This window comes from Actinomadura coerulea, assembly GCF_014208105.1.
Classification (GTDB): Bacteria; Actinomycetota; Actinomycetes; order Streptosporangiales; family Streptosporangiaceae; genus Spirillospora; species Spirillospora coerulea.
In genome coordinates this window covers 6,790,780-6,847,425 of sequence record NZ_JACHMQ010000001.1, presented here as the reverse complement: position 1 = coordinate 6,847,425, position 56,646 = coordinate 6,790,780, and the positions used below count along the sequence as shown (strand labels likewise).

Below are 56,646 nucleotides of genomic sequence, written 5' to 3'. Positions count from 1 at the left end.
CCCGCGATCGACAGCAGCACGTGGTGGCCGACGCCGGCCCGCTCCTCGGCGGCGAGCAGGTTCCGCGTGACGGCACCGAAGTAGGCCACCGTCTCGGCCGGGTCGGCCGCGGTGCTGTTGGTGGCGTCGACGACCGCGTCGACGCCGGCCAGCACGTCGTCGAGGCCCTCCCCGGTCGTCAGGTCCACGCCGAGCGAGCGGCTGATGCCCACCACCTCGTGGCCGTCCCGCTGGAGAGCGGCGGCGGTGAGGGTTCCGATGTTCCCGGTCGCGCCGGCGACGGCGATCCGCATGGCGTCCTCCCTTGTCCTGGCGGTCCTTGTCTGGCGGTCGAGCCGACGCTATCACGGATAAAATAGATCCACGATATCTGCGGTAGACTTCGGGGGTGAAACTGCCTGTTAGCACCGAATGGGTCCTGCACTGCGCGACCACGCTGGCCCAGCTGGATCCGGGAGTCAGCGCGTCGACGGCTCAGCTGGCGCAGTACTACGACCTGCCGGCGCCCTATCTCGCCAAGCAGCTGAAGGCCCTCGTCAAGGCCGGACTGCTCACCGCGACCGCGGGCCCGCGCGGAGGATTCCGTCTCGCGCGGCCCGGCTCCGAGATCACGCTCCTGCAGATCGTCGAGGCCGTCGACGGCACGTCCTCACCGTACGAGTGCCGCGAGATCCGGCGGCAGGGCCGGGGGGCGCTGCCGGCCGCCGAATGCCGGAGCACCTGCGTCCTCGCCGCGAAGATGGCGGACGCGCACCGGGCCTGGCGGGACAGCCTCTCCGGCGTCACCCTGGCCGACGTCCTCGACACCCTCCCGCCGTCGGCGCCCTCCCGCACCCGAGCGCGCCTGGCGGAGATCACATAGCGCCCGGAGGGACGGTTTTCGATCTTCGCCTCCGGGGCCCGCGGGCGTCATTAGGATCCCCTGGTGCTCTTCAAACGATCTTTCGCGGGCGGCGGTCTGCTCGCCCTGCTCGCCCCCCTGGCGCTGGTCGGCGCGCCCCCCGCCTCCGCCGACGGCGGCGAGCCCGCGGAGCCCCCCAAGGTCGAACTGGTCCTCGACGTCAGCGGCTCCATGCGCGCCCGCGACATCGACGGGCTCAGCCGGATGGCGGTCGCCCAGCACTCCTTCGGCGCGGTGGTCGACTCCCTGCCCGCCGAGACGCAGCTCGGCATCCGCGTGCTCGGCGCGCGGTACCGGTTCCCCGGCAGCTCCAAGGCCGTCGGATGCACCGACACCCAGCAGCTCTCCCCGGTCGGCCCGGTGGACAAGGCGCGGGCGAAGGCGGCGATCGCGACGCTGCGCCCCACCGGCTGGACGCCGATCGGGCTGGCGCTCCGCGCGGCGACCAGGGACCTCGGCACCGGGGAGACGACGCGCAGGATCATCCTCATCACCGACGGCGAGGACACCTGCTCGCCGCCCGACCCCTGCGAGGTCGCCCGGCAGCTCGCCTCCCAGGGCACGCACCTCGTCGTCGACACCCTCGGGCTGACCCTCAGCGACAAGGTCCGGCAGCAGCTCACCTGCATCGCCGACGCGACCGGCGGGACCTACACCGCCGTCCAGCACCAGGAGGAGCTGACCGGACGCCTCAACCAGCTCGTCCAGCGCGCCAGGACCACCTACAAGAGGACTCCGGAGAAGGTCGCCGGGACCGCCGGGTGCGCCGACGCCCCCACGCTCGCGCCCGGCGTGTACACCGACCGGGAGCGGTTCAGCGAGCACCGCTGGTACCGCGTGTCGGTGGCTCCGGGCCAGGAGCTGCGCGCGTCCGTCAGCGTCTCGCTCGACCGCACCCTGAACCCCGACCACGGGGTCCTGCTGCGCGCGGTGTCCGGGGCCGGGCAGGAACTCGTCCGCGGGACGGACGCGGGCAGCGGACGCACCGACGTGCGGTCCACCGGCCTGCGCTGGTCGGACCAGCGGACCGGGGCGGACGCCTCCGCCTCGCCCTCGCCGGACGGCGGCTCCGGCGGCACGCCCGTCTGCCTGGTGGTGAGCAACTCCTTCTCCGCCCCGCCGTCGGTGCGGACGTCGCCCGGCATGCCGCTCGAACTGACCGTCGACCTCGTGCCGTCCTCGGACGCGCCGGGCGAACCGGACCTCGGCCGCGGCTGGCTGCTGCTGATCGTGCTCGCCGGGACGGGTCTCGTCGCCGGCCTCGCCACCGGATGGCTCGCCCGGTGGCGGGTGGCCGTCTGGAAGGAGAACTGACCATGCGCGCCTCCCTCCTCCTCGCCCCCGCGGCCGCCTGCGCCGCCCTGGCGGCGGCCGCCGCGCCGGCCGCCGCGGACCCCTCCCCCAGCCCGCGGCCGACGATCGGCACCGCGGGGACGTCCTTCCTGACCGCGACCACCGTGGAACCGGGGCAGCCGGTCCGCGTGCCCGCCTCGACCGGCGACTACCTGTACTGGTCGTTCGCCGCCGCGGCCGGGCAGTCCGGGCGGATCGCGGTGACGGTCGCGCTGCCCCCGGCGGCGAGCCGCCACGGCGCCGCGACGTACACCATCGACGTCTTCGACGGGCTGCGCCGCCGCCAGGCGTGCACGACCGGTCCGCAGAACGCGACGGCGGCGGCGGGGGCCGCGAGCGTCAGGCTCCGCTGCACGCTGCGGCAGGTCCGGGCGTGGGCCGAGCCGTGGTCCGACGACCCGCTGCCCGGCACCTACTACCTGCGGCTCGCGGCGAGCGGCCTGCCCGAGCAGGACCTCGGCCTGCCGATCCGGGCCGACGTGCGGATCAGCGCGAAGGACGGGGACGCCCGGCCGGCGGGCGCGAAGCTGAAGGCGCCGCTGTCCCCGGCCGTCGACCCCGGGACCACGCTCGCCCCGGGCGCCGCGCCGTCGGCGAGCCCCGTGGACTCGGCACCCAAACCGGCGGAGCGGGTGAAGGGCTGGTTCTCCTGGCCGTCCGGCCGGTGGTGGTGGACGATCGGCGGCGGCGTCCTCGCCGCCGTCATGGCCGTGGCGGGCTACAGCCTGACCCGGCATCCGCGCCGCTGGTTCTCCGCCCCGCACTGACCGCCCCGGTCGGATCGGGCTCGACTGTTTACATACATGCCGTATGTATGTACTCTCCTGAGTGATCTTTCAAAGGAGCGCGCATGCGGGCGGTACAGCAGTCGGCGTGGGGTGGCACCGAGACCATGGCGCTGGTCGAGGTGGCGGAACCGGTGCCGGTCTTCGGCGAGGTGCTCGTCAGGGTCATGGCGGCCGGGGTCAATCCGGTGGACGTCTACACGCGCCGCGGGCAGGCGTACAACCGGGTGCTCGACCTGCCGTTCGTCAACGGCTGGGACGTCGCCGGGGAGGTGGTGGAGACCGGCTACGGCACGACCCGGTTCCAGCCGGGCGACCGGGTGTTCGGAATGCCGTGGTTCCCGCGGGCGGCGGGCGGTTACGCCGAGTACGCCACGGCCCCCGCCCGCCACTTCGCCCGCATGCCGGAGGGGATGGCCTTCACCGAGGCGGCCGCGCTGCCGCTGGCCGGCCTGACGGCGTGGCAGATGCTCGTCGAGGTCGCCGCCGTGGCGCCCGGGCAGCGGGTCCTGGTCGCGGGCGCGGCCGGAGGCGTGGGACACCTGGCGGTCCAGATCGCCAAGGCCCGCGGCGCGCACGTGACCGGCACCGCGAGCGCCCCCAAACACGCCTTCGTCCGGGGACTGGGCGCGGACGAGGTGGTCGACTACACCGCGGCCGGGGTGTCCGCCGCGGTGCGGGACATGGACGTCGTCATCCAGATGTTCGGGGGCCGGGCGGGGCTGGAGGCGCTGGAATGCCTGCGGCCGGGCGGCGTCCTGGTCAGCGGCCAGGCGGCCTGGACCCCGGGGCTGCACGAGCGCGCCGCCGACCTCGGCGTGCGCGCCGTGGACTACCTCGTCGACCCCGACGGGGCGGGGCTCGGCGCACTGGCGGAGCTCGTCGCCGGCGGGCGCCTCAAGGTGCATGTGGACGCGGTGTTCCCGCTGGCGGAGGCGGCCGCGGCGCACGACCGCGTCGCCGAGGGCCACACCACCGGAAAGATCGTGCTCGCCGTCGGCGGGCACGCGTGAGAGGAGGGGGGACGGGGATGCCCGAGAAGCGGATGACGCCGGCCGAGGTCGTCCGGGCCTACGCGCGGGCGAAGAGCAGCGCCGACATCCCGGCGGCGATGCGGTTCTGCCACCCGGACGTCGTCTTCGAGACGACCGCCTTCCGGGCCGTCGCGACCGGATGGGACGAGGTCGCCCGGCAGAACACCGCGTTCCTGCGCACCTTCCCCGACTACGGCGTCGAGCTGGAGTACCTGGTCGAGGCCGGCGAGCTGGCCGTCGGCGCCGGGACGGTCCGGGCCACCATGAGGGAGAGCCTGGTGGGGATCGAACCCACGGGACGGTCCTTCGCGCTGCCGTTCGCCTGCCACTGGACCGTGCGGGACGGCCTGATCGCGCATGAGCGGTTCTTCTTCGACTTCCATCAGATGTGCGAGCAGCTCGGGCTGCCCACCGAGGCCGCGGCGGCGAAGTTCGCCGCCTGGCGCGAGCGTACGGAAGGGGCGGCGCGATGACGACGTACGTGCTGGTTCATGGTGCCTGGCACGGCGGCTGGTGCTGGCGCCACGTGGCCGCGCGGTTGCGGGAGGCCGGGCATGAGGTCCACACCCCGACGCTGACCGGCCTCGGCGAGCGCGCCCACCTGGCGGGTCCCGGGATCGGCCTGCGGACGCACGCGGACGACCTCCTGGGCCTGCTGAGGTACGAGGATCTCCGGGACGTCGTGCTCGTCGGGCACAGCTACGCCGGTCTCGTCGTGCGCGAGGCCGCCGACCGCATGCCCGACCGTGTCGCCCGCGTCACCATGGTCGACGCCTGGGCGGGCCGGGACGGGGAGTCGCTGGACGACCTCGCCCCCGCCTTCTTCCGCGACTGGGTCGAACGGGTCACCGTCGACGGCCTGGTCCCGCCCGGCCCCGCGGCCGCCGTCGGCGTGACGGAACCGGACCAGGTCGCGTGGCTGGAGACCAAACTGACGCCCCACCCGCGGCGGACGTTCTCCGAGCCGGCCCTGTTGTCCGGGGCCGTCGACGCGATCCCGTGCCGCGCGGTGCTCTGCACGCCCGACGGCCCCATGCCGTTCGCCCGGATCGCCGACGAGCACGGCTGGGCGGCCACCGTCCTGGACGTCGGCCACGACGCCATGGTCACCGCGCCGCGCGCGTTGGCGGACGTCCTCCTGGACGAGATCCCGTGAAGCAGGGTGGTTCCCTGAAGCGAGGTGCCGCGTGGCCGGGGTGAAGATCGGTTATCTGCTGCCGACCCGCGACCGGGCCGCGGGCGGTGACGACGACCTCGGCCGGCTGATCGAGCACGCCCGGCACGCCGACGCCCTCGGGTTCGACTCCGTCTGGGCCGGGGACAGCCCCCTCACCCGGCCCCGCGCCGATCCCCTGCTCCTGCTGTCCGCCGTCGCCGTCGCCGCACCGCGGCTCACGCTCGGCACCGCGATGATGCTGCCCGCGCTGCGGCATCCGATCCTGGTGGCGCACCAGCTCGCCACGCTTGACCGGCTCGCCGGCGGGCGGCTGGTCGTCGGGATGGGCGCCGGCTTCCCCACCGCCGGCACCGAGGCCCAGTTCGACGCGATCGGCGTGCCCTTCCGGACCCGCTTCAGCCGTCTCGAGGAGTCGATCGAGGTGATGCGGCGGTTGTGGAGCGGCAGGGACGTGTCGTTCACCGGCCGCCACTTCGACTTCCGCGGGGTCACCCTCGCGCCCGCTCCGGCCCGTCCGGGAGGGCCGCCGATCTGGCTGGCGGGAAGCGGCGAACCGTCCCTGCGGCGGGTGGCCCGCCTGGGCGACGGCTGGCTGCCCTATCCGCCCGACGCCGCCGACTACGCGCGCGAGCGGGCAGCCGTCCACCGGTCGGCGGTCCGTCCGGTCACCGCCGCCCTGTACGCGACGCTCTGCCTCGCCGACGATCCACAGCAGGCGCGCGTGCTTCTGCGCGAGAGCATCGAGCGCTACTACAACGCTCCGTTGGAGCGGGTGGAGAAGATCCAGGCCATGTTCGCCGGCCCTCCGGTGGACGCCGCCGCCTGGCTGAACCGCTACATCGGGGCGGGAGCCCGGCACCTCGTCATCCGCCTGGCGGCCGGCGACCACCACGCGGAGCTGGAGCGGTTCGCCTCCCGTGTCCTGCCGCTGCTCGACGTGTGAGGATACGTGGGTGGCAACGAACACGAGTGCGCGCCGGAGCCAGCAGGAACGCACCAGGGCGACCACGGGCGCCCTGGTCGCGGCGGCTCGCGAGCTCTTCATCGACGACGGCTTCTCCGCCACGTCCCTGGACGCGATCTGCGCCAGGGCCAAGGTGACGCGCGGCGCCTTCTACCACCACTTCAGCAACAAGGAGCACATCTTCCGCGAGGTCTACGCCGCCGAGCAGAAGGAGCTCGCCGCGACCGTCCGGCAGGCGTTCCGCGCCGAGCGGGATCCGTGGGACGGGATGTTCGCGGGCTGCCGCGCCCTGCTGGAGGCGTCGCTGGAACCCGCCGTCCGCCGGATCACCCTGGTCGAGGCGCCGGGTGCGCTCGGCTGGTCCGCCATGCGCGACATCCAGGCGGGCTGCAAGGACCAGATGCGGCGCGGGCTGGCCATCGCGGTCGAGGCCGGGTGCATCTCCGAACGGCCGCTGGATCCCCCCACCTCGCTGCTGTACGGCGGGATCTGCGAGAGCGCCCTGGACATCGCGCGCGCCACGAACCAGCACGCCGCGGTGGAGGGTTCGCTGGCGGAGCTCCGCCGGGTGCTCTCGGGCGTCTCCGGCCGTTCGACCGCGGGCTGCGCCCACACGGAGCCCTCCTGAGCCTGGACGCGGCCCGGGTCGTTCAGGGCCTGCGGTCGTGGAAGGTGCGGCGCAGGTCGCTCACCCAGGCGTCGGGGTTCTCCCAGGGGATGAAGTGGCCGCCGTGGTCATGCGCGTTGACGTTGACGTGGTTGAACCAGGCGGCCTGCGGGCCCGTCTTGAACGCCCGGACGCGCTCTTCCGCGGTGTGGATTCCGGGCGGGTTCTCGTACGTGACGAAAGTGAGCCCGACCGGGGCCTGCACGACCGGCGTGCGGTCGTGGGCGGGGGTCCAGGGGTAGCGGTTGGCGTTGGCGTAGTAGCGCATCGACGTGGCGATCGAGTTGTTCGCCCAGTAGATCGTCGCGTGGGTGAGCAGGTCGTCCCTGCTGAAGACGGACTCGACGTCGCCGCCGTTGTCGCTCCAGGCGTTCCAGCGCTCCAGCAGCCAGGCGAGCAGTCCGGCGGGCGAGTCGCTCAGCCCGTGGGCCAGGGTGGCGCCGTCGAGCATGTGCACGGTGAGGTGGGACGCCGAGCGGTGGTCCATCTCGATGATGCGGGCGCGGACGTCGGCGGGCTGGTCGTCGGTGAGGGGCCGGTTCCGGGCGAAGTCCCAGGCGCGGGGGCCGGTGAAGAAGTCGAGCGGCAGCCCGGAGCCGATGTGGACGCCGTACAGCTCGCCGGCGTACTTGTGGCCGAGCTGGCTGGTGACGATCCCGCCGATGTCGCAGCCCCCGGCGGCGTACTTCTCGTATCCGAGGGTCTCGGTCATCAGGGTGTGCCAGAGGTCGGAGACCTTCCAGAAGTTGACGTCCGGGAAGCCGGTGAGCGGGCCGGGGAACCCGAAGCCGGGCAGGGACGGCACGATGACGTCGAACGCGTCGGCGGGGTCGCCGCCGAACGCGGCCGGGTCGGCGAGCGGGTCGATCACCTTCGACCAGTGCCAGAACGTCCACGGCCAGCCGTGGGTGAGGATCAGCGGAATCGGGTGGGGGCCGCGGCCCGGCCTGCGCATGAAGTGCACCGGGACACCGGCGACGCTCACCTGGTAGTGCTCGTAGGCGTTGATGGCGGCCTCGGCCTTGCGCCAGTCGTAGCCGTCCCGCCAGTAGGCGACCAGCCCGCGCAGATAGCTGTCCGGGACGCCGTAGGACCAGTCCTCGTTCCCCTCGTCCAGCGGCGGACGGGTCAATGCGAGACGGGCGCGCAAGTCATCCAGGACCCCGTCGGGCACATGGATCGGCGTCGGCTCCAATGGGAAAGCGTTCGGAGTGGTCACAGCGTGGTTCCTTACTGATGGAGGGACGAACGACATGCTGTCCCCATGCTCGCCGTCGGGATTTCCTCCCAGGACTAGGTGATGTCTTCGGGGAGGAGGGTGGCGAGTTGTTCGGTGGTGAGTTGGGTGCCGGTGCCGGCGAGTTGTTCGGTGCGGCGGGCGTGGGCGGTGATGGCGGAGCGGACGAGTTTGTCGACTTCGCGTCCGTTGCCCTCGCGGAACCGGTCGCGGTGGCCGGTGAGATACGCGGTCAGCGCCTGGCGGGTGGGTTCGGGGACGCGGTAGTCGGCCGCCCGGGCCTTGGCCACGAAGATCGACACCAGCCCTTCGACGGGGTAGGGCCGGAAGGTCAGGGTGCGGGCGAACCGGGACGCCAGGCCGGGGTTGGTGGCCAGGAACCCCTCCATCTCACCGGTGTAGCCGGCGGCGATCACGATGACCTCGTCGCGGTGGTCCTCCATCAGCTTCACCAGCGTGTCGATGGCCTCCTGCCCGAAATCGTGCCCCGATCCGCCCGGACGCGACAGCGTGTAGGCCTCGTCGATGAACAGCACCCCGCCCCGCGCCTGCTGGAACACCTCGGTGGTCTTCAGCGCGGTCTGCCCCACGTACTGACCGACCAGGTCCACCCGCGCCGCCTCCACCACCTGCCCCTGGGCCAACACCCCCAGCGCCGTCAGCAACTCCCCGTAAAGGCGCGCGATGGTGGTCTTGCCCGTGCCGGGCGGGCCCGCGAAGATCAGATGCCCGGTGAACGGCTCGGCCTCCAACCCCGCCGCCCGCCGCCGCCGCGCCGACGCCAGCAGGTCCAGCAGATCCTTGATCTCGCGTTTGACCTCCTCCAGCCCGGTCATCGCCGCCAGACGGTCCAGCACGTCGGTGACCTGGCCGGGATCGCGGGCCTCCCCGAACCGCGCCGCCAGCCCCGCCTCCACATCCAGATCCTGCGCGACCAGCAGGCTCAACTCCTCACCCGAGGGCAACTCGGGAAGATCGGCCAGCCGCTGCGCCTGCCGCTCCACCGCACCCTCGAACACCTGCCGCGCCGCCCGCCCGTTCCCGAACGTCGCATCACGCCGCTGCCCCGCGAAATGCGCCAGCACCGCCGCACGCGCGTCATCGGCCAACCGGTACCCGTCCTTGACCGCGTGCGACTCCACGATCCGCACCAACTCACCCGGACTGTAGTTCTCGAACTCCACCGTCCGCGAGAACCGCGACTTCAACCCCGGATTCGCGGCCAGGAAATCACGCATCTCCGCCGAATACCCCGCCGCGATCACCACCACCTCATCCCGGTGGTCCTCCATCAACTTCACCAGCGTGTCAATGGCCTCCTGCCCGAAATCAGTCCCCGTCGCCTTCCGCGACAACGTGTAAGCCTCATCAATGAACAACACCCCGCCAAGGGCGCGCTGGAACACCTCCGAAGTCCGCAGCGCCGTCCCGCCCACGTTCTCCGACACCAGATCAGCGCGACTGACCTCCACCACCTGGCCTTTTTCGACCACGCCGAGGGCGGCGAGGATCCCCCCGTAAAGCCGCGCCACCGTCGTCTTCCCCGTCCCCGGCGGACCCGCGAACACCATGTGCCGCCCGATCGCCGGACCCGGCGGCAACCCCGCACGCCGCCGCTGCTCAGCCACCTTCTGCAGATTCGCCACCTTACGAATCTCCCGCTTCACCCCCGCCAGACCCACCATCGCCTCCAACCGGCCCAACAGCGCATCCGCCGACCCGCCGACCGGCTCCTGCGAGACGGGCGGCGCGGGTTCGGGCTCGGCCGGCGGCGGGCTCACGGGCTCGGCCGGCGCTTCCTTCACGGACTCGGACGGCGCCCGCTTCGCGGCGTTCGCGGCGGAGTCGTAGTCGAACAGGTCCGGTCTCCCGTTGCCGACACTCGTCAGGTCCTCGATCTGGACGCTCGCGTCCAGGCAGGTGAAGATGCCCCGGCCGATGTTGTCCGCCATCGTGCAGCCGCGGATGATGATCTCGGCACCCGGTTCCACGCTCACGCCCGCGACATTGCCGCCGGTGACCGTCGTTCCCTCCATCAGGGCGCGCGCGCCGGCGACCGCCTGGACGCCGATGTTGCCCGCGTCGGCGATCCGTCCCCGGATGATCGCGGCGTTCGCGTCCTGGGTGAGGAATATGCCGTTGGAGGACGTCTTCAGGACTTCGCAGTCCTCCAGGAGGACGGTGCCCTTCTCGATGACCACGCCTGCCCGGACCGGCGACTCCGTCCTGACCCTTCGCGCGGTCAGCGACCCGCCGGTCGCCACCCACATCCCGTCGGTCCCCGCGCCGGTGATCAGGCAGTCGTCCGCGGTGACGCTGCCCTTGTCCACGGCGACGACGGCCGTCCTGCCCGTGCCGCGGAACTCGCAGTCGCGCAGCACGGCCTCCGCGCGCTCGTCGACCCGGATCCCCGAGTTGACCGGACCGCTGACCGTGCACTGCTCGATCACCGGCTTGGACCCCTCGGTCGCCCAGATGCCGTGGCCGCCCGCGTCGGTGATCTGGCACGACCGCAGGGTCACCGTGCTGCCGCTGCGGATCGCCACCGCGTTGCCCTCGGTCCCGCTGACGGTGGTGCTCTCCATGGCCCCGGACGAGGCGCTGTACACGACCGCGCCTTCCTGGACCTCACAGCCGCGCAGGGTGAGGTTGGCACCTCTCGACGCCCGCACGGCGATCCGGCCCCGGGTCATGAACTCGCACTGCTCCGCGAGGATGGTGCCTTCCGCGACCTCCAGCGCGAGGCCCTTGTCGCTCCAGTTCCGGACGATGAGCCCCTGCAGCGTCACCTTTCCGGTGACTTCGATCGTTCCGACGGTACGGCCGTCGAGCGTCACCGAACCCAGCCCCTCGACGGCCGTCATCACGAAGTCGCCCTTGCTGCGGAACCCCGTGTTCGGGTACGAGCCCGGCTCGATCAAAATATGCCGTCCAGGCGGTGCGTTCGCCGGCAGCGGCGCCTTCAGCGCCTCCAGTACCGTCCGATACGCCCCGGGGGAGGTCAAGGACACGACAAGACGATGCAACGAGCCTCCTCACGAATCACCGTTCATGGTGGCATGAGGAGACCCGTTCCCGCTTCGCCGGTGACCAAGGCGGCCGGTAGTCGGGGGTGACGGACGCCCCGGCTGCGGCACTACTCGCGCTCGGCTGCCGGGGGTACGCGTTCGAGCTTGGTCCAGCCGGTCCAGCCTCGCCGCTTCAGCAGCTCGATCAGGCGGCGGGCTTGAGGCACGGTGTCGAACGCCAGCATGTCCATCAGCCCGACCAGCGGCGGTTCGAGATCGAGGTCGTCGACGTAGTCCTCGCCCCGTTCGTCGGCCATCCGCGTGATGTGGTCGGCCAGTTCATCGGCCAGGTCGGCCAGCCGCCGGTCGTCGGCGGTCTGGCCGAAAGCCTGGTCGAGAGCCTGGCCGAGGGTGCGGAAGAAGCCGACGAGCCGCGGGTCGTTGATCTGCTCGTGCTTGCGGGCCGTCCACTCCGCGACCCGTTCGGGTGAGTGTGCGGCCAGCAGGATCCAGCCGTCGCGCTCGACCTGGACGATCCGCTCCTCGATGCCGAGCGCCCGCAGCCGGTCGAGATACTCGGCCACCTCGGGTGGCAGCGCAAGGTGGTCTCCGGACGCGAGCCGGGCGATCTGCTCCCGGTGACGCTCCCGCTGCCGGATCTCGTCCCGCAGCCGCCTGTCGATGTCCGCGATCGCCGCGGCGAACTCCTCCTCGCCGGCTCGCAGCAACTCCCGCACCCGCGCCAGCGGGACCCCCGCCTGGGCGAGTGTCCGGATTCTGATCAGCTCGATCACGGCGCCCGGGTCGTATCTGCGGTAACCGGACCGGTCCCGCTCCGGCTCCGGCAGCAGTCCCCTGGCGTGGTAGTGCCGCACCGCGCGCACCGTCACTCCGGCGTACGACGCCAGCTCGCCGATGGTCGGCATCGATCGGTCTTTCACGGCGCCGGCACCGAGCCCGCCCGGCCGGCCGTGCTCCGGATGATCCGGGCTATCTCCGGGGCGTGGGTGAAGACCAGCCCGTGGTCGGCTTCGAGCCAGTAGGCGGCGGTACGCGGCCGCTCGCGGACGAGCCGCTCGATTCCGGCACGCCAGTTCCGGTTGAGCCGCTGCCCCTCGCCGCTCTCCCCGGCCATCGAGCTCGACATGATCATGCTCAGCGGCCGGTCGATCCTCCGGTACCGGTCGAGGATCCGGGACCGGACCGCATCGACCTCGACGTTCAGGTCGAGGACGTCCTGTGCGGTGAGCAACACCTGGCGCGCGGTGCCCCGTTCGGCCTCCTGCCGAGCCGCCATCTCCTCCCACATCGCGCGGAGTTCCGGCAGGAGGGCTTCGGTGACGAAGGGTTCGGGCACCGGGTTCGCCCCGTCGATGAGAACGAGTTCGGCCACGGCGCCGGGGTGCTCGGCGGCGAAGTGCACGGCCAGGTCCGCGCCCAGCGAGTAGCCGACGAGCACGGGGGCCGCGTCCAGGCCGAGGCGGTCCAGTTCCTTCATCACGGCGGCCAGATCGCTGAGGAACGCCTCGAATGAGTACCGATCGGCGGCCGAGGCGAGGCCGTGCCCCCGTAGGTCGAAGGTCACCACGTCATGATCGCGCCGCAGCAGCCCGGCAAGTTCGTGCAGGTCGGCCTGCGTGGAGTTCAGTCCTGGGCACAGGACCAGCGGCCGTCCCCGGCCACCTCGGGACACCGGGATCGTGACGCCGTCGTGCTGGATCGTGAGGTTCCGCGTCGTGCTGTTCATAGCGCCCATGGTGAGAGGTTGCCCCTGCGTCAGGGTCAACTTTTGCGGCGGCGTGAGGGGTCAGGGGGACGCGGGTGTGGTGTCGGCGGCCTGGCGGAGTGCGGTGTTCTCGATTCTGATGCGGGTTCTCAGGAGGCCGAGGTTCACGATGGTGAACAGCAGGGCGGTGATCCAGCAGGTGTGCACCAGCGGCAGGGCGATGCCTTCGGCGACGACCGCGACGTAGTTGGGGTGGCGCAGCCGCCGGTAGGGGCCCCTGGCCACCAGCGGCAGGTCCGGAACGATGATCACCCGGGTGTTCCACCGCCTGCCGAGCGTGGCGATGCACCACCAGCGCAGCCCCTGGGCCAGGACGGCGAGGCCCAGCATCGGCCAGCCCAGGGCCGGGATGAAGGGGCGGTCGAGCAGCCACGCCTCCAGCAGCGCCCCGCCGAGCAGGCCGGCATGGGCGGCGGCGATCCCCGGGTAGTGTCCGCGTCCGTACTCGACGCCGCCCCTGCTCAGGGCCCAGGACCGATTGCGGCGGGCCACGGTCAGCTCTGCGATCCGCTCGGCTCCGACGAGCGCGATGAGCAGCGTGAAGCCGATCACCGGGTCACCAGCGCAGCAGGAGCAGTTCGGCGGAGAACCCGGGGCCGAGAGCCATCAGCAGCCCGTTCTCGCCCTCCGGCGGGCGGCGCCGTTCGATCGTCTCCTGCAGGACGTTGAGCACCGAGACCGAGGACAGGTTGCCGAACCGTCGCAGGGAGTCCCAGGTCAGGTCGAGTTCGCCGGCTTCGAGGGCGAAGGCCTCGGCGATCGTCTCGATCACCTTCGGCCCCCCGGGGTGGCAGACCCACGAGGACACCTCGCCGTGAGACAGGCCGTGCTCGCCGAGGAACGCGGTGACGTCGCCGGCCAGCGTCGCCTCGACGTGGTCCACCAGGTCCGCGGCGAGGACGATCCGGAAGCCGTGCTCACCGACGTCCCAGCCCATGAGCCTGCCGGTGCCGGGATAGAGCTTGCTGCGGGTCGCGACGACCCGGGGCCCCCAGCGGCTCGGCCCCCTCGCGCCGGTACGCCGGTCGCCTCCGACCGCCACGACGGCCGCGGCACCGTCCCCGAACAGACCGCTCGCCACGAGGTTGGCCAGCGACTCGTCGTCGCGCTGCGCCGTCAGCGAGCACAGCTCGACGCACACCAGCACCGCCACCTGGTCGGGCCACGCGCGAAGGTAGTCGTACAGCCGCGACAGCCCCACCGCGCCGGCCGCGCATCCCAGACCGAAGATCGGTACCCGCTTGACGTCGTCCCGCAGGCCCACGCGCTGGGCCAGGGACGCGTCCAGCGAGGGGGTGGCGACTCCGGTCGAGGAGCAGAAGACCAGCTGGTCGACCTGCGACGGGTCGACCCCGGACGCCTCCAGCGCCCCCCGGACCGCTCTTTCCCCGAGCGACAGCGCGGTCTCGACATAGGCGCCGTTCGCGGTGGTGAAGCCGTCGAGGTTCGCGTAGTTCTCGATCGGCAGGGCCAGGTACCGGCCCGTCACCCGGGTGGCGGTGTGGAAACGCTCCACCACCCGCCGGTCGGCGCCGGTGGCCCCGACGACGGCCTCGGTGATCTCAGCCTGGTCGTAGTGATGTTCCGGCAGGACGGTCTGCACACCCGCTACACGCACGGCTCCCCCTAAGCCTCCCCCTGCCACCTCTCTACCCACCAGCTCTCTACCCACCAGCGCGGCTTGTACCAGCGCGGCCTGTAAGAGCGGACGGGCGACGGCCACGGCGACCGTGCGACGGTCACCGTGGCCGGCGGGGGAACCCTTACGCCTTGGGCAGCACGTTCAGCCGCTGCAGCAACTCACGCGTGACCGTGGCGCGCTTGGCGGCGTCGCCGTCCTTCACGATGTCGATGTTCAGCGCGAACGTGGACACGCGTCCGCCGCGGTCGACCCACCCGACCCACCAGCCGGTACCGGGGCCGGGGGCGTTCTGCCAGCCCGACTTGGCGTACAGCGTGTACCCGTCCTTCTCCTCCTGCTTGATCAGATCGCGGACGGTGCGCTGGTTCGCGCGCGAGGCGGGCAGGCGCTCGGCCGCCAGCCGCTCCAGGAACCGGGTCTGCTCCACGGCGGAGATCTTCAGCGGGCCGTCCAGCCAGAACCGGTCCACCTTGGTCCCGGTCTGGCGGTTGCCGTAGCCGAACCGGTGCAGCCACTGCCGTTCGCGCTGCAGCCCGATGCGACGGGCGATCACCTGGAACGCGGCGGCGTTGGAGATGCGGATGGCCTCCCGCATCGTCATGTCCTGCTCCCACTCGGGGAACGGCTGCGGCGTCCCGTCCCAGGGGATCACCTCGTCGGGGCTCTTGACCGCCCCGGTCTCCAGGGCGACCAGGGCGTGCGGGACCTTGAAGCTGGAGGCGGGCACGAGCGGCGTCTCGGCGAGCCGCCGGTCCACCACGGTCGTGGCGCGGCTGTTCACGTCCAGCAGGGCGAACGAGCCGTGCACGCCCGCCGCGTCGAAGACGGCCCGCAGATCGTCGCGCTCGGTGACGCCGGGCCGGATGTGATCGGCCGCCGCGACGGCGGCGGCCGCGCGCGGGGCGGAGTCGTGGGCGGTCGCGCCGCACGCGGCGGTGCCGAAGAGGGTGAGCGCCGCGAGCGCGGTGGCGCCCAGCCGGACGCGCGCGGTTCGGGAGGAAGGTCTGATCATGCGCTCACCCGATCATTGATCAGCGCCCCCTGTCCAATACTGATATCGATCAGCGAATCATACTCAGATCGATATCATTGCAGCTCACCGCGTCGGCCACGCGGTCACGCACCGTGATTACATTTCCTCTGAAAAGGTACTTTTTCTCAATTTATCTGCCGCCCATCGTCCCGCCCTCGCTTCGGACCGCTTCCTGAGTACGCGCTGGAATTTCGAGGCCCCGGACCACCGCCACCGGTGTTTGTTGCGGATGTTTAATCGACATATAATCCTGGCCCGGCAGGCCGGAATACTTTCTGAGCCGACTCTTCTTCATCCCGCCGATTTCTGCCAGCATCACTTTAGGGAACTACTAGGGCAATCCCGGCCGCGGCGCCGAAGGCGGAGCACGCGAAGCCATGCGAAGCCGTAGTGCGCCGCGCGGCATCGGTTCCTCCCCTACCACCGGCGACGCCGGTGTGATCAACTCCCGCCCCGCCCGGCGGCGGCAGGCCAACCGGCGAACGCGGAGGAAGTCCCATGGCGAAGAACCGAAATGCGATTCTGTGGGGGACGTGCCCCCGGAACCTGTCCGGCTCCGACTTCGCCGAGAAGGACGCCTCCTACGGACCGCTGACCATCCGCCGCTCCTACCAGCCCGCCGCCGCGGGCATGCCCGCGTCCTGGAGGCAGAGCACCGGCGGCGTGGACGTGGGGAAGCGGGCCAGCTGCTGGAGCGCGAAGCCGTCGATCACCGCGATGGCCGGCGGGAACCTCGACGGGCAGACGCTGAGGTTCCTGCGGTCCATCCCCAAGAGCCACATCGCCTTCGTGTCGATCTGGCACGAGGGCGACGGCAAGATCCGTCATGGCGCCTTCCGCCTCGCGACGTACACGGCGGCCCTGAAGCGCTTCTTCGGGCTGGTGCGGCAGGTGCAGTCGGAGGGCTGGACGAACCTGCACACGATCCAGATCCTCACCACCTGGTCGGGCACCTCGCCCAGAGCCGGCAGCACCTATGCCGACACCTGGCCGGGCAGCGGGCTCGTGGACGTCCTCGGCGTGGACGGCTACTCCCACCTCGGCAGCGGCACCACCCTGTGGGGGCCTGCGGTGGAATTCGCCCGTTCGAAGGACATCCCGTGGGCGGTCCCGGAGATCGGTTACGGCAGAACCGGCACGAGGAGCGTGACCTGGTTGAAGGACCAGGTCGCCTACCTGACGACGACGCCGGGCGGCGGGGCGCACACGAGGTGCGCGTTCGCATGCTGGTTCGACACCGTCGGCCCCATCTCGACTCCGACGCCCGGAAACGTCTCGGGATGGATCGCGGCGGCCAAGGACGCGTCGCAGACCTACTACAGCGATGACAACGACTTCGTGCTCTGACCGAGACAGGGCCGAGTCCTCCGGTCCCCGGGATCGTGACGCGGGGCATCGGCCAGGAGCGCGACTGACCCGGACCGCCCGTGCCGACGACCAACGGTGACGAGGACCGACGGTGACGAGGACCGACGGCGACGAGGACCGACGGCGACGAGGATCCGCATGGTGAGAAGGGACGAGGCAGACCGATGGCCGAAGCCGAACGCATGGACGAGGTCGATGTGAACCCCGGCGTGCACAGGGCGACCGAGACCGACGAGGCGCAGGTCCTGCGCGAGCTGTACGGCGAGCCCGACGCCGGCGGGATCTTCCGCGGGCGGGACGGGAACGGCGAGGAGGGCCGGACATGAGCGCCGCGAAGATGATCGCGGCGGCGCGGAGGTCGCTGGGGATGTCGGGGCGCCCGAACCCCATCACGCGGGAGTACGCGGCCCGCAACGGGAAGGAGTACCTGCGCGCGTCCTGGTGCGACATGGCGATCACCTACTGGGCCCGGCACTCCGGCAACGCCTCGGCGGTACTGCCGGGCGGAGACCGCGCCTACACCGTGTGGCACGTGGACGACTTCGAGAAGGCCGGTCGCTGGCACGCCGGTACCGCTTCCGCGGTCGCCCGGGCCAGGCCCGGCGACATCGTCTTCTTCGACTGGGGCGGAAGCGACCGCGGCGGCTCGGTCGACCATGTCGGCGTCGTGGAGAAGGTCCTGGGCGGCGGACGGCTCCAGACGATCGAAGCCAACACCGGCGACGCGGTGAAGCGCCGCGTCCGCGCGACCGGCGTCATCGCCGGCTACGGACGGCCCGCTTACGGAAGCGGCTGGATGGAGGACGCCGTGAAGGACCTGCCAATGATCTCCAAGGGCGCGAAGGGCTCCAACGAGGCGGTGCAGACCGCGCGGGGCCTGCTGCTCGCACGCAGTCATCCCGAGGTCGGGACCAGAATGGACCGCGACTTCGACGCGACCATGGACAAGGCCGTCCGCGCCGTCCAGAAGTGGGCGAAGATCGAGAACGACGGGATCATCGGTCCCGACACCTGGAGCGTTCTCCTTCGCGTCCGCTGATCCGGAGGGGGCACCCCACCGCGAACGCCTTGGGTCACGCGTGCGGTGCCCGCCTAGGGCCAGCCCGGCGCCACGAACGGCGCGGGCCGCCGGCGTCCCTGACGAGCGGCCGGATCCCGGCGTCGGGGAACCGATCAGACGGGTGGTTCGTCGCAGGTTCCGTGGTCGTTCAGGAGATCAGGAACGAAGGGGCGAGATGACTCGGTTTCCGCAGCCGCCGGCCCCGGCGGACCTCGCCGCCGCCGGGCCCAGGGGCGCCAAGAGGATGCTGACCAAGGCCGCGGATCCGTTGCCCGCGGCCGACCTGGCACCGTTCTTCGAGCAGGCCTGCCGGGAGCTGGCGCGGGCGGGTGAGAGCGAGCTCGCGTTCTGGGCGTTCGGACAGGCGCGCAAGGTCGAGAAGGACCATCCGGCGCTGCTCGACCTCGACCGGGTCCAGAAGGTCTTCCTCGAGCTGGTGCCCGCGGGCGGTGTCGGGCCGGCCGCGCTGCGCGACTACGCGAAGACGCTCGCCGCGGAGCTGCCGGGCGAGGAGGCGCACGCCCGCTTCCGTGAAGTGGTCTGCGCGGCGTTCGACGCGGGGGTCGTCCCGTATGCCCGGATCTTCCCCGACCTGCGCATGCTGGCCCGCGGCGCGAAGATCAAGAAGCGGGACGAGGAGGAGTTCCTGGCCGAGCGGCTGCTCCGTGCGGGGCTCGTGCCCGTCGCGTCCCACCAGGTCTGGGCGGCCGCCCGCGCGCCGCTCGCCGCGGTCGCCGAACGCGACGCCGACCTGATGAAGCTGCTGGTCGCCGCCGAACCCGACCGCGCCCGGCACGAGGAGGAGAGCGGCGAGGAGGTCGCCGAGGAGATCCGGCAGATGTGGCTGGAGTCCCTCGCCGAGAGCGGGGCGGGGGCGCACCTGCCGGCGCAGTGGTTCGGCACCGCGGGACGGGGATGCGCGGCCGCCGTCCTGCTGAGGCTCGCCGACCAGGCGGGGGATCGGCTGTTCCCGGACGCCGAGGTGGTGTACGGCGAGGAGACCGACCCGGCGGTCCCGCCCCCCGACCACCGGCACATCATCCCCCGGGGGCGGATGGGCACCGACTCGCCCAACTGGTGGGGTTCGGGATTCGACGCGAAGCAGCACGCCGCGGACGTGGCGTCCGGGCCGGAAGGACGCGAGCGTTTCGCCGGCCTGCTGGACGCGTTCGTCCGCGACCTGGGGTACTACGGCAACGTCGACTACCCGGCCACGGTCAGGGAGCTGTGGGATCTGCCGGAGACCCGGGAGGTGCTGCGCGAGGCCGTCGACGGCTGGAAGGCCGACGCGGGCCGCCCGGACCTCCCCTTCCTGCACGACGCCCTGCACCGCCTGGTGCGGCTCACCGGCCGCGGCGGCTACCTCGACCTGGAGCCGGACGCCGCCGAGGACCTCGAACCCGCCGACCCCGTGGACGCCCTGCTGGCGGCCCTGCGCGGCGGCGTTCCCGCCGAGTTCGCCGTGCCCGGCGACGCGACGCCGTCGAAGTCACCGAAGGCGGGCAGGACGATCATCCAGCACCTCGGCCACCTCACCATCGCCGAACGGGGCTGGCACGCCCACGCGTCCGTCGCCGGCGAGGACGGCCCGGCGCTGAGGCTCCCCCAGCTGCCCGACGGGATGCTGCCCTGGTACGACGGGAAGACCGGCGTCGTGTCACGGATCAAGGACGGCGTCTGGCAGACGTTCCGGGTCGAGGGGCAGACGGGCGAGAGCGTCGCGCTGACCCTGGACCCCGGCACCGCCACCGCGCGGCCCGAGGCGCCGGGAACCGCCGAGGTGACGTTCCCGGGCGCCGCCGGGCCGAGCGAGGTCCGGTTGAGCCGCGGTGCGATCACGGTCACCGCCCCCGACGGAACCCGGACGGCCCGGCTGCTCTTCTCGCCCGTCATGAGCAGTAAGAGCAGCCTCGTGCCGCCGCCCGGCTGGTGGCCGCGGCGGGACCCGGCGGACCCGGACGGGTCGGCGGCGCTGCGACGACTCGACCGCGGGGGCGCGGCGCGCCTGCTGGAGGCGGCGCTGACCGGGCCGCGCGCGGCCGCCGAGGCGCTGGAGGCCGTGCTGCCCGAGGTGACCGCGCCGGCGCTGCGCGACGGCGTCCTCGAAGCGGCCCGGACGGCCGCCCAGTGCCTGCTCCTGGCCATCGAGTCGCGCGACCGGACCGGCCGCCTCCAGCCTCCGGCACTGCCCGCGCTGGTCTCACCGGCCGCCGGCCTGCCCTTCCGGCGCACCGCGGCGCAGACGAGGTGGCTCGTGCGCCAACGGCTTCTGGCGCGCGCGCTGGAATCGGCGGCGACCGGGGAACCGGCGGCCGGCGAGCCCTACCTCGTCCGGACGGTCTCCCTGCCGCCCCGCGCCTCCGTGGGCGCCGACCTCGACACCCTGGCGGGCTTCGCGCTCCCGGCCGTCCTGCCGTGGACTTCCGACTCGGACCGCGAGAGCGTCCTCGACGTCCTGCGGCTCTGGGCCAACGCTCCGATCGGCGACGGCGCGGGCGCCTGCCGGAAACTGCGCCTCACCCCGGCGGGCGGCGAGGAGCAGTCCAACGCCGAACGCCAGATGGTCGACAGGCGGCTGGAGGAGGAGGCGCCCGGGGAGCTCTGGCGCACCCCGGACGGCGCCCTGCTGATCTTGGACTACCAGCGGCGCGACCGGATCGCGACGGCCGTGGAGTACGCGCCCGGCGGAACGTTCGGCCCGACCACCCCGCCCGGGTGGCGGGCGGCTCGGCCCCCGGCTCCCTGCTGGGGCGGCGCCGACCGGATCGTCCGGCTGCTCCGGCTGCTGGACGATCGCGGCCCCGCGCCGATCGACGCCTCCGCCACCGTCCGCCTCCTGGCGGAACGTGCGGGGTTCGGCTTGGCGGACGCCGTCGCGGTCTGCAAGTTCCCCGCGGAGGTCCTGGACGCTGACATACCCATGGCCGGCGCCACGCTCCCCTTCCCCATGCGGGACGCGGTGCGGGAACGCCTGCTGCCGGACGACCCGGCCGCCCTCTGGACCGGCGGCCTCGCCGTGGAGGCGGCGACCGGATGGTGGCGGGCCCACGGCGAGACCCGCCCCTCGAAGCCGTGAGCGCTCTCAGCGGGCGCTGCGCTCCAGCATGTCGTGCATGTACGCGCGGAAGCGGCGGAGGGTCGGGGGGTGGTCCGCGAAGCGCCGGTTCCCCTCCTCGTCGACGATGCCCACATGGATGAACCCGTTGACGATCCAGATGATGTTCCAGAGGCCGAGTTCGAGGTCGTAGTCGGCGCGGACCGCGCCTCGGAACATCTCGACCACGGCGGCGAGCAGCGGCCGGTACAGGCCCTCGACGTCCTGCACGTCGGCCGCGTCCTGGAGCCAGCGGTGCACCCAAAGGGCCCGCAGCTGCGGATGGGCCACCGAGTAGTCCAGGTAGCTGTCCACCAGCGTCCGCAGTCCGGTGATGTCGGGCGGGACGCGCGCCATCACGCTCCTCATGTACGCGCCCTCGGCGTCGGCGTACCTCGTCATCACCTCCAGGTAGAGGTGCTGCTTGTCCTCCGCGAGCCGGCTGATCTTCTGCGCGCTCATCCCGGCGACCTCGCCGATCATCTGCAGCGTGGTCCCGTCGTATCCGAGCTGCACGAAGAGCCTGCCCGCCGCCTCGACGACCAGCTCGTACTCCTCTGCGTCCTCCTGGGCAGCCACAGTCCCTCCCCGGACACGCGGTCTTCCAGCGGTCCTTCCCCGGCTCGTCCGGGGCATCCGGCGGACGGCACAGAATGAGCCCGCATTTCGGTCATTCTTGGACAAGTCCACACCGTCCGCCCCGGCTGACGAGCCGCGGCACCCGCCCCGGGTGATCGCCGTCCCGGCCGGACGGCGGCCCGCGCGGTGCGCGTGCGGGCCGCCGCCGTCATGCGACGCCTTTCTACCCGCCGGTGCAGCGCCCGCATCGCAGGTTCTTCAGTGTTCTCGCCTCGCCGCATTCACCGCAGTGCGGACAGTAGGCGACCGTGCTTCTGACCCAGCATTGGGCGCTGAGGGCTTCACTTCCGAATCTGTGGTCCATGGCGTCGCCGTCGCTTTCAACGGCCGTCCCGTCGTCGCGGCCGTTGCCGTTGAGGACTGGATAGCGGCGATCGCACGACCCGCACCGCCTCAACTCCCAACTCGCCCCGCAGACCTCGCAGGTGCTGCGGAACGTGGACCCGTCCCGCGCCTGGAAGGTGCGGGAGGGGTCCCCTGAGGCGTTCCGGCACAGGGGGCATCGGGCGAGTTCCGCCAGGCTCTCCGCGGCGGCCTTCATCTCGTCCTGCAACCGGGCGACGAGCTCGGCGTTGCCCCCTCGCTGCATGAACTGGGCGGTGCGATGGCCGAGCGTCCCGATCCGGCGCCGCACCGCGGCGAGTTCACGGGGTGCGGGCGGTCTCACGACGGTGAGGCCGTTCGTGCTCGTGGCGATCCAGTCCGCCCCGTCCGCGACGGCGTTCGCGTAGCTGCCGGGGCAGTCGATGCGGGCCGGGTACTTCGCGAACAGGTGCTGGGCGAGGGCCCAGCGCAGGCTGCGCGCCAGCCGGGTCACGCTGTCGATCTCCAGCGGTGACACCGGAAGGATCGACGGTGCCCGGCCGCCTCCGGGCGGTGCGGGCGCCTCGCAGCTCTGGAACGCCCTGAGCCGGACGTGGAGCGGAAGCCTCCCGCGCCCCTCGCGCTGCCCGGGGTAGACGACCAGCGTGCGCGGGTCGGTCGCGGCCGCGGCGGCGAGCGCGTCGATCTCCTGGGCCGTCCGGCCCGGCTGCTCCGAAGCGACGAGCGCGTGCGGCACCGGAACCACGCGCAGGACGGGCTCGCCTCCACGGCTCAGCACGAATGTTCCGGTCTGCTCCCAGCGAAGGCTGACGGCCTCCGAATACCGACCAGCGCATCGGGCTTCTCCGCCGGGCTCGAACGGGCCCTCTGGGACCAGGTCCAATTGCGCCAGCGCATGCGTGAGAAGGAGGCCGGTGTACAGCGTGAACGATTCGCACCACTCCTGGATCCGGTCGTTCGACGGACCGGACGTCCCTTTCCCGCCCTTCGCTGCGACCCATGCCCGCCAAAGTTCCGCGGATCGTCTGTACCTGTCGTCGTTCGTGAAGACGTTGGTACTGCGCAGAACGGTGCCGACATCGGTGTGACGGTGGACCCCCGGCAGAATCGTCGGCCCGCGGAGTTCGACCAGGGCGTTGCGCAGTCTCTCCAGATCCTCACGCAGTCGTTTGGCCCTGGTACGCCGTGCGCTGCTCTCGACGAGCCCTTCTATGAGGAAGAACATGTACTGGCTCACCCGCCATGGGCGGCCGCTCGCGTCCTCCGCGTAGGTGCTCACATCGTCGAGCATGGCCTCGATCCGCTCGACCTCGGCCAGCCGTCCCCGCACGTGGTCCCAGAGATGGTCGACGAGCCTGGCGAGCACCCGGTTCTCGTAGAAATCCAGATCGGTCTCGCGGGCGGGGTCGAGAAGGCGGGCCGGGCGGACGCCGTTGGGACGCAGCGCCGCCCAGTCCTCGCTGCGAGCGGTGAGACGGGTGATGGCGGCGGGAGTGACGCGCCGTGCCCGCGACGCCGGCACCAGCCGGTTCACGGCCCGCAGCCGGGCCACGGGCTGGTGGCACGCCGCGCGCAGATGCGGGAGGCAGCGCCCGATCACCTCGTCGATGTCGCGGGGTCGCAGCCGCTCGTCAATGTCGGCCCCGCCCATCAGCGGAGTCTCCGACAGCCACTCCTCCGCGGCGGTGCCCTGGGCGACCAGCGAGTGGAGCCTTCTGCCGACGGCCGTGACGATGTACGTCGTGATGTCGTCGGGCATGGCGTGGTGCCCGAAGTCGCCTTCGTCGCGGTGGTGCCGGGTCTCGTCCCACAGCGTCCACGTCCCGTCCGCCGCCAGGTACCGGCCGGGGCGCGCGGCGGCCGCGTTCAGGGACAGGAGCCGGCCGCCGGGCGCGAAGAACAGCCTGCCGAGGGGCATGGGCCCGCCCGGCGGCCGCTCCACCTCGCGCCCCAGCAGCCGGTCCCAGATCCGCACCGGCATGTCAGACGCCCCTCCGCAGGTGGATCTCCTCGTCGAGCCGTTCCAGCGACCGGGCCGGGGCGGTCCCGAACGGCTCCCAGAGCCGCTCCAGATCGTCGCGGAGCCCCTGGATCAGGTCGAAGGGGATCTCGAACCGGCCGCGCAGCTTGCGCAGGACGCGGGTCGCGAAGGCGTGGTCGGCCGCCAGCCCCTCGCCGCCGCCCGCCGCGCACACGACCGGGACGAAGGACTCCAGGTACTTCATGGTCCGGGAGCCCGACGAGAGCCGGAAATCGCGGAAGAGGCGGTCCCGCAGCTCACCGTCCAGGAAGGCGGACACGCTCCGCGCGGCCTCCGCGTGCGTCCGGCGGGCGCGCCCGAAGGCCGCTTCGAGGGCGCCGAGCGCCAGCGGGGCGTCCAGTGGCGGGACCGGCTCGGGCTCGAACGTCTCGGGGCGGGCGGGCAGTTCCAGCACGTGCGAGCGGTCGTAGGTCTTGTCGGCGAAGGCCACCGTCGTCTCGTCGTGGTTGGCCGTGCCGATGAACCAGACGTTCGGCGGGATGACGAGCTTGCGGCCGTCCACGAGCCCTCGGGGGGCCGGCTGGACCTCGGTCGTCATGAGCTCCAGGCTGGGCGGGGCGCCGTTCGGCTTCCTCGTCTGCCCTATCTGGTACAGGACCTCGCTGAAGTACTGCTCCGGGTGCGACAGGTTCATCTCGTCCAGCACGACGAAGAACGGACGGTCGGCGTGGGCGGGGCGACCGGCCTGGTAGAGCGCCTGGGTGAAGGGCGACTCGTAGAACCTGCGCTCGAACGCGTTGAAGTACCCGACGAGATCCTGCGGGGTGCGCCAGTCCGCGCTCACCGGGACGAGCGCGGTCTCCGCCTGGAGGGCCCTGGCGAAGACGATCGGCAGCTGCGTCTTGCCGATGCCGCTGATCCCCTGGAGGAGGTGAAGCCGCGACGCGGCCAGCCCGCCCAGGAAAAGGATCAGGTCCTCCTCGGAGTAGAACATGCGGTACTGCTGCGCGACGTAGTTCCGGAGCCAGTAGACGAACCCGTCCAGCGGCGGGACGCGGCCCAGGAGGTCGTCGCGCTTCTCGTCGTACCGCGCGTCCATCGCGTGGCATTCGGGGAAGGGCGACTCGCCTTCCTTCCGTGCCGTCAGGCTCTGGATGTCCTGGTGCAGTTCCTGGACGCGGACGCGGTAGGCGCCGACCGAGGCCTCCATGGCCTCCTTGGTGACCTTGAGCCGTTCGAGTTCCAGGGCGGTGATCTGGTGGCCGGTGAGCTGCCGCTGCAACCGCTCGTTGTCGGCGACGAGGACCGCGCGCTCCTCCCGCCAGCCGCGCTCGGCCTCCTGAAGCCTGGCGAGCCTTTCCGTCACGTCCTCGGGCACCTGGCGCCGGAGGCGGAGCTCGGCGTTCTGGGCACGCAGCTCCTCCAGTTCCTTCAGCACCTCGTCGGGCGACCGGTGGCCGAAGGCCCGGTCGACGCGGTTCCGCTCGTCGCGCTCCTTCTCCATGTCGGCGGCGTGGTCCTGGAGCGCTCCGCAGCGCTGCTCCAGTTCCCTGGAACGCAGCTCGGCCCGTTCCACGGCCGCGGCGACGGCGTGCTCCACGCGTTCTCCCAGCAGCGCACGCGCATCGGCCAGGTCCTCGTCACGGGCGTTGAGCCCGACCTCGAACTCCCGGAGGCGCGCCCGTTCCGCGGTGAGCCTCTCCGTCCGCTCGGCCAGTTCCCGGCGCTGCGCCTCAAGCTCGGCGCCGAGCGCGGCCCTGGTCCGGGCGTGCTCCTCCGCCAGCTCGCGCTGCCGGGCCTCGACGTCCCGCCGGGTGCTCTCCAGCGCCTTTCTCGCTTCGGCGAGCGCGGTCTCCTTCGCGCGTTCCCGGGCGGCGGCGAGCCGCCGCTCCTCCTCGATCAGCCGCTCCTCCCGCTCGTCGAGTTCGCCGCTCCTCTTCCGGACGAGGTCGCGCTGCGCCGCCAGGTCCCGGGCGTCCTCCTCGACGGCGGCGAGCCGCTCGGCCGCCTCGCCGGTTCTGCGATCCAGATCCCGCCGCGTCTCGTCCAGGCGCTCGGCGGCCCGCGTGAACAGGGCCACGGCCTCGGCGGCCTCCTGCCACTTGGCGGCGGCGGCCTTGCCGTCCACCCCCTCGGCCGGAGGTTCGGCGGGCGCGGGCAGGGACTCCTCGCCTCCGGCCGCCGCCACCGCTTCGGCGCGGCGCGCTTCGACCTCCTCCTCGGCCGCCTTCTGGTTCACCGGCTTGGCGGCGGAGGGCCTGGTCCGGCGCTGGGGCGTCTGCCTGCGCGCCTGAGCGGGGCGCTTCTTGGCCATCGTGGACTACTCGTCCTTCCTGGGGGTGGAACGGATGCTTCGTCAGTGCAGGGAGATGAGCTCTGGGACGGCGAGGGCTGCCAGTTCACGGCACCATTTCGCGTCCTGCGCGGCGGAGGGATCCCGTCCTCCGTGCGAGACGCGGTTGCGCATGGCACCGAGCGACGCGAGCGCACTGAGCAGGTCGGGGCGCCGCGCCGCCAGCCGATGCAGGGGATGCTCCGCGTTCCTGTGCGCCGCGACGAGGGCCAGGGCGCCGGCCTCCTTCAAGGCCACGTCCTTGCCCGCCTTCACGTCCCTGGCCGCCTTGCAGAGGTCCTGGACGAAGAGCTGGGGAACGGCCTGGAACCCGACGCCGTGTGCGGCCTCCTCGATGGCGGCCCGTCTGAGCGCGGGGGTCGACGAGACGGCCCGGACGGACCCGGCCGCCACGGGATAGGCGCGCGCCAGGCGGCGGAAGAGCTCCTCGTACAGGCGGTGCGTCGCGTGCACGACGCGCTCCAGCGCCCGGGGCTGGTCGCCCAGCATGACGGCGAGGTCCACGTCGGTCATCAGGTCCAGGGCGTCGTCGTCGCCGCGGACGTCCGCGCCGAACTCCCTGACGAGCACGGACTCGACGTGGGCGCGCGCCGTCGCCTCCGCCTGGAGATAGGTGCGCTCGGCGTCCTCGGCCCTGCGCCGGGTCACGCCGCGGATCCGCTCCGCGAGCGCGCCGCCGTCATGCAGGCACCGCTCCAGGAGTCCGCCGAACATGGCGCTGGTCCCCACACCGAACGGGTCGTGCGCGACCAGTTCCCCGCCTCCGCCGACCACGGCGAAGCCGACGACCAGGACGGGCTCGGGCGCGTCGATGAAGGCGATCCGGCTCAGGTCCGGCGGCCGGTCGCCGTCCGGCCCCGGGCGGGCGCCCGCCGTCTCGCCCGGCCGCGCCGCGGGCGCCAGGCCCTGGACGCGTTCGAACTCGCGCACCCGCTGGGCCTCCCGCGCGTCCCGGTCCAGCCGGGCGACCTCGATGATCTGTTCCGGGGCGGGCCGGCCGGGGACGGCGGCCCCCGGCCCCGCGTCGGCCCTGTCGAGGATCGCGGCCTCGATGTGGTCCGGGTGGCCCGTGGTGCCGAGCTGGAGCCCGGCCCTGCCCGGCGCCCGCCAGGTGACGTGCGCGTCGACGAGCCGCTCGGCGGTGCGGGGCCACAGGTCGCCGCCGGCCTCGGGCGACTGGAAGACGTAGCGCACCGACCAGGACGTCTCCTCGGCGACGCTGCCCGTGCGGAGCGCCCGCCTCCCCTGCTCGGTCAGCTCCCCCCGCCGGTCGAGCAGCCCCTGGCGGACGGCCTGGTCGATGATGTGCGCGCACAGCCGCACGTGCAGGTTGATCCGGGCGGCGATCAGGTCCGGCTCGCGGACGCCGGCGTGGCAGAGCCCCAGCACGACGCGTTCGAACAGGTCGAGCCCCCTGCGAGGCAGGATCGGGGCGGTCACGCGGTGCGCCCACGCCGGGAAGACCACGCAGATCCGCTCGTCGCGCCGGGACGGCGCCGGGCACAGCTGGACGATCCTCGCGCTACGGGGAAAGGAGCTACGAGGAGAGGACGGCGCCATGCCCACCTCCCGATCGGCACAGCCGGAGGAACTCGGCCAGCGGCTCCACCTGCGCGGGCACCGCGGCCCCCTCGAACATCGCCGAGTCGCCCACGGTCACGAGCAGGCGCTTCTGCCGGCTCATCGCCACGCACAGCCGGTTGCGCAGGGTGAGGTGGCCGTAGCGGCGCCGGACCCAGCGGTCGTGGGCGGCGGTGCCCGCGGCCGGTGGATCGGCCTGGGGCGCCGACCTCGTCGTGGACAGGAACACCACATCGAACTCCTTGCCCTGGAAGGCGTCCACGCTTCCGACATGCAGGCGGTCGAGCCGGCGGCCGCCCGCGTCGTACTGGAGCCCCTTGACCAGCTCGTAGCCCTGGTCCGTGCGGCGGGCGAGCTCGCGAGCCACCAGTTCCCGCCAGATCTCGTCCACCTGGTCGGAGTAGAAGGAGATGACGCCGAAGGTGAGGTCCGGCGCCGAGGGCAGGAGCCTCTCCAGCTGGTCGGCGATGGCGCGCGCCTCGGCCCGCCGCCGCTTGCTGCGCCTGCCGGACTCGGCGCCCCGGGCGTTCGGGACGTCGATCCACGCCGCGTGCACGCCCTCGTAGCCGGGCAGGGCGTGCGCGAACTCCTCGTCCGGACGGGGCGATTCGAGCATCCCGTCGTAGAAGCAGCGGCTGACGAACGCCCCGAGCGTCCGGTGCATCCGGAACTGGGCGTTGAGGGTGACGACCCGGTCCACCGGGGCGCCGGGAGCCCGCAGGTTCTCGAACAGGCGCTGGAACAGGCTCTCGCGGAGCCGTCCCCGCGCGCCCGCGTCGAGCTGCTCCACCTGCCGCTCGACCTCCGGCTCCAGCATGTGCGGCAGCTGGTTGTGGTCGCCGACCAGGACGATGCGCCTGCCCGCGTGGATCAGCGGGATCATGAGATCGAGCGGGTTGGCGCGGGCCGCCTCGTCGATGATCACGGTGTCGAAGACGACGTCCTCGACCCGCGCCTCCTGCTTGGCCCCCGCGACCGTGGGGGACGCGGCCTGCTGGCAGGTGGCCGCGTAGGAGGCGGTGTAGGCCCGCAGGGTCCACTCGACGGCGGCCGGGTCGCCCCGCAGCCCTTCGAGGTAGTCCAGCATCGCGAGCTGCGGACCGCTCTCGCCGGAGTCGCGCACCCGCTCTTCGAGCTCTTCGGCGATCTCGGCGAGCAGGTCCTCCACCTCGGGGTCCGCGGCGGCGGGGGCCAGGGGCCCGCTCGCCGGCCGCAGCGCCTCCAGCAGCCGGTCGCGCGCCGCCGCCAGTTCCGCCAGGAACGGGACGGGCTCGTCGACGTCCCAGGAGGCCGCCCTGGCCAGCAGGTCCAGGTCGGCCGCGCCGTCCGCGTCCGGCCCGTCCAGCGCGCGGACCCGCCGCAGCGCCTTCGCCGCCGCCGCGGGCCCGTCGTCGGCGAACGACTCGGCGAGGGTCCGCACGCCGCGCAGCGCCCGGACCGCCAGCTCGCGGTCGTCGTCGAGGTCGAACGGGCCGGGCCGGGACGCGTTCCGCGACCGCAGGCGCGCGCGGTGCAGCCGGCCGGCGAGTCCGGCCGACAGGAGTCCGCCCGCGAGCTCCTCGATCTCTTCGAGCAGGCGCGCGGTCTCCTCCGGCGGGGTCGGTGTGAGCAGGTAGCCCGCCGCCCTGGCGGTCACCGTCCGCAGCACGCCGAGGGCCTGCCCGAGCGAGTCGGCGTTGATCTCCTCGGTGAGCCAGTCGACCGTCTCCTGGAGCCACCGGTCCGTCTGGACGGTCGTGCCGCGGCCGGCGCGGTCCACCTTGCTGGCGGGGAGGCCGAACACCCTCGAACGCTCCACCAGCTCGTCCACGGCCGCATGCTGGAAGCTGGTGAGCAGGATGCTGCCGCGCAGCCGCGCGTAGCCGCGCCCCTCCTCGGCGAGGCGGGTCTGCAGGGCGGTGATCACCTGGGTCTTGCCCGTGCCCGGCGGGCCCTGGATCACCGCGATGTCGGGCGTGTTCAGCGCCACCTCCAGCGCCCGCTCCTGCATCGGGGTGGGCTCGCCGCCCCGGAAGCACTCGCGGACCGCCGCGGAGAGCGGCTTGGTCCTTCTCCCGGGAGGATCCGCGCTGACCGTCTTGCCCTCGAACAGCGCCAGCAGGTTCGGGATCCTGGTCCCGTCCGCGAGGATCCGGTCGAAGGCGTCCTTGCGCCTCTGCATCTGGCGCCGGTCGCCGCGGAACGAGCGGTAGAGGAAGCCCTGGGGCGGAGGGGCGTCCGTCTGGTCCCGCCCCACTCCGGAGACCCGCCGCCGCCCGAGGTCGACGAGCCTCATGTCGATCGTCCCCGCCGCGACGTCGGCCGCGACGACGGTGCCGCTGACCACGTCCCGGCCGAGCCGGTCGCCGATCAGCGCCCACGCCGAGGCGTCCTCCTCCCCGTCCGCCGCCGCCAGGGCGCCGGGAAGGGTCCGCGCGGCCTCCAGTTCCAGGCTCTCCCGTGCGTCGAGGTTGCGCCGGGCCCGTTCCGTCAGCGTCAGCTCCTGGTCGTCGACGTGGGACGACCGGTCGAGCCGGAACCGATAGACGCCGTCGCCGAGCGATTCGCGCTCGGTGTAGCGCCCGAATCCGACGTCGCGCACCTGCCGGCGGACGAACCGGGATTCGAGCCGGTTGTACTCGTGCCACATGGCGAGGAAGCCCTGACCGGTGGCCAGCCGGTTGAGCTGGTGCTTCATCTCGGCGCGCAACTCCCCGGCCTGCGAGACGTCGGTGAACTCCAGGCGGCACTCGGTCAGCCGCAACGGCCCCTGCCCGTCCTCGCCGCCGGTGCGCCGGAGGCGGTGCAGCACCAGCCGGCCGCCCTCCGTCCGGACGTCCCCGGTCACGCCCCGCCCGTGGATCCGGTAGCCGGCCGGCGCGCTCGGGTCGCTCAGGCCGATGGACACGACCAGACGGTGGGGCGCCTCCGGCCCCGCGCCCGCCCTCGGGGGGATCAGCAGGCGCTCGGTGAGCCACCGGAGGATCTCCTCCGGCCTGTCCCTGAGCTTCCTGTCCCACTTGCCGACCGTGTCCATGACGCGGTCGCCCACCCCGACGGACTGCGGTTCCAACGGATCCGCCTGTTCGTAGGTGTAGAGGTCCACACCGATCCGGAGGCGGCGCCGCTGCCCCTCGTTCTCCACCTTGTGCGTCGACAGGACGGCGATCCGGGCGCGGTTCGAGATGGCGCGCCCCAGGCGTTCGCGGTCCTGCTCACCGTCGGGCCTGACCCCGCCCCGGACGGTCCCGTCGACGCCGGCGACCACCTGGCCGTTCGGCAGCCTGGCCAGGTTCACCTCGTGCCAGCCCTCGCCGATGTTCCGGAGAGCGTCGGGGGCGCCGTTCCAGAGCAGCCAGACGAAGTCCGAACGTCCGGGCAGGGGTTCGCTGACGGGGGCGGAAGCCCCCCGGGACGCGGGAGCGCGTCCGCTCCGGGCCGGCGCGCTCATGCCCGGCCCGTTCCGAGCAGACGGAACCGCAGCACCCGGTGGAGCTGCGACCGGTGCCCGAAGTGCACGTTCCACTCCGGGACGTCCTCGTACACCGGAACCGTCAGCTCGCCGTCCGGCTCCACGACGCGCGGCGATCCTCCGGTGCGCCGGCTGAGCCACAGCGGTTCACGGCCCCGGTTCCGCACGGCCAGCCTGCTGCCCGGCTCCCACCACAGCCAGGCGACGGGACGATCCTGGTCGGTGTCGGGCGCCAGCTGCGCGGTGCGCGCCGTGACGCACAGCCATTCGCGCGGCGGAATCGCGAGGCCGTCGCGGGGCCCGGCGTAGGTGTCCTCCCCGGGAACGGCGAGGTGCATCAAGCCCATCAGCTGCCGGGGCGTTCCGGCTCCGCACCACGGGCAGGCGGCGACTCCGACGATGAACGTCTGCCGGCACCCCGCGCACGTGAGCGTGAGGTCCGCGGCGGCCTGGAGCTTGGTGCGCCATTCGGCGACCGTCGCCCGCTCGACCGGATCCGACCGCCCGGCACCGAAGGTCCGCTCGGCCAGCGTCCTGAGGCCGGGGGTGAGGACGGACCGCCTGGGCAGCCCGTAGCTCGACCGGTTGCGGTCGTCGTCGGGATCGTCGATCCAGGGCAGCTCGCCCGCGAACGCCCGCTCCTCGTCCTCCGGTGCGCCGTCCTGGACGTCGTCGCCGAGGAAGGGGTGCACGAGCGCGAGCAGCTCGAAGGCGACGACCGCGAACGCGTGGGCGTCGCTGAGGCTGGAGATGCCCATGCGGCCCGCGACCACCTCGGGCGCGCCGTATCCGGGTGTCGTGAACGACTCGTCGGGGACGACCGACTCGACCTCCAGGTTGTCGGCGTCGACCAGCCAGACCTGGGAGTGCTCGGCGGACGCCGAGGCCATCATGTTCCCGGGCGAGGGGTCGCCGTAGACGATGCCCCGGGCGTGCAGCGCCGCCAGGACGTCCGCGGCCCTCGCCAGTAGCCGGAGCCGGCGCCGCAGGCCGCCCGTCTCCCCGTACCAGTCCACGAGGTCCCCGCGCGGGGGCGGGTTGGCGAGGACGCGCAGAGCGGTCATGTCGCCGAGCAGCTCCATCGTGTAGCCCGCGTCCGGCTCCGCGAGCATGGCCAGCGGACGGGATATGGCGAGCCCGTCGAGGTCGAGCCGTCTCACGGTCCGGAGCCGCTGCCGCAGCCGCTCGGAGGCCCGCCGTGTCCGGGCTCGGAGTACCTTGACGGCGACACGGTCGCCGGCCGCCCAGACCTCGCCCTGCCCGCCGGTTCCCAGCAGGCGGGTCAGCTGGAGCGGCCGCCCGTGCTCGTCCTTCACCACGCGCATTTCGCCGACGTCTCCGTCCGTCTCAGCCCAGCAGGTCCTCGAGCTCGTCGAAGGACATATGTGATGTGTCGTTCGGACGGGTGCTGCGCGCTCTCGCGGTGACGCTCATGGTGACCCAGGAGAAGTACCGGGACAGCAGGTGGGCCTCGTCGGCGCGGACCGGCTGGATCACGGGATCGTCGATGAAGGCCCGCAGGACGTCGAAGGCCTCCTCGTCCATGTCCTGGCCGACTCCGACCGCCAGCCGCACGGCCTTTCCTCCGCGCGGCGACGCCAGCAGCCGCTCCAGCGCGCCCCGCCAGTCGTCGTTCGGCAGCCCGTCGGAGACCAGGACCAGGGTCGGCGTGAAGGCCCGCCGGGAGATGACGTCCTCGTCCGCCAGGAGGTCGTTCACCAGGTCGAGGGCCTCGCCCAGCGGCGTGCGCCCGCGGGGCCGCATGTCCTCCCAGACGACCTCGGCGGCCGGGGCCGGCGCCTGGTGCAGCGCCGCGCCCCCGCCCCCGAAGGTCACCACCCCGACCGTGATCTCACCGCGGACGGTGTCCTCGTCGGCGAACGACCTGATCATCGTGGCGACGCTGCGGTTGAGCACCTCGATCTTTCCCGCCTCCGCCATGCTCCCGCTGACATCGGCGAGGACGAGCACGGGCAGGGGCCGGGGCGGGGGTGCGGACGGCCGTGCCGGGAGGGGGTCGGGCATGGCGGTTCCCTTCTGGTTTCCGGAACGAAACATTCCAGAATGGGAGGCACTACACCTTCCGTCAAGGCATTTCCGAAAGCCGAATAAGTGCGGCTCATAAACGGTCTGACCAAAATTCGCCCCCGAGCCGGACGGCCCGGAGAGACGGCCGATGTTTCGCGGTAGCGAGCAGTGGGATGAGTCCTTCTCCAGAGGTTGCGGAGGCTTGGATGGCGCGGATCGATCGGATCGCCGACCCCTGGGGGACGAGGACGCCCTACGGTCCGGGTGAGGACTGGCCCGTCCGGGTCGACACCTTCCTGAAGGAGGGGGTCTCGCCCCAGGACGTGGACCGGTGGGTGCCGACCGCGTCGATCCTGCACTCCAATGGGGACGGGATGGACATCGCGGTCAAGGACGGCCGGATGGTCGGGGTCCGCGGGGCGGCCGGAGACAGGATCAACCGGGGACGCCTCGACCCCAAGGACCTGTACGCCTGGCAGGCGGGCGCGTCACCGGACCGGTTGACCCGTCCGCTGATCAGCCGCGACGGCGCGCTCGTGGAGACCGACTGGGACACCGCGATGGACGCGGTCGTCCGCCGGAGCCGTGAACTGCTGGACGAGCAGGGCCCCGGCGCGTTCGGCTTCTACACCACCGGGCAGCTCTTCCTTGAGGAGTACTACACGCTGGCGGCCATCGCGCGCGGCGGGATCGGCACCCACCACCTGGACGGCAACACCCGCCTGTGCACCGCGACGGCGGCGGCGGCGCTGAAGGAGTCGTTCGGGTGCGACGGGCAGCCCGGGACGTACGCCGACATCGACCACGCCGACGTCATCGCGTTGTTCGGGCACAACGCGGCCGAGACGCAGACCGTGCTGTGGATGCGGATGCTCGACCGGCTGGCCGGTCCGAACCCGCCGCAGGTGATCTGCGTGGATCCCCGGCCGACGCCGGTGGCGCGCATGGCGGCCGTGCACCTGGCGCCGCGTCCGGGCACCAACGTGGCGCTGATGAACGGCCTGCTGCACGAGATCATCTCGGCGGGGAGGATCGACCGCGGCTACGTCGACGCCCACACGGTCGGCTACGAGGAGCTGGAGCGGCGCGTCGAGGAGTATCCGCCCGCCCGCGTCGCGGAGCTCTGCGACGTGCCCGAGGAGCTGATCCGCCGGGCCGCGGGGCTGCTGGGCGACGCCGAACGGCTCGTGTCGACCGTCTTGCAGGGGTTCTACCAGTCGCATCAGGCCACCGCCGCCGCCGTGCAGGTCAACAACCTGCACCTGATCCGGGGGATGCTCGGCCGGCCCGGTTGCGGGGTCCTGCAGATGAACGGGCAGCCGACCGCCCAGAACACCCGGGAGTGCGGCGCCGACGGAGACCTGCCGGGCTTCCGGAACTGGGCCAACGACGACCACGTCGCCGACCTGGCCCGGATCTGGAACGTCGAGCCCGAGCGCATCCCGCACTACGCGCCCCCGACCCACGCCATGCAGATCTTCCGGTACGCCGAGCAGGGGTCGATCCGCTTCCTGTGGGTCAGCGGGACGAACCCCGCCGTCTCACTGCCGGAACTGTCGAGGATCCGGAAGATCCTGGCGCAGGAGCGGCTGTTCCTGGTGGTGCAGGACATCTTCCCGACCGAGACCACCGAGCTGGCCGACGTGGTCCTCCCGGCGGCGACGTGGGGCGAGAAGACCGGCGCCTTCACCAACGCCGACCGGACCGTCCACCTCTCGGAGAAGGCCGTCGAGCCGCCCGGCGAGGCCCGCCCGGACCTGGAGATCTTCCTGGACTACGCCGGGCGGATGGGTTTCACCGGCAAGGACGGCACTCCCCTCATCACATGGACCGGCCCCGAGTCGGCGTTCCGCGCCTGGCAGGAGTGCAGCCGCGGGCGCCCCTGCGACTACACCGGCCTCAGCTACGAGAGGCTGCGCGCCGCGGGCGGCGTCCAATGGCCCTGCGACCAGGACCATCCCGACGGCACCGAACGCCTTTACTCCGACGGCCGGTTCTGGGCCGCACCCGAGTACTGCGAGAGCTTCGGCCGCGACCTGGTCACCGGTACCCCCGTCGAGGAGGTGGAGTACCGGTTCCTCAACCCGTCCGGCAAGGCCGTCATCAAGTCGGCCGGCTACCTTCCGCCGCACGAGATGCCGGACGAGCTCCGCCCGTTCCACCTGATCAACGGCCGCACCGTCCACCACTTCCACACCCGGACCAAGACCGCCCGCGCGCCGCAGCTGCGGGACGCCGCCCCGGACGTGTGGGTGGAGATGAGCGCCGCCGACGCCGCGGCCCACGACATGCGGGAGGGCGACCTCGCGGAGATCTCCAGCCCGCGCGGCGTCGTGCATGCCAGGCTGCGCGTCACCGGCATACGCCCCGGGGTCCTGTTCCTGCCCTTCCACTACGGCTACTGGGACCTCCCGGACGACGCCGGCAGGACGCGCGCGGCCAACGAACTGACGGTCACCGACTGGGACCCCGCCTCCAAGCAGCCGCTGTTCAAGACCGGCGCGGCCACGATCCGGCTGCTGGAGCGCGGCGGCGGGGACGCCCCCGCCGATCGGGACTCCGAGGCCGAACCGGCGCGGAGCCGGACGGCACTGGCCGACGAGGAACCGCGATGAACAGGATCGGTCTCGCCCTGCGGGCGCTGCACCACGGCGAACGCGGTCTCGCCCAGGATCTGCTGCGCGTCTCCGAACGCCACGTCAGCGAACACGAGATCCACCACGTGGCCCGGGACCTGTCCGCCTGGTCCCAGCGGCATCTGCGCGAACTCGCCGAGATCGGCGGCCGGTACGGTGCCCGGCTCGGCACCGGGCACGCCCTGGAGACCGGGCTGGGCGCGAGACTCCGGGAGAAGAGGAGTGAGCTGGTCAAGCACCGCAGCACGCCCGGCATGCTGCTCCTGCACGACCTGCGGCACATCCACGTCCAGGCCGCCGGCGTCTCCCTCGACTGGGAGATGATCGCCCAGGCGGCCCAGGCCCGCCGCGACACCGAGCTGCTGAGTCTGACCGAGCGCTGCCATCCCGACACCCTCCGGCAGATGCGCTGGGCCAACGCCCACCTCAAGCAGCTCAGCCCCCAGGTCCTGAACAGCTGAACTCCGGCCGCCGGCTCGCTGGAGAGCGGTCGGACAACCGGTCGACGGGGCGACACAACGGTCGGTTGTGCGCGCCTAGGGTGAAGCGGTGGACACCGAGGCACTGCGATCGTTCGTCCGGGCGGCCGAGCTCGGGCAGTTGCGGTACGCGGCCGACGAACTCGGCGTGACGCAGCAGGCGGTCTCCAAGCGGATCGCCGCCCTGGAGCGCGAGCTGGAGGTCCGGCTGTTCACGCGGACCGCCCGCGGGGTGGAGCTGACGCTCGACGGCCAGGCGTTCCTCCCCCACGCGCGCAGCGCCGTCGCGGGCGTCGACCGCGCCGTCGCCGCCGTCAGGCCGGGCTCCCGGGCGCCGCGGATCGACGTCCTCGGCTTCCGGAGCGCCCAGGCCGTCGTCCTGCACGAGTACTGGCGGTCGCGTCCCGGGACCGACCTCGACCTCGTGACCCTCAGGGTCGACGACCCGCGCGCGGCGGTCGCCGCCGTCGAGGCGGGCGATGTCGACGCCTCGTTCCGTACCGTCACCGACCCGGCCGCCCTGCCTCCGGGCGTGCGGATGGTCCGCGCGTTCGACTCCCCGCTGGAGCTCCTCGTCGGCCCGAGGCATCCGCTCGCCTCCGCGCGGAAACTGACGCCGCCGCGGCTTCGCGGGCACCGGATCTGGGTGCCGGGCATCGCGCCGCGGAGCGAATGGGGAGAGTTCTACGACCAGCTCGCCACCGGGTTCGACCTGCGCATCGACGCGGCGGGCCCGCACTTCGGAGACCAGGTGCTCCTCGACACCCTCGCGGACTCCGCGGACGTGGCGACCCTCGTCGGAGCGCGCGACCGGTACCTCTGGCCCACGAGCCACGATCTGCGCCGCATCCCCATCGTGGATCCGACCATCGCGTACCCGCTCTCGCTCATGCTGCCGAGAAGCGGTCCGCATCCGGAACTCCGCGGGATCACCGCCTACCTCGCGGGCCTGCCGAGGCTTCCTGGCACGGTCTGGCTCCCGTCGTGGGCGGGGACGCGCCTGACGAAGGCCGACTGACCGGCTCCACCAGTACACCGTCCCACCAGAAAGGATCGCGGCATGCCCGGCGACCACCTCATGCGCATCCGCAGCGCCGAGTTCCAGGCCATGGCCGAGAGGGTCCTGCGGGCCACCGAGCTCACCTCCCGCCTGAACGTCCTGCCCTTCGAGGACGAGGCGGGCAAGGCCGGCCTGTTCGAGCGGATCCTCGGCAGGCCGCTGCCGCCGGGGGTCACGATCTAGCGTCAGCATGATGGCGAGGGGCAGGAAGGTGAACCAGTTCACCCGCCGGCCTCCGGCGGGTCGAGGAACTCGCGCAGCTTGCGCGCCTCCTCGGCGCTGAGCGACCGCGCGAACCGGTTCAGCACGTTCCCCGGGTCGCTGGCGTGCCGCAGATGGTCGCGCATGCGCCCCGCCACCAGCTCGGACTCGTCGACGGCGAGCCGGTACCGGTAGTGCCGGCCCGCCCGGTCGCGGGTGACAAGCTTCTTGTCGTGCAGCCGGTGCAGGATGGTGTTCACCGTCGTGTAGGCGGGGTCACCGTCCAGCCGCTCCACCAGCTCGGCGGTGCCGGCCGCCCCGCCGAGCCCGGCCAGCGCGGCGAGCACCTCCGCCTCCAGCTGCCCGAGGGGCCTGCGCGACACGGCCCTCAGCCCTCCTTCCGCAGCACGTCCGGTTCGAGATAGACGAGCCGGGCGATCGGGACCGCCGCGCGGATGCGGGCCTCGGCGTCGTTGATCGCGTCGGCGACCTCCCGCGCGTCGTCCTGGAGGTCCACAGCGATCTTCGCGGCCACGAGCAGCTCGTCCGGCCCGAGGTGCATCGTGCGCATGTGGATCACCGCGGGGACGTCGCGGCCCTCCACGATCGCCTTCCTGATCAGCCGCAGGTGCTCGGGGGTCGCGGACTCCCCGACGAGCAGGCTCTTGACCTCCATGGCCAGCACGATCGCGATGGCCGCCAGCAGCACGCCGATCGCGGCGGTGCCGATCCCGTCCCAGACGCCGTCGCCGGTGATCAGGGTCAGGCCGACGCCCGCGAGCGCGAACACCAGCCCGGCGAGGGCCCCGGTGTCCTCCAGCAGGATCACCGGCAGCTCCGGCGACTTGGACCGGCGGACGAACTGCACCCAGCTCGCCCGTCCGCGGCTGCGGTTCGACTCCCGGACCGCGGTGCGCAGCGCCGCCCCCTCCAGCGCGATCGCCACCAGCAGGACGGCGATGGGCACCCACTGCCACTCCTCGATCGGATGCGGATCGCTGATCTTGTGCCAGGCCTCGTACAGCGCGAACAGCCCGCCCAGGCTGAACAGGACGATCGCCACCAGGAAGGCGTAGATGTAGCGCTCCCGCCCGTATCCGAACGGGTGCTCCTCGGTCGCGTCCCGCTGCGCGCGCCTCCCGCCGATCAGCAGCAGCGCCTGGTTGCTGGAGTCGGCCACCGAGTGGATCGCCTCCGCCAGCATCGACGACGAACCCGTCAGCGCGAACGCCACGAACTTGGTGACCGCGATCCCCAGGTTCGCGGCCAGCGCGGTGATGACGGCCTTGGTACTGCCTTCGGCGCTCACGGGCTCCCCTGTCGTGCGGCGGCAACCACACTTGTAGCAGAACGGCGGGGCCTCGGGAGAACCGGTCCTCCCCGGTTTGCGATCATTGACGGCGGCGGGGGAGCCCGCCGAACGCCGCGGTGTCCGGGAGGATCCGAGTCGACGGGACCGCGGCCGACCGGAAGGGCTGGGGGCATGGACGAGTTCGATGTCGTGGTGGTGGGGGCCGGGCCGACGGGCGAGAACCTGGCCGAACGGGCGCACGCCGGCGGGCTCAGCGTGGCGGTGGTGGAGAGCGAACTGGTCGGCGGGGAGTGCTCGTACTGGGCCTGCATGCCCAGCAAGGCGCTGCTGCGCCCGGCCGCCGCACTGGCGGAGGCGGGGCGGCTGGCCGGCGCCCGCGAGGCGGTGACCGGGCCGCTGGACGCCGAGGCGGTCCTCAGGCGACGGGACGAGTTCACCTCGCACTGGAAGGACGACGGCCAGGTCGAGTGGCTGAACGGGTCCGGACTCGTCCTGGTCCGCGGCCACGGGCGGCTGGACGGGCCGAAGCGCGTCGCGGTGCAGACCCCCGACGGCGGGCGGCGGGTCCTGACCGCCCGCCACGCCGTCGCGGTGTGCACCGGTACCCGCGCCGCCCTGCCCGGCCTGCCGGGCCTGGACGAGGTGCGCCCGTGGACGAGCCGCGAGGCGACCTCCTCCGAGCGGGTGCCGCCGCGGCTGGCGGTCGTCGGCGGCGGCGTGGTGGCCTGCGAGATGGCCACCGCCTGGCGGGCTCTCGGCAGCGAGGTGGTGCAGCTGGTGCGCGGGTCGCGCCTGCTGCCGCGCGTGGAGCCGTTCGCCGGCGAGTTCGTGGCCGAGGGCCTGCGCGCGGCCGGCGTCGACCTGCGCTTCGGAACGTCGGTCACCGGTGTCCGCCGGGACGGACCGGTGACGCTCACCCTGGACGGCGGCGGCACCGTCACGGCCGACGAGGTCCTGTTCGCCACCGGCCGCACCCCCGCCACCGGCGACCTCGGGCTGGACACGGTGGGGCTGGCCCCGGGCCGGCCGATCCAGGTCGACTCCACGGGCCTGGCGGTCGGCGTGCCCGGCGAGTGGCTGTACGCGGCCGGGGACGTCAACGGCCGCGCGCTGCTGACCCACCAGGGCAAGTACCAGGGCCGGATCTTCGGCACGGTGATCGCCGACCGCGCCGCCGGGCGCCCCCTCGACACCGCGGCCTGGGGACGCAGCGTCGCCACCGCCGACGAGCGGGCGGTCCCGCAGGTCGTCTTCACCGACCCCGAGGTCGCGGCCGTCGGCCCCACCCTGGAGGAGGCGACCCGGGAGGGGCGCCGGGTGCGGGCGGTCGACTACGAGCTCGGAAACGTCTCCGGGGCCTCGCTGTACGCCGACGGCTACCAGGGCCGCGCCCGCGCGGTGGTCGACCTGGACCGCGAGACGCTCCTCGGCGTCACCTTCGTCGGGGCGGGCGTGGCCGAGCTGCTCCACTCCGCCACCGTCGCGGTCACCGCCGAGGTCCCCCTCTCCCGCCTCTGGCACGCCGTCCCGTCCTACCCGACCGTCAGCGAGGTCTGGCTCCGCCTCCTGGAGACCTACCGAGGCTGACCGCCGGCGGGGGCGCCCTCGGAGAGGCGGCCGTCGGTCATGGAGTAGACGCGGTCGGCGGCGGCGAGCCTCGCCAGGTCGTGGGTGACCATGACCGTGGCCAGGCCCCGGTCGCGGGTGAGGCGGTCGAGCAGCGTGACGACCTGCTCGCCGCGGACATGGTCCAGGGCGCTGGTGGGCTCGTCCACGAGCAGCACCTCCGGGCCGTTCATCAGGGCGCGGGCGATGTTCACGCGCTGGCGCTCGCCGCCCGACATCTGGTGCGGCCGCTTGTGCTCCAGGCCCGCGAGGTCGACGGCGGCCAGCAGTGCGCGGGCCCGGCCGGCGGCGCGCCGCGGCGACCGGCCGGCCATGTGCGCCATCACCGTCAGCTGGTCGAGGGCCGTCAGCGAGGCCGGCAGGTTGGGCTGCTGGAAGACGATGCCGATGTGGTCGCGGCGCAGCCGGGTCCGTTCGGCGGGACGCAGCCCGGCGGTGTCCCGGCCCGCCACCGACACCGTCCCGGAGCCGGGCGTGACGAGCGTGGCGGCGACGGCCAGCAGGCTCGACTTCCCGGATCCGGAGGGGCCGGCGACCGCGGCGAACTCGCCGGGCCCGACCGCCAGGTTCACCCGGTCGAGCGCGGTCAGGGTGCGGTCCCCGTCGGGATAGGTCAGGACGACGTCGGTGAGGGCCAGGCTCATCGTGCGGCTCCCAGCGCGGTCAGCGGGTCGACAGAGGTGATCTTGCGGATGGCGAGCGCGGCGCCGGCCGCCCCGAGCACGATCATCACCGCGACGGGCAGCGCGGTGGTGGCGGCCGAGACGACGAACGGGACCCGGTCCCCGATCGCGAGCCCCGCCAGCCCGCCGGCGGCGCCGCCGAGCCCGGCCCCGGCCAGCAGGACCAGCACGGCCTGGGCGAGCGCGTCGCGCAGCAGGTAGCCGGTGCTCGCGCCGAGCGCCTTCAGCACGGCCACGTCACCGCGGCGCTGGATCGTCCAGACCGTGAAGAACGCGCCGATGACCAGGGCCGAGATCGCGAACAGGAACCCCCGCATGAGTTGCAGCGACCCGTTCTCGGAGGAGAAGGACGGGATCGCGGACTTGGCGTCCCCCCGGGCAAGGGTGGTGGTGCCGAGCCGCCGGTCGGCCGCGCCCAGGTCGGGACGCCCGGTCTCGCGCAGCAGCAGGACGGTCGCGGCGGGGCCGCCGGACGGTTCGAGGGCGCGCCAGTCCTCGATCCCGATCCAGGCGACCGGCGTGTGGCTGTAGGACGACGCGCCGCCCGCACCGGCCACGGTGAACCGGTGGCCGAGGACGTCGACCCTGTCGCCGGCCGCCAGTCCGGTGCTCTCGGCCAGTTCCGCCGACAGCACGATCCGGCCGCGCGCGGGCGGGCGCGCCCGGTCTCCCGGAGCGACGCCGAAGAGCGCGGCCGGTGCTCCGCGTGCCCCGGACGGGCCGAAGGACATCCGGCTCATCGAGATGCCGAGCGGCTCGGCCCTCACTCCCGCGACGTGCTGCCAGGCCCGCGACGTCGCCTCGTCGATCCGGCTCCCCGCGAAGGACGCCTCTCCGGCGAACACGACGTGGTCGGCGGGAAGGTCCTCGACGGCCGAGGCGCTGTCGCGCGCCAGGCCGGCCGTCAGCCCGGAGAGCATGGTCACCAGCAGCGTTATGAGCAGCACGACCGTCCCCATGAGCGCGAACCGCCCCTTGGCGAACCGCAGGTCTCGCAGCGCCACGAACACCGGTGGGCCCCCGTTCCACTCATCAACCGGAATCGACGTTCCCAGCCTGCGCCGCGGGCCCGTCCCGGCACATCGTGCGCCGGGACGGGCGGATCGCCTTCCTCCGGACGCCGGGGCCTCAACCTTTCGATCGATGCGGCCCCGGGCGTCCGTCGCCTACTGTGAGTGAGAAATGCCGAACGATCTGTTCTCGCCCGCGATGCGGTTGCTCGGCTGGGCCGTGCACGGCACCTTCCTGGTACTGCTCGCGATCGCCCTGGTCCGCACGCTGCACGACGCGCGGGCGGGAATCGCCGCGGGCGGCCTCGCCCTCGGGGCCCTCTACACCGGCGGGGTGGTCTGGGCCCGGCACGACCGGCGCCCGCGCCCGCTGCCCGCCCGGCTGTGGCTCGCGCTCCTCACCGCGGCCTGGGCCGGTCTGGCCATGTCCTCCCCCGACTTCGTCTGGCTGGCCTTCCCGCTGTTCTTCCTCTACCTGCACCTGCTGCCGCTGCCCGCCGCGCTGCCCGGTGTGGCGCTGCTGACGGCCGCGGCGATCGGGGCGGTGGCCTGGCACGGCGGCGGGGTCACGCTGGCGGAGGTGCTGGGCCCGAGCGTCGGCGCCTCGGTCGCCACCCTCATGGCCCTCGCCTACCAGGCGCTCTACCGGGAGAGCGAGCAGCGCCGCCTGCTCATCGAGGACCTGGTCAGGACCCGCGAGAGGCTCCTGCGGGCGGAGGCCGGCGCGGCGCGGCTCACCGAGCGCGAGCGCCTGGCCCGCGAGATCCACGACACGCTCGCCCAGGGGATGTCCAGCATCATCCTGCTGCTGCGCGCCGCCCGCCGCGACCTCGACAGCGACCGCGACGCCGCGGTGGGGCGGCTGGCGGAGGCCGAGCAGGCCGCCGCGGAGAACCTGGAGGAGGCCCGCAACTTCGTGCGGGAGCTGGTCCCGCCCGCCCTGCAGCGGTCCTCCCTGCCGGACGCCCTGCGCCGGATCACCGAGTCGGCGGACGCGCGTTCGGCCGCCCGGATCCGCTTCCAGGTGTCCGGGTCCCCCGCCGAGCTCCCGGTCGACCACGAGGTCGCGCTGCTGCGCATCGCCCAGGGCGCTCTGGGCAACGCCGCCGGCCACTCCGGCGCCGAGAACGTCGGGGTCACCCTGACCTATCTTGACGACATGGTGGTGCTGGACGTCTTCGACGACGGGCGCGGCTTCGACCCCGCTTCGGTCGGCGGGCGCCCGCCGGAGAGCGGGGCGGGCACCGGCTACGGGCTGCGGGCGATGCGCGACCGCGCCCGCGCGCTGGGCGGCGCGCTCACCGTCGAGTCGGCTCCCCGGGAGGGGACGGCCGTGGTGGCGACCCTGCCGCTGCCCGGCAGCGAGGAGCGGCGGTGAGCGGGCCGATCCGCATCCTGCTGGTGGACGACCATCCCGTGGTCCGCTCCGGGATCCGCGCCATGCTCGCCGACCAGCCCGGCTTCGCGCTGGTCGGTGAGGCGGCGACGGGGCGGGAGGGGGTCGAGGAGGCGCGCCGCCTCTCCCCCGACGTCGTGCTGATGGACCTGCAGCTCGGCGCCGGGATGCACGGCAGCGAGGCCACCCGGCAGATCACCGCCGCGGGGGCGGGCGCGCCGCGCGTCCTCGTGCTGACCACGTTCGACACCGACTCCGACATCCTCGCCGCCATCGAGGCCGGCGCCACCGGCTACCTGCTGAAGGACGCGCCCCCGGACAGGCTGTTCACCGCGATCCGGTCGGCCGCCGCCGGAGACAGCGCGCTCGCCCCGAGCGTCGCCTCACGGCTCCTCGGCCGCATGCGCTCCCCCACCGCGACGCCGACCGCCCGCGAGCTGGAGGTGCTGCGGCTGGTCGCCGAGGGGCCGTCGAACCGCCAGATCAGCAGGCGGCTGTTCCTCAGCGAGACCACGGTCAAGACGCATCTGGTGCACCTCTACGCCAAGCTCGGCGTCGACTCCCGCACGGCCGCGGTCGCCGCCGCCACCCGGCGCGGCCTGATCCGCCCGCCCTGACCCGCCCGCCCTGGTCGCGGGGCGCGCCGGAGGCGGGCGGGGCCGTGGCCCCGCCCGCCTGTGCTCGTCGGTCTCTACCGCTTCAGCAGGGTCCGCATCTTCTCGATCTCGGCGGTCTGCGAGGAGACGATGCTCCCGGCCATCTGCTTGGCCGGGGGGAACTGCCCGGAGGACTGCTCGGTCCTGGCCATCGCCACGGCGCCCTCGTGGTGCTCGATCATCATCTCCAGGAACGCCCTGTCGAACGCCTTGCCCTTGGCGGCCTCCAGTTCCTTCATGTCCTTCTCGCTCATCATCCCGTCCATGCCGCCCGTGCCGCCGTGGTGCATGCCGCCCATGCCGGTCGCGCCAGGCGAGGGAACCGGGGCGCCCCAGCCCTTCAGCCACGCGCTGAGCTGCTGGATCTCCGGTTCCTGCGCCTTCTCGATGTCGGCGGCCAGCGTCTTCACCTGCGCGGACGAGGCGCGGGCGGCGGCGAGGCCGGCCATCTCGACCGCCTGCCGGTGATGCGGGATCATCATCTGCGCGAACATGACGTCCTGGCCGTTGTGCGGTCCGGCCTGGGCGCCGCCCGGAGACGCCGAGTGGGCGGGCATGGAGTGGGCGGGCATGGAGTGAGCGGGCATCGAGTGGCCGGTCGAGGCGCCGTTGTCGTCGCCGTCGCCGCACGCGGCCAGGGCGATCGCCAGGGCCGGGACGGTGATGAGCGCGAACGCTCGCTTCATGGTGGTGGGCCTTCCGTGTCGAGTGCTGTGATCGGTGGTCGGCGGCGGCGCCCGTTTCCGGGCGCCGCTGGACCTGTCACAGCCTCAGCACGCTCAGCTCGTGCAGGGACGGTCTCGGCGGCGGCCGTCCGACCGGCGGGATCCGCACCCGCGCCGGCCTCGACACGGCCGCCGGCGGCGACCTCCGCAGGCGCAGCGCGAGGAGGGCCGCGATGAGCGCGAGCGCGAGCATGGTCAGCATGGCCAGGCAGACCTGGCCGCCGGGATGGTCCGGGTGGCGGTCGGAGTGATGGCCGCCGGGCCGGTCGTCCTGGGGCGGGCGGTGCCCCGTCACCGCCTCGGTGACGGGGGCCGCGTGCCCGGCGGTCATGGACGCCAGCGGAACGCCGCTCATCTCCGCCGGGCCCGACGTGGCCTGGAAGCCGTGCATCGCCAGCAGGCCGAGGAGCACGAGTAGGCCGGAGAGCACGAGTAGGCCGGAGAGCACGGGCAGGCCGGACGCCGGGTGGAGGACGCCCCGGCGCCCAGGGCGTCCCACCCGCCGTTCCGCGTTCGCGCCGTCCCCCGCGGGGAGGCCGCCGACGTGCGTTCTCATCTCGGATACCAGGGTAGCGACGGGTGACCGGCGGTCACCGCTCGGTCACCAGGCCAGGTGCCATCGAGGGTCAGGCGACCCGGACTCCGCCGGCGAAGGGGCGGCCGGCGATCGGCGCGATCTTGACGACGTCGCCGGTCTGCGGCGCGTGGACCATGTTGCCGTTGCCGATGTACATGCCCATGTGGTGCAGGTCGCTGTGGAAGAACACCAGGTCGCCGGGCTTGAGCTGGCTCATGCTCACGTGGGTCCCGGCGTTGTACTGGCTGCCGGTGTAGTGGCCGAGGGTGATGCCGACCTGCGCGTAGGCGTACAGGGTCAGGCCGGAGCAGTCGAAGCCCTTGATGTTGGCGCCCTGCGCGGTGCCGTAGCTCGGGCCGGAGGCGTTGCCGCCACCCCAGGAGTAGGGCACGCCCTGCTGGGCCAGGGCGGCCCGGACGGCCGTCATGGCCTTGGCCGAGGCCCCGCCGGAGTTGATGTTGGGGATCGAGCCGGGCCGCGTACCGGCGGTCTTGAAGGTGCCGAGCTGCTTCTCGACCTTCTTGAGCTTGATCTGGAGTTCCCGGCGCTTCTTCCTCGCCTCGCCGGTGAGCGCGCGCACCTGGGCGGCGCGCTGCTCGGCGGCCTTGCGGGACCGGTCGGCGCCCTGCATCACCTGGAGCATCTGCGTGATGCGGACGTCGTTCTGCTTGGCGAAGTAGTTGAGGGTGGCCGACTGGTCCAGGACGGCCTGCGGGTCGGAGGACGAGGCGAAGGTGATGGCCGGGTCCGCCGGGCCGTTCTTGTAGCTGTCGGCCGCGATCTTCGCCATGCGCTCGCGCGCCTCGTCCAGGGCCTTCTGCTGGCGCAGGGCGCTGCTCTTGGCGAGCTTCGCGGCGTGCTCGGCCTGCTTGAGGCGCTCGCGCAGGCCGTTGTACTGCTCGCTGAGCTTCTCGGCCTCGTCGGCGAGCTTCTCCTGCTGCGCGGTCAGTTGCTTGCGCGTCGGCTTGGGCTCGGCGTGGGCGGGCGCGGGCGCGAGAAGGCCGGCGGACAGCGCGAGGGCGGCCGTCCATGCCGTGCCGGTGCGGATCCTGCGGCGGGCTGTCGTTCGGGTACCGGCAGCTCGTCGCTGCATGCGGTGTCCTCTCCTGTACCGCCTACCGGGTCAGCTGACGGGTTCGGGCCGGAGTCGCCCTACCGTCCCGCGGGACGGATTCACCCCTGAAGATCGGGTCCCCGGTTCCCCGGACGGAGCCGTCCGCGGGATTCGGCGCGGTCGCCGGCCGTCCCCGGCGGGGACGTCGGACCGTGACCTCCTACGGAGCGTAGGAGGTTTACGGTCGGTTCGCCACCGGAGCGGAGGATTTCCCCAAAAGCCACATACCGCCTCCGCAGGGCCGGGCTCAGCACGTCGCGGCGAGTTCGGCGACCGCCGCGGCACCGGTCAGGAGCGGCGCGGCGACCGCCGCCACCGCGAAGAGGCCGGCCGCGAGCCGGACGGCGCGGCGCGGCCTCGCCGGAGCGCCCTCCAACCGCAGCACCCGCTCCATCAGCGCCCCGGCGGCCGGCGTGCCCGCCGCGCCGAGCGCCCCCGCGCCGGCGGGCGCCGCCGAGAGCCGGCACAGCGCGTCGACCAGCGGCCCGCTCCCGTGGACGCGGACCGCGGCGTCGTCCGCGGCCATCTCCAGCAGCAGCGGCAGCCGCGCCCTCGCGCGCCGGACGGTCGGCAGCCACGGCAGCATGGCGTGGACCAGGTCCAGGGCCAGCAGGAGCACGTGGTGGCGCTGGCGCAGATGCGCCCGCTCGTGCGCCAGGACGGCGCCGAGCTCCTCGGCGCTGAGCGCCTGCTGGGCCCCGGTGCTGACCACGATCGCGCGGTGCCGGGACGGCAGCGAGTACGCGACGGGGACGGGGTGGTCGAGGACGAGGACGTCCGGGTGGCGGCGGTCCTCGCGGGCGACGAGCCGCAGCATCTCCCGGTGCCGGCGGCGGTGGCGCACGGCCCGGCCGAGCCTCGGCAGGCCGCGGGCGAGCACGGCCGCGCAGGCCGCGGCGAGGACGGCGGTCGCGACGGCCGCGGCGGCGGTGGCGAGACGGCCGTGGTGGGGAAGGCAGTCGCGCAGCCGGGACAGGAGCCCGTGACCGGGTCCCGGCGGCGCGAGCAGCCCCGCCGCCGCGATCCCCGCCGCGGCGATGAACGTCCCGGCGAGGGCGGCCGTCCAGCAGGCGATGGCCGCCCCCGGGCCGACGGCCGCGCGCCTGAGGAGGTCGAGGACCGGCCCCGCCGCGCACCCCAGCAGGACCACCGCGACGACCAGGGCCGCCACCAGCGGGATCACGCGTCCTCGTCCGCGGTCCGCCGACGCAGGGCGTCCAGGAGGTGCCGGGCGTCCTCCGGCGGGACGCTCTCGGCGAACCTCGCCAGGATGGCGCCGTGGTCGGCGGCCTCGCTCAGGGCGTCCAGCATCAGCTCGACCGTGTACTCCTCCCGCGGCCGCGTGGGGCTGTAGCGGAAGGCCGTGCCCTCCTGCGTACGCCGGAGGAGGCCCTTCTGCGCCAGGCGTTCGGCCACGGTCTGCACGGTGTTGTAGGCCAGCGCCTTGTCCGCGTCCTCGTTCAGCTCGGCCATCAGCTCGCGGACCCGCAGCGGGCGGGGCGCCGCCCACAGCACGTCCATGATGGAGCGTTCGAGCGATCCTCCGAGTGCGGACACGCGGTCACCTCCGTCCCGCCCACATTCTGCCGGACGTCTCCTGAGGGCCGGCCTCCTGGCGCGGGGTTTCTCCAGCGTAGGCGGGTGTCCGGCGGCCCGGCATCCACCAGTTGGCCCTGCCGCACAGCTCCATCACCGCCGGGACGAGGATCATCCGGACGATGGTGGCGTCGACGAGGACGGCGACGGCCATACCGAGGCCGATCTGCTTGACCGACACGTCGGGGCCGAGCAGCGACGTCGAGAAGACGGCGATCATGATGGCGGCCGCGGCGGTGATGACCTTGGCGGTGCTCGCCAGCCCGCGGGTGACGGCCGTCCGGGTGTCGCCGGTGCGCACGTACTCCTCCCGGACCCGCGAGATCAGGAAGACCTCGTAGTCCATGGACAGGCCGAACAGCAGCGGGAACATCATCATCGGGACCCAGGTCGTGATCGGCATGGTGGTGGGGAAGCCGAGGGCCGAACCGAGCCATCCCCACTGGACGACCGCGACCAGCACGCCGTAGGCGGCGCCGATCGACAGCAGGTTCATCACCGCGGCCTGCAGCGCGATCGTGACCGACCGGACCAGAGCGACCAGCAGGACCAGGGAGAGGGCGACGACGACCCCGATCATCAGGGGCAGGCGGGAGCCGACGTCCTCGGCGAAGTCGATCGCGCCGGCGTTCGGGCCGCCCACCTGGACTCCACCGCCGCCCGGTGCCCCGGGCAGGACGTCGTCGCGCAGCCGGTGCACGAGGTCGGCGGTGGCCTCGTCCTGGGCGCCGCTCTTCGGGAAGGCCATGAACGTGACCGCCCGCCCGTCCCTGCTGACCTGGGGCGGCGTGACGGAGGCGATGCCCTCGGTCCGCCCGACCGCGTCGACCACCGGACGCAGATCCGCGTCCGCGGACCCGATCCGCGTCGCGAAGATCAGGGGCGCGCCGTAGCCGGGCCCGAAGCCCTCGGAGAGGATCGTGTAGGAGGTGTGGCTGCTCCGGTCGCGCGGCTGGACGCTGGCGTCGGGCAGGCTCAGCCGCATCGACAGCACGGGGGCGGCGAGCACCAGCAGGCCCGTCCCGGCCAGGACCGCCGCGACCAGCGGCCTGCGCTGCACCACGGCGGCCCAGCGCTCGGCGGGGGGACGGCGCTCGCCGGTGCGCGGTCGCGGCGCGCGGCGCGGCAGCCGCAGCGAGTCGATCCGGCGGCCGGTGACGCCGAGGAGCGCCGGCAGCAGGGTCACCGCGGCGATCATCGTGACCAGAACGGTCACCGACGCGGCGACGGCCACGCCGGTCATCAGCCGCTGCCCCATGACGACCAGTCCGAGCAGCGCGATCACCACGGTCGTGCCGGCGAACAGCACGGCGTGTCCGGCGGTGGCGATGGCCTTGACCGTGGCGTTCTCGGGGTCGTCTCCGTCCCGCAGGGCCTCCCGGTAGCGGGTCACGATGAACAGCGCGTAGTCGATGCCGATGCCGAGCCCGACCAGGACGGCGACGAGCATCGTGAAGTCCGGCGCCGGGACGAGGTGCCCCACCAGCTTGATCAGGGCCAGGCCGCCGAGGATCGCCGTCAGCGCCGTCGCGATCGGCAGGCCCATCGCGACGAGCGACCCGAAGGAGATGAACAGGATCACCGCCGCGGTCAGCAGGCCCACGCCCTCGGCCGGGCCCTGCGGGGGCGTCTCGGCCTTCTCCGCCCGCTCGCCGCCGAGCCCCAGGGTCACGCCGTCGCCCGAGGCGCCCTTGACCGCGTCCACCAGGGGTTTGACGTCGGTCTTCTTCGCCGCCTCCTCGGTCAGCGGGATGGTCGTCCGGGCGATGCGGCGGTCGCGCGTCACCAGGCTCCCGTCCTGGTAGGGCGAGGTCACCGGCCCGGTCACGGGTGAGGCGTCCAGCTCGGCGATGACCTTCTCGATCCGCCGCCGGGCGGCGGGGTCGTCGATTCCCCCGGTCGCCTTGATCGCGAGGGTCAGGGTGTCGCCGCGCCGCTCGGGGAAGTGCTTCTCGATCAGCGTCTGGGCCTTGGCGGATCCGGAGTCTCCGCCGGAGAAGTCGTTGTCGGGCGCGGCGCCGAAGCCGAAGCCGGCGAACGCCACGGCGACCACGCCGACCAGCCAGGCGAGGAGCACCAGGCGGCGGCGCCGATGGCAGAGGCGGGCCAGCGCCGCGAGGGCGCCGTCCGGTCGGCGGACGGGGGGCGAGGGGGGTGGAGGGGGCACAGAGTGATCGCTCATGGCGGCGATCGTCGCGCCGGCGGGGCCGCCGCCGCGTCTGCCGGGCGACGGCGGCGTCTACGCGTCTGGGCGTACGCCGCGCCGGAGCCCGCTACACCTGGCGGAGGAGCAGGTCACGCCCCTGTGCGCAGGAGCTTTCGCGCGCCGCGACAGTAGGATTCCGGCATGGAACGCCGTACCGGGACGTTCTCCCCACGTGCGGTGACGCACGACACGCTGCTCGCGCTCTTCGTCACCGTGATGCAGGTGCAGGGAACGGTCGCCCGGGTCGCCGCCGAAGGGGCGACCCGTCCGCTCTCCGACCTGGGAAACCTCGGCTACGCGCTGCTGGTCGTGAGCGGCCTCGCCGTGGCCGTCCGCCGCCGGTGGCCGGTGCCCGTGTTCGCGGTCACCGCGCTCTCCAGCCTGGTGTACTACGGGATCGGCTTCCCGGACGGGCCCGGCTGGCTCGCGCTGTTCGTCTCCCTCTACACCCTCGCGGCCTACGGCGACGGACGCCGCTCCCTGGTGATCGCTGGGACGGGGATCGGCGTGCTGGCCGCCGTGTGGCTGTACACGGCGGCCGACATCGAACCGCGCGCCGCCATCGGCTGGGTGTTCTTCCGCATCGGCGCGTCGGTCATGAGCGCGGCCCTCGGCGAGTCCGTCCGGTCCCGCCGGGTCATCGCGGCCGACGCCGTGAAGCGCGCCGAACTGGCCGAACGGACCCGGGAGGAGACGGCTCGCGCACGCGTGGACGCCGAGCGGCTCCGGATCGCCCGCGAGGTCCACGACACCGTCGCCCACGCGGTGGCCATCATCAACGTGCAGTCCGGGGTCACCGCGCACGTGCTCGACAAGCGTCCGGAACAGGCGCGCGAAGCGCTGCGGACCATCGAGCAGACCAGTTCGCGGGCGCTGCGGGAGATGCGCGCCGTCCTCGGCGTCCTGCGCGACGAGGGCGACGGGCGCGCCCCGCACCCCGGCCTGGACCAGATCGGCGAACTCACCGCGAAGGCGCGCGAAGCGGGACTCGACGTCACGCTGGAGGCGTCTCCGCCCGAGACGCCGCTGCCGAGCGCGGTGGGCAGCGCCGCCTACCGGATCCTCCAGGAGTCGGTCACCAACGTGATCCGCCACGTCGGCCCCACCCGCGTGACGGTCGCGCTGACTCCCGGGAACGACGCCCTGGAGATCCGCGTGACCGACGAGGGCCGCCGTGCCGGGCACGGCGCCGCGGACGGCGCGACCGCCCCCGGCGGCTCCGGCCACGGGATCCTGGGCATGCGCGAGCGCTGCCGCCTGCTCGGCGGCGAGTTCGACGCCGGCCCCACCGCGGGCGGCGGGTTCCAGGTGACGGCCCGGCTGCCCCTCGCCCCGACCGGGCCCCTCCGGGAGGCGGCGCCGTGAGCGATCCGTCCACGGCGCCGATCAGGGTGCTGCTCGCCGACGACGAGGGGCTCGTGCGGTCCGGGTTCAGGCTGCTCATCGACGTCGAGGACGACATCGCCGTGGTCGCGGAGGCGACCGACGGCGCCCGGGCGGTCGAGCTGGCCCGCGCCACCCGCCCCGACGTCGTCCTCATGGACATCCGCATGCCGAGGCTGGACGGCATCCAGGCCACGGCACAGATCACCGGGACGCGCGGGCTGGAGGACGTCCGGATCCTCATCCTCACCACCTACGACACCGAGGCCTACGTGTTCGAGGCGCTGCAGGCCGGCGCCAGCGGCTTCCTGCTCAAGGACGCCGGACCGGCGGAGCTCCTGCACGCCATCCGGGTGGTCGCCGCCGGCGAGGCGCTGCTCGCGCCGCGCATCACCAGGCGCCTCATCGGTAAGTTCACCGCGTGGCACACGGCGTCCGCGAACGCCCGGGACCGGCTCGCTCCGCTCACCGACCGCGAGCGGGAGGTGCTGGCCCTCATCGGGCGGGGGCTGAGCAACCAGGAGATCGGCGCCGAACTGTTCATCAGCCCGGCCACCGCCCGCACCCACGTCAGCCGCACGATGGCGAAGCTCGGGGCGCGCGACCGCGCGCAGCTGGTCGTCATCGCCTACCGGACGGGCCTGGTGACCCCCGACTCGTGACCGGGGGCGCGCGGGGGGTCAGTTCGCGGGGTCGCTGAGACGGCGGACGAGGCGGACGAGCGCGGCGCGCTGGCCGTCCGGGTCGCGGTCGAGGTCGGGCATCAGCATCCGCCGGAGCTGCGGGGTGGCGAACCACCAGCCGGCCAGGACGATGACGGAGTACAGCAGTTCCCGGGGCGCCGGCCGGGGGTCCAGATGCCCCGACTCCTGCGCCCTGGCCAGGGCGGCGATCTTCTCGGCGTAGTGCGCGGTCCGCTCGGCCTCGGCCGCCACCGGCCCCTCGTCGGCGAGGTGGAGGCCCTCCCAGTGCAGCAGCCGGACGAAGTGCGGGTGCGCGCGGTGGTAGTCGAAGACCTGCCCGGCGTACTCGCCCAGGTCGGAGGCCGCCTTCTCGTCCAGCGGCACGGCCTCGGCCAGGCGCTCCAGTTCCGTGGTCAGCACGATCGCGAACATCTGCCGCTTGTTGCCGAAGTAGGAGTAGATCCGCTCCTTGTTCACCCCGGCGGCGGCGGCGATCCGGTCCATGCGGGCCGCCTCGGGCCCGTGGGCGGCGAACTCGCCGACCGCGGCGTCCAGGATGAGCCGTCTGGTTCTCGCGGTGTCCCATGCCATGACCCGAGGATACAGCAGACTCCAACTATCGGGTTGGAATTGGCGGGCGCCTGTGGCAAACTCCAACTCTCAAGTTGGTTTTACCGGACCACGAGGAGACGCCATGCCATCCGTCCGCACCCCGGCCCCCGCCGTCGCCGCACCGTCGATCCACCTGCGCGCCGTGTTCACCTGGCTGGCCGTGTACTTGATGATCACGGCCACGCAGATGCTGCTGGGCCCTCTCCTCGGCTCGCTCTCGCTGCCGCTCCGGACGCTCGTGGTGACCGGCGTCGTCGTGCCCACCGTGGTGTACGCGCTCGTCCCCGCGATCCTGCGGACCTACGGCGCGCTGCGCCGCCGGGTCAGGCCGTCCGGGACGGGGGGCGCGGCGTGAAGCGCACGAAGGGGATGTGATGGCCCACCTGGCGGTAGTCCTCGACGCCGCCGTCGACGGCGAAGCCCATCAGCTTGCACAGCCGCCGCGCGGCCGCCGGGTGGCGGGGGGCGTACCGGGCCATGATCTCCCCGCCCTCGGCGGTCGGGACGGGGGCCGCCGTCGCCTGGACGCGCTCGCCGCCGATCTGGAGGGTGACGTCCGGGTTCGCCATGATGTTGCGGTACCAGTCCGCGCGGGGGCCGAAGCCGGAGGCCGCCACGCAGCCGTCCGCGTCCTTCTGCACGACCTCGATGACGGCCTGGCGCGGCAGGCCGGAGACGCGGCCGGTGTGCGTGAGCAGCATGACGCGGCGCCCCAGCAGCGGCCCGAGACCCAGGCGGTACAGCCGGATGGGCAGCCGCCACAGCAGGCGGCGCAGTCCGGTCGGCGGGGCGGGCCTGTCGATGATCTCCATGTTCGCTCCTCCACGAGGTCGGGGACGCGGGGCGGCGGGTGCCGGGGCGCCCTTACGAGCGGCCCTCCAGCAGGTCGGCGGCCGCGGACAGCGCGTCGCCGACCGGGAGCTCGCCGTCGATCATGTAGTGCAGCATCACCCCGTCGATCGCCGCGGTGATCAGGGTGGCCGCCCCGGACAGGCGGCCCCGCGGCCAGTCCGGGTGCAGCGCCGCGAGACGGTCCGCGATCCGCTCCCGGGCCAGCCGGAGCTCCTCGCGCAGCACGGCGCCGAGGGCGGGGTCGCGCATCGCGCCGACGATGAGCTCGGCGGCCAGCCGGGACCCCGGCTCGCCGGCCGGGGCCGGCACCAGCAGACCGCGCATCGCCTCCAGCGCCGCGCGCTCGTCCGGCGCCGCCAGGAGCTCGGCGACCATGGGCCCGACGATCAGGTCCACGGCGTGCCGGAAGATCGCCGCGTGCAGTCCGGCCAGCCCGCCGAAGTGGTAGTGGATCAAGCCCGGGTTGGTGCCGGCGCGCTCGGCCACCGCCCGGGTGGAGACGCCCGGCCAGCCCTCCAGGCTCAGCAGCGCCGTCCCGGCGTCCACCAGCTCCCGCCGCCGGCGGTCGCCGCGCGGTGAATTTGGTCGACCGGCCAAGTTGGTCACATGGCCAAGTTAGCACGGGGCGCACGCGCCCGCCGAACACGGCCGGATGCGGAAAGGCCCGCCGCCGGGCCGAGCCACCACATCTGGTACGTCTTGGCCGACGGCAGGCGCGGCATCCCTACCCGCCCCGACAGGGATGTGTCCAGATCGAGATATGCGCCCCGCCCGACCCGCCGGTTCCTTTTTCAGGAGGCGTTCTGGCGCGCCTCGGGAACCAGGGGCGAAGGCCGCGCGCCGCCCAGGTCGCCTGCGATGTTCGCGAAGGCGTGCCGCAGCGTGGGGCTGATGACCATGTGCGCGTCGAGGCCGGTGCGTTGCAGGATCCGGCGGCACACCGGGCTCGGACGGCTGATGACCAGCCTGCCCCGCCGGACCGTGACGGTCTTCCAGAGACCCACCAGCGCCCCCAGGCCGGACGAGTCACAGAACCTCACTTCCTGGAGGTCCAGGACGATCCGCCATGCGCCCGACAAGTGAGAAAGAACATGTTCCCGGAAGGCGTCGGCCGTGAGGTAGTCGATTTCGCCTTCCACACTGACAAGAATGCAGGTGTCGCGGTTCTCGACGCGCATTCGGAGCCTGTCCTGAGGGTCGTGCCACAGTCGAAGCGACGTAGAGTTTCCGTCCTGCACCGCGTCCATCACCAGATTCAACCTCCCGTTGGGCCGGGCTACCCCGGAACGCGGAGGACATTCCTGAGGCACCGGTCACGAGGCCCGACCACGCCGCTGACCTGCTCTTCCCCTGGTCAGCCACCGCCCGCGGACGAGGTGGAACGAATCTTTGCCTTTCGGCAACTGTCTTGTTGTGGTTAGGGTGGAGGCGAGGACAAGATCCTCGTTTGGCGGCTCCTCCCAGGAAGGAAGTGGTCCCGCCGCAGGCTGCGACGTGATGGAACTGACTCAAGGCATCGACGGCACTCGGCGCGTTCTCGATCCGGCGCTGGGGCCCGGCCCGTACCCCGCGCTCGCCGTGAGTCCGAGCGGTACCGTCACGCGGCTCAACGACGCGGCGCGCCTGCTGCTCGGCATGAATGCGGGCGTCCCCCTGGACGAGGCGGCACCCCCTTGGCTGGCCGAGGCGCACCACGCCCTGACCATCGACCCCCTCCCCGAGGCGACCGCGGTCCAGGTGTCGCACCCCGGCACGGCGCGGCCGGTCGCCCACGGCTCGATCGGCGACCGCGCCTACGAGGCCCACGGCGTGCCCGACGAGGCCCACGACGATCCCGGGTCCCCGCCGAGCCGCCCGGCGGGGACGGTGTGGTGGCTGTTCGACGTCACCGAGCACCGACGGCTGGAGCGGGAGCTCGCCGACGAACGGGAACGGACGGCCTTCCTGGCGGAGGCGTCCGGCCAGCTGCTGGCGTCGCTGAACCTGGAACGGTGCATGGAGGTGACCGTCCGGCTGGCGGCGCGGCACCTCGCCGACGCCGCACTGGTGATCGCGCCCGGTTCCGGACGCGCCTACCCCGTCTCCTACTGCGGCCCGGACGGCCAGGTGGACCATCAGCAGCTCGTGGTGGACCCCTCGGAGGTCCCGGGGCTCGTGGAGGCGATGCAGGGCTTCCCGCCGATGCCGTCACGCTGGCTGGACCCGACGGTCGCGCCGCCCTGGATCATCCGCACCGACCTCGGCGACCTCTCCGCGATGGTGGTGACCGCGCTGCCGGGGCACGGCGTGCCCGCTGGGGCGCTGGTGCTGCTCCGGCGCGGCGGGCGGCGCGCCTTCTCCGAGGGCGAGGAGATGATCGCGCGCCTGTTCTCG

At 73.0% G+C, this 56,646-nt stretch carries 53 protein-coding genes and 1 riboswitch (2 of these 54 cut by a window edge); of the genes, 23 read left to right on the top strand and 30 right to left on the bottom strand.

Annotated elements, in window-relative coordinates; translation table 11 throughout:
* Nucleotides 1-293, bottom strand: partial view of an SDR family oxidoreductase gene (locus tag BKA00_RS31760; protein ID WP_185031328.1) — the start only. The gene continues 472 nt to the left of window position 1, outside the view; 293 of the gene's 765 nt are visible here — the first part of the coding sequence; its start codon is at nt 291-293; its stop codon lies beyond the left edge, outside the window.
* A gap of 95 nt (nt 294-388) precedes the next feature.
* On the opposite strand from BKA00_RS31760, the gene BKA00_RS31755 reads away from it, so the two are divergent.
* The 8 genes from BKA00_RS31755 to BKA00_RS31720 all read left to right on the top strand — a co-directional run bounded on the left by BKA00_RS31755 (nt 389) and on the right by BKA00_RS31720 (nt 6,842).
* Entirely contained in the window at nt 389-862 is a 474-nt protein-coding gene (locus BKA00_RS31755) for an RrF2 family transcriptional regulator (protein ID WP_185031326.1), read from the top strand.
* 63 nt (nt 863-925) lie between these two features.
* Nucleotides 926-2,215 (top strand): VWA domain-containing protein, encoded by a 1,290-nt coding sequence (locus BKA00_RS31750; RefSeq protein ID WP_221493375.1) that lies wholly within the window; start codon nt 926-928, stop codon nt 2,213-2,215.
* 2 nt (nt 2,216-2,217) lie between these two features.
* On the top strand, nt 2,218-3,021 hold the full coding sequence (locus tag BKA00_RS31745) for a peptidase (RefSeq protein ID WP_185031323.1): 804 nt from the start codon (nt 2,218-2,220) through the stop codon (nt 3,019-3,021).
* An 83-nt stretch (nt 3,022-3,104) separates the two neighbouring features.
* Nucleotides 3,105-4,052 carry an NADP-dependent oxidoreductase gene (locus BKA00_RS31740; protein WP_185031321.1) on the top strand — a complete coding sequence of 316 codons (948 nt, stop codon included), beginning with the start codon at nt 3,105-3,107 and terminating at the stop codon, nt 4,050-4,052.
* A gap of 17 nt (nt 4,053-4,069) precedes the next feature.
* The gene (locus BKA00_RS31735; RefSeq protein ID WP_185031319.1) at nt 4,070-4,546 is read left to right on the top strand and encodes an ester cyclase; all 477 of its coding nucleotides are present in this window, start codon (nt 4,070-4,072) and stop codon (nt 4,544-4,546) included.
* A complete protein-coding gene (locus tag BKA00_RS31730; RefSeq protein ID WP_185031317.1) occupies nt 4,543-5,229 on the top strand; it encodes an alpha/beta fold hydrolase in 687 nt (228 codons plus the stop codon). The genes BKA00_RS31735 and BKA00_RS31730 overlap by 4 nt, the downstream gene beginning before the upstream one ends.
* Before the next feature lie 31 nt (nt 5,230-5,260).
* Nucleotides 5,261-6,193 carry an LLM class flavin-dependent oxidoreductase gene (locus tag BKA00_RS31725; RefSeq protein WP_185031315.1) on the top strand — a complete coding sequence of 311 codons (933 nt, stop codon included), beginning with the start codon at nt 5,261-5,263 and terminating at the stop codon, nt 6,191-6,193.
* 10 nt (nt 6,194-6,203) lie between these two features.
* Nucleotides 6,204-6,842, top strand: a complete 639-nt coding sequence (locus tag BKA00_RS31720) for a TetR/AcrR family transcriptional regulator (RefSeq protein ID WP_185031313.1) — start codon at nt 6,204-6,206, stop codon at nt 6,840-6,842.
* 22 nt (nt 6,843-6,864) lie between these two features.
* Here the strand turns inward: BKA00_RS31720 and BKA00_RS31715 are convergent, their stop codons facing one another.
* The 8 genes from BKA00_RS31715 to BKA00_RS31680 form a co-directional block, all read right to left on the bottom strand.
* On the bottom strand, nt 6,865-8,136 hold the full coding sequence (locus tag BKA00_RS31715) for an epoxide hydrolase family protein (protein WP_221493374.1): 1,272 nt from the start codon (nt 8,134-8,136) through the stop codon (nt 6,865-6,867).
* A 38-nt stretch (nt 8,137-8,174) separates the two neighbouring features.
* Nucleotides 8,175-11,129: an AAA family ATPase gene (locus tag BKA00_RS31710; RefSeq protein ID WP_338072181.1), complete on the bottom strand. Its 2,955-nt coding sequence runs from the start codon at nt 11,127-11,129 to the stop codon at nt 8,175-8,177.
* A gap of 125 nt (nt 11,130-11,254) precedes the next feature.
* On the bottom strand, nt 11,255-12,052 hold the full coding sequence (locus BKA00_RS31705) for a MerR family transcriptional regulator (protein WP_185031307.1): 798 nt from the start codon (nt 12,050-12,052) through the stop codon (nt 11,255-11,257).
* 11 nt (nt 12,053-12,063) lie between these two features.
* Nucleotides 12,064-12,873 (bottom strand): alpha/beta fold hydrolase, encoded by an 810-nt coding sequence (locus BKA00_RS31700; protein WP_230299056.1) that lies wholly within the window; start codon nt 12,871-12,873, stop codon nt 12,064-12,066.
* Between the two features lie 60 nt (nt 12,874-12,933).
* The gene (locus BKA00_RS31695; protein ID WP_185031304.1) at nt 12,934-13,464 is read right to left on the bottom strand and encodes an isoprenylcysteine carboxyl methyltransferase family protein; all 531 of its coding nucleotides are present in this window, start codon (nt 13,462-13,464) and stop codon (nt 12,934-12,936) included.
* A gap of 4 nt (nt 13,465-13,468) precedes the next feature.
* Nucleotides 13,469-14,530: a type III polyketide synthase gene (locus BKA00_RS31690; RefSeq protein WP_185031302.1), complete on the bottom strand. Its 1,062-nt coding sequence runs from the start codon at nt 14,528-14,530 to the stop codon at nt 13,469-13,471.
* A gap of 145 nt (nt 14,531-14,675) precedes the next feature.
* On the bottom strand, nt 14,676-15,566 hold the full coding sequence (blaOXA, locus tag BKA00_RS31685) for a class D beta-lactamase (protein ID WP_185031300.1): 891 nt from the start codon (nt 15,564-15,566) through the stop codon (nt 14,676-14,678).
* Between the two features lie 151 nt (nt 15,567-15,717).
* A complete protein-coding gene (locus BKA00_RS31680; protein WP_185031298.1) occupies nt 15,718-15,903 on the bottom strand; it encodes a hypothetical protein in 186 nt (61 codons plus the stop codon).
* Nucleotides 15,904-16,085: 182 nt separating this feature from the next.
* On the opposite strand from BKA00_RS31680, the gene BKA00_RS31675 reads away from it, so the two are divergent.
* From BKA00_RS31675 to BKA00_RS31660, 4 genes are all read left to right on the top strand, one after another.
* Nucleotides 16,086-16,934, top strand: coding sequence for a glycoside hydrolase family 26 protein (locus BKA00_RS31675; RefSeq protein WP_185031297.1), 849 nt, complete (start codon nt 16,086-16,088; stop codon nt 16,932-16,934).
* Nucleotides 16,935-17,119: 185 nt separating this feature from the next.
* The gene (locus BKA00_RS31670) at nt 17,120-17,281 is read left to right on the top strand and encodes a hypothetical protein (protein WP_185031295.1); all 162 of its coding nucleotides are present in this window, start codon (nt 17,120-17,122) and stop codon (nt 17,279-17,281) included.
* On the top strand, nt 17,278-17,994 hold the full coding sequence (locus BKA00_RS31665; protein WP_185031293.1) for a CHAP domain-containing protein: 717 nt from the start codon (nt 17,278-17,280) through the stop codon (nt 17,992-17,994). Before BKA00_RS31670 ends, BKA00_RS31665 begins: the two co-directional genes overlap by 4 nt.
* Before the next feature lie 196 nt (nt 17,995-18,190).
* Entirely contained in the window at nt 18,191-21,091 is a 2,901-nt protein-coding gene (locus BKA00_RS31660) for a hypothetical protein (protein ID WP_185031291.1), read from the top strand.
* Between the two features lie 6 nt (nt 21,092-21,097).
* Here the strand turns inward: BKA00_RS31660 and BKA00_RS31655 are convergent, their stop codons facing one another.
* From BKA00_RS31655 to BKA00_RS31625, 7 genes are all read right to left on the bottom strand, one after another.
* The gene (locus BKA00_RS31655) at nt 21,098-21,688 is read right to left on the bottom strand and encodes a TetR/AcrR family transcriptional regulator (protein WP_185031290.1); all 591 of its coding nucleotides are present in this window, start codon (nt 21,686-21,688) and stop codon (nt 21,098-21,100) included.
* A gap of 223 nt (nt 21,689-21,911) precedes the next feature.
* Entirely contained in the window at nt 21,912-24,053 is a 2,142-nt protein-coding gene (locus tag BKA00_RS31650; RefSeq protein ID WP_185031288.1) for a hypothetical protein, read from the bottom strand.
* Nucleotide 24,054: 1 nt separating this feature from the next.
* Entirely contained in the window at nt 24,055-26,367 is a 2,313-nt protein-coding gene (locus BKA00_RS31645; RefSeq protein ID WP_185031286.1) for an AAA family ATPase, read from the bottom strand.
* A gap of 42 nt (nt 26,368-26,409) precedes the next feature.
* Entirely contained in the window at nt 26,410-27,846 is a 1,437-nt protein-coding gene (locus tag BKA00_RS31640) for a hypothetical protein (protein WP_185031284.1), read from the bottom strand.
* Between the two features lie 97 nt (nt 27,847-27,943).
* Nucleotides 27,944-31,417 carry a DEAD/DEAH box helicase gene (locus BKA00_RS31635; protein WP_185031282.1) on the bottom strand — a complete coding sequence of 1,158 codons (3,474 nt, stop codon included), beginning with the start codon at nt 31,415-31,417 and terminating at the stop codon, nt 27,944-27,946.
* Nucleotides 31,414-32,763: a protein kinase domain-containing protein gene (locus BKA00_RS31630; RefSeq protein WP_185031280.1), complete on the bottom strand. Its 1,350-nt coding sequence runs from the start codon at nt 32,761-32,763 to the stop codon at nt 31,414-31,416. The genes BKA00_RS31635 and BKA00_RS31630 overlap by 4 nt, the downstream gene beginning before the upstream one ends.
* A 22-nt stretch (nt 32,764-32,785) precedes the next feature.
* Entirely contained in the window at nt 32,786-33,463 is a 678-nt protein-coding gene (locus BKA00_RS31625; RefSeq protein ID WP_185031279.1) for a vWA domain-containing protein, read from the bottom strand.
* Between the two features lie 209 nt (nt 33,464-33,672).
* Here BKA00_RS31625 and BKA00_RS31620 point away from each other — a divergent pair, with 209 nt between their 5' ends.
* The 4 genes from BKA00_RS31620 (at nt 33,673) to BKA00_RS31605 (ending at nt 37,824) form a co-directional block, all read left to right on the top strand.
* Nucleotides 33,673-36,081 carry a molybdopterin oxidoreductase family protein gene (locus BKA00_RS31620; protein WP_185031277.1) on the top strand — a complete coding sequence of 803 codons (2,409 nt, stop codon included), beginning with the start codon at nt 33,673-33,675 and terminating at the stop codon, nt 36,079-36,081.
* The gene (locus BKA00_RS31615; RefSeq protein WP_185031275.1) at nt 36,078-36,563 is read left to right on the top strand and encodes a hypothetical protein; all 486 of its coding nucleotides are present in this window, start codon (nt 36,078-36,080) and stop codon (nt 36,561-36,563) included. The genes BKA00_RS31620 and BKA00_RS31615 overlap by 4 nt, the downstream gene beginning before the upstream one ends.
* A gap of 88 nt (nt 36,564-36,651) precedes the next feature.
* Entirely contained in the window at nt 36,652-37,599 is a 948-nt protein-coding gene (locus tag BKA00_RS31610) for a LysR family transcriptional regulator (protein WP_185031274.1), read from the top strand.
* A 42-nt stretch (nt 37,600-37,641) separates the two neighbouring features.
* Nucleotides 37,642-37,824 carry a hypothetical protein gene (locus BKA00_RS31605; RefSeq protein WP_230299055.1) on the top strand — a complete coding sequence of 61 codons (183 nt, stop codon included), beginning with the start codon at nt 37,642-37,644 and terminating at the stop codon, nt 37,822-37,824.
* A 38-nt stretch (nt 37,825-37,862) separates the two neighbouring features.
* Here the strand turns inward: BKA00_RS31605 and BKA00_RS31600 are convergent, their stop codons facing one another.
* Nucleotides 37,863-38,225 (bottom strand): BlaI/MecI/CopY family transcriptional regulator, encoded by a 363-nt coding sequence (locus BKA00_RS31600; protein WP_185031272.1) that lies wholly within the window; start codon nt 38,223-38,225, stop codon nt 37,863-37,865.
* Nucleotides 38,226-38,230: 5 nt separating this feature from the next.
* Complete coding sequence (locus BKA00_RS31595) at nt 38,231-39,151, bottom strand: cation diffusion facilitator family transporter (RefSeq protein ID WP_185031270.1); 921 nt, start codon at nt 39,149-39,151, stop codon at nt 38,231-38,233.
* A gap of 174 nt (nt 39,152-39,325) precedes the next feature.
* Here BKA00_RS31595 and BKA00_RS31590 point away from each other — a divergent pair, with 174 nt between their 5' ends.
* Nucleotides 39,326-40,741, top strand: a complete 1,416-nt coding sequence (locus tag BKA00_RS31590; RefSeq protein ID WP_185031268.1) for a dihydrolipoyl dehydrogenase family protein — start codon at nt 39,326-39,328, stop codon at nt 40,739-40,741.
* Here the strand turns inward: BKA00_RS31590 and BKA00_RS31585 are convergent.
* Nucleotides 40,729-41,424 (bottom strand): ABC transporter ATP-binding protein, encoded by a 696-nt coding sequence (locus BKA00_RS31585; RefSeq protein WP_185031266.1) that lies wholly within the window; start codon nt 41,422-41,424, stop codon nt 40,729-40,731. The genes BKA00_RS31590 and BKA00_RS31585 overlap by 13 nt on opposite strands.
* A complete protein-coding gene (locus BKA00_RS31580) occupies nt 41,421-42,473 on the bottom strand; it encodes an FtsX-like permease family protein (RefSeq protein WP_185031264.1) in 1,053 nt (350 codons plus the stop codon). Before BKA00_RS31580 ends, BKA00_RS31585 begins: the two co-directional genes overlap by 4 nt.
* Nucleotides 42,474-42,645: 172 nt before the next feature.
* Here BKA00_RS31580 and BKA00_RS31575 point away from each other — a divergent pair, with 172 nt between their 5' ends.
* Together BKA00_RS31575 and BKA00_RS31570 are read left to right on the top strand one after the other, a co-directional pair.
* Nucleotides 42,646-43,851, top strand: coding sequence for a sensor histidine kinase (locus BKA00_RS31575; protein WP_185031262.1), 1,206 nt, complete (start codon nt 42,646-42,648; stop codon nt 43,849-43,851).
* Complete coding sequence (locus BKA00_RS31570) at nt 43,848-44,486, top strand: response regulator (protein WP_185031260.1); 639 nt, start codon at nt 43,848-43,850, stop codon at nt 44,484-44,486. The genes BKA00_RS31575 and BKA00_RS31570 overlap by 4 nt, the downstream gene beginning before the upstream one ends.
* A gap of 74 nt (nt 44,487-44,560) precedes the next feature.
* Here BKA00_RS31570 and BKA00_RS31565 read toward each other — a convergent pair whose 3' ends face one another.
* The 6 genes from BKA00_RS31565 to BKA00_RS31540 form a co-directional block, all read right to left on the bottom strand.
* A complete protein-coding gene (locus BKA00_RS31565) occupies nt 44,561-45,211 on the bottom strand; it encodes a DUF305 domain-containing protein (RefSeq protein WP_185031258.1) in 651 nt (216 codons plus the stop codon).
* Nucleotides 45,212-45,287: 76 nt separating this feature from the next.
* The gene (locus tag BKA00_RS31560) at nt 45,288-45,806 is read right to left on the bottom strand and encodes a DUF6153 family protein (protein WP_185031256.1); all 519 of its coding nucleotides are present in this window, start codon (nt 45,804-45,806) and stop codon (nt 45,288-45,290) included.
* Nucleotides 45,807-45,876: 70 nt separating this feature from the next.
* Nucleotides 45,877-46,920: an NlpC/P60 family protein gene (locus tag BKA00_RS31555; RefSeq protein WP_185031254.1), complete on the bottom strand. Its 1,044-nt coding sequence runs from the start codon at nt 46,918-46,920 to the stop codon at nt 45,877-45,879.
* 3 nt (nt 46,921-46,923) lie between these two features.
* Nucleotides 46,924-47,068: riboswitch (cyclic di-AMP (ydaO/yuaA leader) on the bottom strand.
* A 120-nt stretch (nt 47,069-47,188) separates the two neighbouring features.
* Nucleotides 47,189-48,124 carry a M56 family metallopeptidase gene (locus tag BKA00_RS31550; protein WP_185031252.1) on the bottom strand — a complete coding sequence of 312 codons (936 nt, stop codon included), beginning with the start codon at nt 48,122-48,124 and terminating at the stop codon, nt 47,189-47,191.
* Nucleotides 48,121-48,498, bottom strand: a complete 378-nt coding sequence (locus BKA00_RS31545) for a BlaI/MecI/CopY family transcriptional regulator (RefSeq protein WP_221493373.1) — start codon at nt 48,496-48,498, stop codon at nt 48,121-48,123. The genes BKA00_RS31550 and BKA00_RS31545 overlap by 4 nt, the downstream gene beginning before the upstream one ends.
* A 4-nt stretch (nt 48,499-48,502) precedes the next feature.
* A complete protein-coding gene (locus BKA00_RS31540; RefSeq protein ID WP_185031251.1) occupies nt 48,503-50,719 on the bottom strand; it encodes an MMPL family transporter in 2,217 nt (738 codons plus the stop codon).
* 165 nt (nt 50,720-50,884) lie between these two features.
* Here BKA00_RS31540 and BKA00_RS31535 point away from each other — a divergent pair, with 165 nt between their 5' ends.
* On the top strand, nt 50,885-52,108 hold the full coding sequence (locus tag BKA00_RS31535; RefSeq protein WP_185031249.1) for a sensor histidine kinase: 1,224 nt from the start codon (nt 50,885-50,887) through the stop codon (nt 52,106-52,108).
* Entirely contained in the window at nt 52,105-52,788 is a 684-nt protein-coding gene (locus tag BKA00_RS31530; protein WP_185031247.1) for a response regulator transcription factor, read from the top strand. The genes BKA00_RS31535 and BKA00_RS31530 overlap by 4 nt, the downstream gene beginning before the upstream one ends.
* An 18-nt stretch (nt 52,789-52,806) precedes the next feature.
* On the opposite strand, the gene BKA00_RS31525 is transcribed toward BKA00_RS31530, so the two are convergent.
* Complete coding sequence (locus BKA00_RS31525; RefSeq protein WP_185031245.1) at nt 52,807-53,400, bottom strand: TetR/AcrR family transcriptional regulator; 594 nt, start codon at nt 53,398-53,400, stop codon at nt 52,807-52,809.
* 103 nt (nt 53,401-53,503) lie between these two features.
* Between BKA00_RS31525 and BKA00_RS31520 the strand changes: the two genes are divergently transcribed.
* Nucleotides 53,504-53,776 carry a hypothetical protein gene (locus BKA00_RS31520; RefSeq protein ID WP_185031243.1) on the top strand — a complete coding sequence of 91 codons (273 nt, stop codon included), beginning with the start codon at nt 53,504-53,506 and terminating at the stop codon, nt 53,774-53,776.
* Here BKA00_RS31520 and BKA00_RS31515 read toward each other — a convergent pair.
* The 3 genes from BKA00_RS31515 to BKA00_RS31505 form a co-directional block, all read right to left on the bottom strand.
* The gene (locus BKA00_RS31515; protein WP_185031241.1) at nt 53,745-54,233 is read right to left on the bottom strand and encodes a nitroreductase family deazaflavin-dependent oxidoreductase; all 489 of its coding nucleotides are present in this window, start codon (nt 54,231-54,233) and stop codon (nt 53,745-53,747) included. The genes BKA00_RS31520 and BKA00_RS31515 overlap by 32 nt on opposite strands.
* Before the next feature lie 52 nt (nt 54,234-54,285).
* On the bottom strand, nt 54,286-54,879 hold the full coding sequence (locus BKA00_RS31510; RefSeq protein WP_185031239.1) for a TetR family transcriptional regulator: 594 nt from the start codon (nt 54,877-54,879) through the stop codon (nt 54,286-54,288).
* A gap of 185 nt (nt 54,880-55,064) precedes the next feature.
* Nucleotides 55,065-55,520, bottom strand: coding sequence for an STAS domain-containing protein (locus tag BKA00_RS31505; protein WP_185031237.1), 456 nt, complete (start codon nt 55,518-55,520; stop codon nt 55,065-55,067).
* 250 nt (nt 55,521-55,770) lie between these two features.
* Between BKA00_RS31505 and BKA00_RS31500 the strand changes: the two genes are divergently transcribed.
* A protein-coding gene (locus BKA00_RS31500; protein WP_185031235.1) for a PP2C family protein-serine/threonine phosphatase crosses the window boundary here: on the top strand, nt 55,771-56,646 show its 5' portion. It continues 843 nt past the right edge of the window; 876 of the gene's 1,719 nt are visible here — the first part of the coding sequence; it begins with the start codon at nt 55,771-55,773; the stop codon falls past the right edge of the window.

Coding starts and splice junctions, on each gene's coding strand:
- BKA00_RS31745 (WP_185031323.1), top strand. CDS start 2,218: ATGCGCGCCTCCCTCCTCCTCGCCCCCGCGGCCGCCTGCGCCGCCCTG.
- BKA00_RS31740 (WP_185031321.1), top strand. CDS start 3,105: ATGCGGGCGGTACAGCAGTCGGCGTGGGGTGGCACCGAGACCATGGCG.
- BKA00_RS31735 (WP_185031319.1), top strand. CDS start 4,070: ATGCCCGAGAAGCGGATGACGCCGGCCGAGGTCGTCCGGGCCTACGCG.
- BKA00_RS31730 (WP_185031317.1), top strand. CDS start 4,543: ATGACGACGTACGTGCTGGTTCATGGTGCCTGGCACGGCGGCTGGTGC.
- BKA00_RS31715 (WP_221493374.1), bottom strand. CDS start 8,136: ATGTCGTTCGTCCCTCCATCAGTAAGGAACCACGCTGTGACCACTCCG.
- BKA00_RS31705 (WP_185031307.1), bottom strand. CDS start 12,052: ATGCCGACCATCGGCGAGCTGGCGTCGTACGCCGGAGTGACGGTGCGC.
- BKA00_RS31700 (WP_230299056.1), bottom strand. CDS start 12,873: ATGAACAGCACGACGCGGAACCTCACGATCCAGCACGACGGCGTCACG.
- blaOXA (WP_185031300.1), bottom strand. CDS start 15,566: ATGATCAGACCTTCCTCCCGAACCGCGCGCGTCCGGCTGGGCGCCACC.
- BKA00_RS31680 (WP_185031298.1), bottom strand. CDS start 15,903: ATGCTGGCAGAAATCGGCGGGATGAAGAAGAGTCGGCTCAGAAAGTAT.
- BKA00_RS31675 (WP_185031297.1), top strand. CDS start 16,086: ATGGCGAAGAACCGAAATGCGATTCTGTGGGGGACGTGCCCCCGGAAC.
- BKA00_RS31670 (WP_185031295.1), top strand. CDS start 17,120: ATGGCCGAAGCCGAACGCATGGACGAGGTCGATGTGAACCCCGGCGTG.
- BKA00_RS31665 (WP_185031293.1), top strand. CDS start 17,278: ATGAGCGCCGCGAAGATGATCGCGGCGGCGCGGAGGTCGCTGGGGATG.
- BKA00_RS31660 (WP_185031291.1), top strand. CDS start 18,191: ATGACTCGGTTTCCGCAGCCGCCGGCCCCGGCGGACCTCGCCGCCGCC.
- BKA00_RS31650 (WP_185031288.1), bottom strand. CDS start 24,053: ATGCCGGTGCGGATCTGGGACCGGCTGCTGGGGCGCGAGGTGGAGCGG.
- BKA00_RS31645 (WP_185031286.1), bottom strand. CDS start 26,367: ATGGCCAAGAAGCGCCCCGCTCAGGCGCGCAGGCAGACGCCCCAGCGC.
- BKA00_RS31635 (WP_185031282.1), bottom strand. CDS start 31,417: ATGAGCGCGCCGGCCCGGAGCGGACGCGCTCCCGCGTCCCGGGGGGCT.
- BKA00_RS31630 (WP_185031280.1), bottom strand. CDS start 32,763: ATGCGCGTGGTGAAGGACGAGCACGGGCGGCCGCTCCAGCTGACCCGC.
- BKA00_RS31625 (WP_185031279.1), bottom strand. CDS start 33,463: ATGCCCGACCCCCTCCCGGCACGGCCGTCCGCACCCCCGCCCCGGCCC.
- BKA00_RS31620 (WP_185031277.1), top strand. CDS start 33,673: ATGGCGCGGATCGATCGGATCGCCGACCCCTGGGGGACGAGGACGCCC.
- BKA00_RS31615 (WP_185031275.1), top strand. CDS start 36,078: ATGAACAGGATCGGTCTCGCCCTGCGGGCGCTGCACCACGGCGAACGC.
- BKA00_RS31605 (WP_230299055.1), top strand. CDS start 37,642: ATGCCCGGCGACCACCTCATGCGCATCCGCAGCGCCGAGTTCCAGGCC.
- BKA00_RS31590 (WP_185031268.1), top strand. CDS start 39,326: ATGGACGAGTTCGATGTCGTGGTGGTGGGGGCCGGGCCGACGGGCGAG.
- BKA00_RS31585 (WP_185031266.1), bottom strand. CDS start 41,424: ATGAGCCTGGCCCTCACCGACGTCGTCCTGACCTATCCCGACGGGGAC.
- BKA00_RS31575 (WP_185031262.1), top strand. CDS start 42,646: ATGCCGAACGATCTGTTCTCGCCCGCGATGCGGTTGCTCGGCTGGGCC.
- BKA00_RS31565 (WP_185031258.1), bottom strand. CDS start 45,211: ATGAAGCGAGCGTTCGCGCTCATCACCGTCCCGGCCCTGGCGATCGCC.
- BKA00_RS31560 (WP_185031256.1), bottom strand. CDS start 45,806: ATGAGAACGCACGTCGGCGGCCTCCCCGCGGGGGACGGCGCGAACGCG.
- BKA00_RS31555 (WP_185031254.1), bottom strand. CDS start 46,920: ATGCAGCGACGAGCTGCCGGTACCCGAACGACAGCCCGCCGCAGGATC.
- BKA00_RS31540 (WP_185031251.1), bottom strand. CDS start 50,719: ATGAGCGATCACTCTGTGCCCCCTCCACCCCCCTCGCCCCCCGTCCGC.
- BKA00_RS31535 (WP_185031249.1), top strand. CDS start 50,885: ATGGAACGCCGTACCGGGACGTTCTCCCCACGTGCGGTGACGCACGAC.
- BKA00_RS31525 (WP_185031245.1), bottom strand. CDS start 53,400: ATGGCATGGGACACCGCGAGAACCAGACGGCTCATCCTGGACGCCGCG.
- BKA00_RS31520 (WP_185031243.1), top strand. CDS start 53,504: ATGCCATCCGTCCGCACCCCGGCCCCCGCCGTCGCCGCACCGTCGATC.
- BKA00_RS31515 (WP_185031241.1), bottom strand. CDS start 54,233: ATGGAGATCATCGACAGGCCCGCCCCGCCGACCGGACTGCGCCGCCTG.
- BKA00_RS31505 (WP_185031237.1), bottom strand. CDS start 55,520: ATGGACGCGGTGCAGGACGGAAACTCTACGTCGCTTCGACTGTGGCAC.